Source organism: Streptomyces sp. NPDC050508, assembly GCF_040655155.1.
Classification (GTDB): domain Bacteria; phylum Actinomycetota; class Actinomycetes; order Streptomycetales; family Streptomycetaceae; genus Streptomyces.
The window spans coordinates 115,343-162,445 of the sequence record NZ_JBFAJJ010000019.1; the positions used below are offsets into that span (position 1 = coordinate 115,343).

The 47,103-nt window shown below is 70.7% G+C and carries 46 protein-coding genes and 1 pseudogene (1 of these 47 running past the window's edge); 24 read left to right on the plus strand and 23 right to left on the minus strand.

The annotated features are described in order from the left end of the window. The 8 genes from AB0I69_RS39605 to AB0I69_RS39640 all read right to left on the minus strand — a co-directional run. Nucleotides 1-205, minus strand: partial view of an oligopeptide/dipeptide ABC transporter ATP-binding protein gene (locus tag AB0I69_RS39605; RefSeq protein WP_363100612.1) — the 5' end (the start) only. The gene continues 779 nt to the left of window position 1, outside the view; 205 of the gene's 984 nt are visible here — the first part of the coding sequence; it begins with the start codon at nt 203-205; its stop codon lies beyond the left edge, outside the window. Continuing rightward, nucleotides 202-1,215, minus strand: coding sequence for an ABC transporter ATP-binding protein (locus AB0I69_RS39610; protein ID WP_363100613.1), 1,014 nt, complete (start codon nt 1,213-1,215; stop codon nt 202-204). Before AB0I69_RS39610 ends, AB0I69_RS39605 begins: the two co-directional genes overlap by 4 nt. After that, nucleotides 1,212-1,901: an alpha/beta hydrolase gene (locus AB0I69_RS39615; protein ID WP_363100614.1), complete on the minus strand. Its 690-nt coding sequence runs from the start codon at nt 1,899-1,901 to the stop codon at nt 1,212-1,214. Before AB0I69_RS39615 ends, AB0I69_RS39610 begins: the two co-directional genes overlap by 4 nt. 5 nt (nt 1,902-1,906) lie before the next feature. Continuing rightward, nucleotides 1,907-2,977, minus strand: a complete 1,071-nt coding sequence (locus AB0I69_RS39620; RefSeq protein ID WP_363100615.1) for an ABC transporter permease — start codon at nt 2,975-2,977, stop codon at nt 1,907-1,909. Further along, the gene (locus AB0I69_RS39625; protein ID WP_363100616.1) at nt 2,974-3,885 is read right to left on the minus strand and encodes an ABC transporter permease; all 912 of its coding nucleotides are present in this window, start codon (nt 3,883-3,885) and stop codon (nt 2,974-2,976) included. The genes AB0I69_RS39620 and AB0I69_RS39625 overlap by 4 nt, the downstream gene beginning before the upstream one ends. Then, nucleotides 3,878-5,533, minus strand: coding sequence for an ABC transporter substrate-binding protein (locus AB0I69_RS39630; RefSeq protein ID WP_363100617.1), 1,656 nt, complete (start codon nt 5,531-5,533; stop codon nt 3,878-3,880). Before AB0I69_RS39630 ends, AB0I69_RS39625 begins: the two co-directional genes overlap by 8 nt. Nucleotides 5,534-5,685: 152 nt before the next feature. Next, the gene (locus AB0I69_RS39635) at nt 5,686-6,489 is read right to left on the minus strand and encodes an N-acyl homoserine lactonase family protein (protein WP_363100618.1); all 804 of its coding nucleotides are present in this window, start codon (nt 6,487-6,489) and stop codon (nt 5,686-5,688) included. A 166-nt stretch (nt 6,490-6,655) separates the two neighbouring features. After that, on the minus strand, nt 6,656-7,213 hold the full coding sequence (locus tag AB0I69_RS39640; RefSeq protein WP_363100619.1) for a CGNR zinc finger domain-containing protein: 558 nt from the start codon (nt 7,211-7,213) through the stop codon (nt 6,656-6,658). Between the two features lie 110 nt (nt 7,214-7,323). On the opposite strand from AB0I69_RS39640, the gene AB0I69_RS39645 reads away from it, so the two are divergent. Continuing rightward, nucleotides 7,324-8,547, plus strand: a complete 1,224-nt coding sequence (locus AB0I69_RS39645; RefSeq protein WP_363100620.1) for an MFS transporter — start codon at nt 7,324-7,326, stop codon at nt 8,545-8,547. 131 nt (nt 8,548-8,678) lie between these two features. Continuing rightward, on the plus strand, nt 8,679-11,069 hold the full coding sequence (locus AB0I69_RS39650; protein WP_363100621.1) for an excinuclease ABC subunit UvrA: 2,391 nt from the start codon (nt 8,679-8,681) through the stop codon (nt 11,067-11,069). Between the two features lie 44 nt (nt 11,070-11,113). Here AB0I69_RS39650 and AB0I69_RS39655 read toward each other — a convergent pair whose 3' ends face one another. Continuing rightward, entirely contained in the window at nt 11,114-13,222 is a 2,109-nt protein-coding gene (locus tag AB0I69_RS39655) for a bifunctional serine/threonine-protein kinase/ABC transporter substrate-binding protein (RefSeq protein ID WP_363100622.1), read from the minus strand. Between the two features lie 174 nt (nt 13,223-13,396). Here AB0I69_RS39655 and AB0I69_RS39660 point away from each other — a divergent pair, with 174 nt between their 5' ends. From AB0I69_RS39660 to AB0I69_RS39690, 7 genes are all read left to right on the plus strand, one after another. Beyond that, nucleotides 13,397-13,927 carry a type 1 glutamine amidotransferase domain-containing protein gene (locus AB0I69_RS39660; protein ID WP_363100623.1) on the plus strand — a complete coding sequence of 177 codons (531 nt, stop codon included), beginning with the start codon at nt 13,397-13,399 and terminating at the stop codon, nt 13,925-13,927. Between the two features lie 154 nt (nt 13,928-14,081). After that, a complete protein-coding gene (locus AB0I69_RS39665; RefSeq protein ID WP_363100624.1) occupies nt 14,082-15,140 on the plus strand; it encodes an alpha/beta hydrolase in 1,059 nt (352 codons plus the stop codon). A gap of 100 nt (nt 15,141-15,240) precedes the next feature. After that, entirely contained in the window at nt 15,241-15,858 is a 618-nt protein-coding gene (locus tag AB0I69_RS39670) for a VOC family protein (RefSeq protein WP_363100625.1), read from the plus strand. Nucleotides 15,859-15,923: 65 nt separating this feature from the next. After that, nucleotides 15,924-16,628 (plus strand): SDR family NAD(P)-dependent oxidoreductase, encoded by a 705-nt coding sequence (locus tag AB0I69_RS39675; protein WP_363100626.1) that lies wholly within the window; start codon nt 15,924-15,926, stop codon nt 16,626-16,628. A gap of 85 nt (nt 16,629-16,713) precedes the next feature. Beyond that, on the plus strand, nt 16,714-18,096 hold the full coding sequence (locus AB0I69_RS39680) for an NAD(P)/FAD-dependent oxidoreductase (RefSeq protein WP_363100627.1): 1,383 nt from the start codon (nt 16,714-16,716) through the stop codon (nt 18,094-18,096). Beyond that, a complete protein-coding gene (locus AB0I69_RS39685) occupies nt 18,093-18,893 on the plus strand; it encodes a DUF4331 family protein (protein WP_363100628.1) in 801 nt (266 codons plus the stop codon). Before AB0I69_RS39680 ends, AB0I69_RS39685 begins: the two co-directional genes overlap by 4 nt. Before the next feature lie 148 nt (nt 18,894-19,041). Beyond that, the gene (locus tag AB0I69_RS39690) at nt 19,042-19,752 is read left to right on the plus strand and encodes an SDR family oxidoreductase (RefSeq protein WP_363100629.1); all 711 of its coding nucleotides are present in this window, start codon (nt 19,042-19,044) and stop codon (nt 19,750-19,752) included. A 41-nt stretch (nt 19,753-19,793) separates the two neighbouring features. On the opposite strand, the gene AB0I69_RS39695 is transcribed toward AB0I69_RS39690, so the two are convergent. Continuing rightward, entirely contained in the window at nt 19,794-20,153 is a 360-nt protein-coding gene (locus AB0I69_RS39695) for a metalloregulator ArsR/SmtB family transcription factor (RefSeq protein WP_363100630.1), read from the minus strand. A 206-nt stretch (nt 20,154-20,359) separates the two neighbouring features. Continuing rightward, nucleotides 20,360-20,734, minus strand: a complete 375-nt coding sequence (locus tag AB0I69_RS39700; RefSeq protein WP_363100631.1) for a hypothetical protein — start codon at nt 20,732-20,734, stop codon at nt 20,360-20,362. 845 nt (nt 20,735-21,579) lie between these two features. Here AB0I69_RS39700 and AB0I69_RS39705 point away from each other — a divergent pair. Next, nucleotides 21,580-22,434 (plus strand): MHYT domain-containing protein, encoded by an 855-nt coding sequence (locus AB0I69_RS39705; protein WP_363100632.1) that lies wholly within the window; start codon nt 21,580-21,582, stop codon nt 22,432-22,434. Between the two features lie 136 nt (nt 22,435-22,570). On the opposite strand, the gene AB0I69_RS39710 is transcribed toward AB0I69_RS39705, so the two are convergent. Both AB0I69_RS39710 and AB0I69_RS39715 read right to left on the minus strand, forming a co-directional pair. Continuing rightward, the gene (locus AB0I69_RS39710; protein WP_363100659.1) at nt 22,571-22,825 is read right to left on the minus strand and encodes a LuxR C-terminal-related transcriptional regulator; all 255 of its coding nucleotides are present in this window, start codon (nt 22,823-22,825) and stop codon (nt 22,571-22,573) included. Nucleotides 22,826-22,919: 94 nt separating this feature from the next. Next, on the minus strand, nt 22,920-23,090 hold the full coding sequence (locus AB0I69_RS39715) for a hypothetical protein (RefSeq protein WP_363100633.1): 171 nt from the start codon (nt 23,088-23,090) through the stop codon (nt 22,920-22,922). A gap of 163 nt (nt 23,091-23,253) precedes the next feature. Here AB0I69_RS39715 and AB0I69_RS39720 point away from each other — a divergent pair, with 163 nt between their 5' ends. Beyond that, nucleotides 23,254-23,769, plus strand: a complete 516-nt coding sequence (locus tag AB0I69_RS39720) for a DUF2231 domain-containing protein (protein ID WP_363100634.1) — start codon at nt 23,254-23,256, stop codon at nt 23,767-23,769. Nucleotides 23,770-24,331: 562 nt separating this feature from the next. On the opposite strand, the gene AB0I69_RS39725 is transcribed toward AB0I69_RS39720, so the two are convergent. From AB0I69_RS39725 to AB0I69_RS39735, 3 genes are all read right to left on the minus strand, one after another. Then, on the minus strand, nt 24,332-25,609 hold the full coding sequence (locus AB0I69_RS39725; RefSeq protein ID WP_363100635.1) for an APC family permease: 1,278 nt from the start codon (nt 25,607-25,609) through the stop codon (nt 24,332-24,334). A gap of 92 nt (nt 25,610-25,701) precedes the next feature. Then, nucleotides 25,702-26,280 (minus strand): hypothetical protein, encoded by a 579-nt coding sequence (locus AB0I69_RS39730; RefSeq protein WP_363100636.1) that lies wholly within the window; start codon nt 26,278-26,280, stop codon nt 25,702-25,704. 125 nt (nt 26,281-26,405) lie between these two features. Next, entirely contained in the window at nt 26,406-26,798 is a 393-nt protein-coding gene (locus AB0I69_RS39735; RefSeq protein ID WP_363100637.1) for an STAS domain-containing protein, read from the minus strand. A gap of 213 nt (nt 26,799-27,011) precedes the next feature. Here AB0I69_RS39735 and AB0I69_RS39740 point away from each other — a divergent pair, with 213 nt between their 5' ends. The 5 genes from AB0I69_RS39740 (at nt 27,012) to AB0I69_RS39760 (ending at nt 31,110) form a co-directional block, all read left to right on the plus strand. Beyond that, nucleotides 27,012-28,109 carry a zinc-dependent alcohol dehydrogenase family protein gene (locus AB0I69_RS39740; protein ID WP_363100638.1) on the plus strand — a complete coding sequence of 366 codons (1,098 nt, stop codon included), beginning with the start codon at nt 27,012-27,014 and terminating at the stop codon, nt 28,107-28,109. Further along, nucleotides 28,102-28,851, plus strand: coding sequence for a pyridoxamine 5'-phosphate oxidase family protein (locus AB0I69_RS39745; RefSeq protein ID WP_363100639.1), 750 nt, complete (start codon nt 28,102-28,104; stop codon nt 28,849-28,851). The genes AB0I69_RS39740 and AB0I69_RS39745 overlap by 8 nt, the downstream gene beginning before the upstream one ends. 50 nt (nt 28,852-28,901) lie before the next feature. Next, nucleotides 28,902-29,342: a pyridoxamine 5'-phosphate oxidase family protein gene (locus AB0I69_RS39750; RefSeq protein ID WP_363100640.1), complete on the plus strand. Its 441-nt coding sequence runs from the start codon at nt 28,902-28,904 to the stop codon at nt 29,340-29,342. Nucleotides 29,343-29,519: 177 nt separating this feature from the next. Then, nucleotides 29,520-30,353, plus strand: a complete 834-nt coding sequence (locus AB0I69_RS39755; protein ID WP_363100641.1) for a universal stress protein — start codon at nt 29,520-29,522, stop codon at nt 30,351-30,353. Nucleotides 30,354-30,489: 136 nt separating this feature from the next. Further along, nucleotides 30,490-31,110 (plus strand): DoxX family membrane protein, encoded by a 621-nt coding sequence (locus tag AB0I69_RS39760; RefSeq protein ID WP_363100642.1) that lies wholly within the window; start codon nt 30,490-30,492, stop codon nt 31,108-31,110. A 210-nt stretch (nt 31,111-31,320) separates the two neighbouring features. On the opposite strand, the gene AB0I69_RS39765 is transcribed toward AB0I69_RS39760, so the two are convergent. From AB0I69_RS39765 to AB0I69_RS39775, 3 genes and pseudogenes are all read right to left on the minus strand, one after another. After that, nucleotides 31,321-31,818 (minus strand): pyridoxamine 5'-phosphate oxidase family protein, encoded by a 498-nt coding sequence (locus tag AB0I69_RS39765; RefSeq protein WP_363100643.1) that lies wholly within the window; start codon nt 31,816-31,818, stop codon nt 31,321-31,323. A 388-nt stretch (nt 31,819-32,206) separates the two neighbouring features. Next, nucleotides 32,207-32,398: pseudogene (locus AB0I69_RS39770) on the minus strand (CBS domain-containing protein); the annotation flags it as partial. A 137-nt stretch (nt 32,399-32,535) separates the two neighbouring features. Then, nucleotides 32,536-32,937 carry a hypothetical protein gene (locus AB0I69_RS39775; RefSeq protein ID WP_363100644.1) on the minus strand — a complete coding sequence of 134 codons (402 nt, stop codon included), beginning with the start codon at nt 32,935-32,937 and terminating at the stop codon, nt 32,536-32,538. Between the two features lie 335 nt (nt 32,938-33,272). Here AB0I69_RS39775 and AB0I69_RS39780 point away from each other — a divergent pair, with 335 nt between their 5' ends. The 8 genes from AB0I69_RS39780 to AB0I69_RS39815 all read left to right on the plus strand — a co-directional run bounded on the left by AB0I69_RS39780 (nt 33,273) and on the right by AB0I69_RS39815 (nt 42,353). Further along, on the plus strand, nt 33,273-35,000 hold the full coding sequence (locus tag AB0I69_RS39780; protein WP_363100645.1) for a GAF domain-containing sensor histidine kinase: 1,728 nt from the start codon (nt 33,273-33,275) through the stop codon (nt 34,998-35,000). Between the two features lie 160 nt (nt 35,001-35,160). Continuing rightward, entirely contained in the window at nt 35,161-36,468 is a 1,308-nt protein-coding gene (locus tag AB0I69_RS39785) for a transcriptional regulator (protein WP_363100646.1), read from the plus strand. Nucleotides 36,469-36,514: 46 nt separating this feature from the next. Further along, nucleotides 36,515-38,035, plus strand: coding sequence for an aldehyde dehydrogenase family protein (locus tag AB0I69_RS39790; protein WP_363100647.1), 1,521 nt, complete (start codon nt 36,515-36,517; stop codon nt 38,033-38,035). Between the two features lie 14 nt (nt 38,036-38,049). Further along, entirely contained in the window at nt 38,050-38,418 is a 369-nt protein-coding gene (locus AB0I69_RS39795) for a DUF779 domain-containing protein (protein ID WP_363100648.1), read from the plus strand. Nucleotides 38,419-38,428: 10 nt separating this feature from the next. Continuing rightward, on the plus strand, nt 38,429-39,442 hold the full coding sequence (locus AB0I69_RS39800) for a zinc-dependent alcohol dehydrogenase (RefSeq protein WP_363100649.1): 1,014 nt from the start codon (nt 38,429-38,431) through the stop codon (nt 39,440-39,442). A gap of 39 nt (nt 39,443-39,481) precedes the next feature. Beyond that, the gene (locus AB0I69_RS39805) at nt 39,482-40,615 is read left to right on the plus strand and encodes an NAD(P) transhydrogenase subunit alpha (RefSeq protein ID WP_363100650.1); all 1,134 of its coding nucleotides are present in this window, start codon (nt 39,482-39,484) and stop codon (nt 40,613-40,615) included. Beyond that, nucleotides 40,612-40,929 carry an NAD(P) transhydrogenase subunit alpha gene (locus tag AB0I69_RS39810; protein WP_363100651.1) on the plus strand — a complete coding sequence of 106 codons (318 nt, stop codon included), beginning with the start codon at nt 40,612-40,614 and terminating at the stop codon, nt 40,927-40,929. The genes AB0I69_RS39805 and AB0I69_RS39810 overlap by 4 nt, the downstream gene beginning before the upstream one ends. A gap of 5 nt (nt 40,930-40,934) precedes the next feature. Further along, on the plus strand, nt 40,935-42,353 hold the full coding sequence (locus AB0I69_RS39815; RefSeq protein WP_363100652.1) for an NAD(P)(+) transhydrogenase (Re/Si-specific) subunit beta: 1,419 nt from the start codon (nt 40,935-40,937) through the stop codon (nt 42,351-42,353). Nucleotides 42,354-42,418: 65 nt separating this feature from the next. Here the strand turns inward: AB0I69_RS39815 and AB0I69_RS39820 are convergent, their stop codons facing one another. From AB0I69_RS39820 to AB0I69_RS39835, 4 genes are read right to left on the minus strand one after another with little or no spacing between them, the layout of a single operon-like run. Then, the gene (locus tag AB0I69_RS39820) at nt 42,419-44,044 is read right to left on the minus strand and encodes an NAD(P)-binding protein (RefSeq protein ID WP_363100653.1); all 1,626 of its coding nucleotides are present in this window, start codon (nt 44,042-44,044) and stop codon (nt 42,419-42,421) included. Next, the gene (locus tag AB0I69_RS39825; protein ID WP_363100654.1) at nt 44,041-45,048 is read right to left on the minus strand and encodes a thiamine pyrophosphate-dependent enzyme; all 1,008 of its coding nucleotides are present in this window, start codon (nt 45,046-45,048) and stop codon (nt 44,041-44,043) included. The genes AB0I69_RS39820 and AB0I69_RS39825 overlap by 4 nt, the downstream gene beginning before the upstream one ends. Next, a complete protein-coding gene (gene porA, locus AB0I69_RS39830) occupies nt 45,045-46,286 on the minus strand; it encodes a pyruvate ferredoxin oxidoreductase (RefSeq protein WP_363100655.1) in 1,242 nt (413 codons plus the stop codon). Before porA ends, AB0I69_RS39825 begins: the two co-directional genes overlap by 4 nt. Beyond that, nucleotides 46,270-46,854, minus strand: coding sequence for a 2-oxoacid:acceptor oxidoreductase family protein (locus AB0I69_RS39835; RefSeq protein ID WP_363100656.1), 585 nt, complete (start codon nt 46,852-46,854; stop codon nt 46,270-46,272). The genes porA and AB0I69_RS39835 overlap by 17 nt, the downstream gene beginning before the upstream one ends. Nucleotides 46,855-47,103 lie beyond the last annotated feature (249 nt).

Sequence of the window (47,103 nt, forward strand, 5' to 3'; positions counted from 1 at the left end):
ACTCGATACGGCCCGAGGCGGGTTCGATCACGCGCAACAGGGCGCGGCCGAGCGTGGACTTGCCGCACCCCGACTCGCCGACCAGACCGAGGGTCTCGCCCTGGAGGATGTCGAGGTCGACGTCCCGCAGCGCCCTGACCCGGCCGCCCGCCCGTCCCGGGTACTCGACGCGCAACTCGCGGGCCTGGATGAGCGCGGCGGTCATGCGATGCCTCCCTGGGAGCGGGCCGTGGCACGGGCGGGGGAGGGCAGCACACAGGCGTCGAGGTGCCCGTCGTCGCCGTGCCGCTGCCGCAGTACGGGCCGCTCGGAACACGCGTCGTGGGCGAAGGGGCACCGGGGCGCGAACGCGCAGCCGGACGGTCGTTCCACCCCGGTCAGCGGGTTGCCCGCGATGGTCGGCAGCCGTCGTACGACAGGACCGTCGATCGGTGGGACGGAACCCAACAACCCCATGGTGTAGGGGTGTTGGGGGTGGAACAGCACCTCCTCGCGCAGCCCCTGCTCCACGATGCGGCCCGCATACATCACCGCCACCCGGTCGGCGACCTCGGCCACGACACCCAGGTCGTGGGTGATCAGCAGCACGGAGGTGCCATGGTCGCCCTGGACGCGTTTGAGGACGGCGAGGACCTGGGCCTGGATCGTGACGTCGAGTGCGGTGGTGGGTTCGTCGGCGATGAGTACTGCCGGGTCGTTGGCCAGGCCCATGGCGATCATCACGCGTTGGCGCATGCCCCCGGAGAGCTGGTGCGGGTAGGCGCGTGCCGTGCGGTCCGGGCCTGCGATGCCGACCTCGCCGAGCAACTCGACGGCCCGGGCCGTCGCCTGACCCCGCGTCACATCACGATGGGCGCGGATCATCTCGGAGACCTGGGCGCCCGCCCGGTGCAGCGGGTTGAGCGCGGCCAGCGCGTCCTGGAAGACGACCGCGATGTCCTTGCCGCGCACACCGCGCAACTCCCGCTCCGACGCGGCCACCAGGTCACGGCCCTTGAAGGTCGCCTCACCGCTGATGTGGGTGCGTGGGCTGCGGTTCAGGCCGACCAGGCTCATCGACAGGGCGGACTTCCCGGATCCCGACTCGCCCACCAGCGCGAGGACTTCACCCTGGTGGAGGGTCAGGTCCACTCCGTCCACGGCGGGCAGCCGGCCACCCGGGACGTCGAACTGGACGCGCAGGTCCCGGACTTCGAGCACGGACGCCGACGTCATGAGCCCTCGCCCACGGCCATGGCCGCCGTGTGGATCAGGTCGGCGACGCGCTCCGGCCATACGAGGGTCGTGTAGTGGCTGCCCGGCACGTGCTCGACGGTGGCCTTCATCCGGGCCGCCATATCGTTCTGGATCTCCGGGCGGAGTGTGCGGTCGTCGTCCGCGATCAGGTACCAACTGGGCAGAGTGCGCCAGGCGGGTGAGCCCGTCGGCTGCCTGAAGATGAGGTTCTCCGCCTTGCGCCCCTCCGCCTCCACCACGGCACGCTGCTCCGGCGAGAGATCGGGGCCTATCTCCGCCCAGAACGCGTCGCTCGTCTCGGACTTCCACTCACCGTTCGGGCCGCGCCGCATGTACTTGGAGATCTCGGCCTCCTCGTACCGTTCGACGATCTCGTTGACCGTCTCGCCCTCGTCCGGCCCGAACGCGGCTATGTAGACAAGGCCGTTGACCCGCCTATCGCGTCCGACGTTGCTGATGACCGCGCCGCCGTAGGAGTGCCCGGCCAGCAGCACCGGGCCTGTCGTTTCCTCCAACACGGCCGCGGTGTTGGCGACATCGTCCTCCAGTGAGGTCATCGGGTTGGTGACGGTGAACAGCCGGTGGCCGCGGGCCGTCAGCAGGGGCTGGACCGCCGACCAGGTCGTCGGCCGTCCGCCGGCGCCGTGGACCAGCACGATGTCCATGCGGGTCATCCTTTCCGTAGCCGCGGATCGAGGACCGTGTACAGCAGGTCCACCGCGTGGTTGACCAGGGTGAAGAGGAGAGCGATGGCGAGGGCGGCGCCCTGCACGACGGGGTAGTCGCGTTGCAGGACGCCCTGCACGAGCAGGCGGCCGACACCGGCGTACGAGAAGACCGTCTCGGTGATCACCGAACCGCCCAGCAGGGAGCCGAACTGGAGCCCGAGGACGGTCACGATGGGGAGCCATGAGTTGCGCAGCACGTGGTGGCGGATCACCACGCTCTCGCTCAGGCCCTTCATCCGGGCGGTCCGCACGAAGTCGTCGTCGAGGACCTCCAGCACCGAGGCGCGCACGATGCGGGTGATGAACCCGGCCATCGACAGCGCCAACGTGACGGCGGGCAGGATCAGATGCTGGATCCAGGGCCAGACCAGCTCGGGGCGGTTCTGCAGAATCGCGTCCAGGAGAACGAAGTTGGTCGTCGGGTTGTAGTCGAGCGAGCTGGGCAACCGGCCGAGGACCGGGAGCCAGCGCAGCCACACGCCGAACACGACGATGCCGAGCACCCCGAGCGCGAACCAGGGCAGCGAGAAGCTCACCGTGGCCACGGCCCGCGTCGACTGGTCGATCCAACTGCCCTTGCGCAGCGCGGCGATGACACCCGTGACGACACCTAGCAGGACCGCGATCGTCATCGCCGCGAGCGTCAACTCGATGGTGGCAGGGAGGGCGTCGCCGAGCAGACCCAGGACGCTGTTGGAGCCGTAGAACGAGGTGCCGAGCCGGAGATGCACGAGGTCGTTGAGGAAGCTGCCGTACTGGACGAGCAGTGGTCGGTCGAGGCCGAGTGCCTTGTTGACGCGTGCCTCGTTCACCGCCAGTTGGGACGCGGAGAGGTTGTTGCCGCCGGCCGCGAGCGAGGTCGCCGGTGAGCCGGGCAGCAGGCGCATCGCGAGGAACACCAGGCTGGCCAGCGCGAACAGCACGACGGGGATGACCGCGAGCCGTCGTAGGACCAACAGGGCTGTTCTCGAAGCCCATTTGGGGCGGGGGAGGGGGAGTAGCGCGGTGGTCATGCCGGCCCCCGTACGTCGAGCGCGTCGCGCAGGTCGTCGCCGACGAAGTTGCAGGCGACGACGAAGAGGAGCGTGAAGGTCGCGGGGAGGACGACCAGTCGGGGTGCCGTGTAGAGGAACTCCTGTCCCGCCTGGACCATGTAGCCCCAGTCCGGCTGCGGGGGTTGGATGCCGAGGCCGAGGTAGGACAGACCGGCGGCGAAACCGGCCGCGATCGAGAGCGTCATGACGACCTGGGCGAGCATCGGTCCTGCGATGTTCGGGAGGAGTTCGCGGGCGAGGATGCGCGGGGTGCGGGTGCCGCCCAGTTTGGAGGCGACGACGTAGTCCCGGGCGGCCTCGCGGGCGGTCAGGGCGCGGGCCAGCCGGGCCAGCCCCGGCGCGAGGGACACCCCGATGCCGAAGACCAGACTCACCGTGCCCGGCCCCGCTGCCGCCACGAGCAGGATCACCAGCAGGATGGACGGGAACGCGAGCGCGAGGTCCACGATCCGCATCAGGACCTGTTCGACGACACCGCCCGCATACCCGGCAACGAGCCCGATCCCCGTGCCCACGACGGCCGCCAGCGCGGTAGCCGCGAACGCCACGAGCAGCAACGGGCGGGCGCCGTGCACCAGTCGGGCCAGTTCGTCACGGCCCAGGTCGTCCGTGCCGAACAGATGGCCCGCGGAGCCCATCGGCAACAGCGCCGACGACGTCTGACGCAGCGGGTCCGCCTGGACGAACAGCGGCCCTACGGCGGCCACCAGGACCAGCACGATCAGGACGAGCCAGGACAGCACGGCCGGCCACGACCGCGCCAACCGGCGCCGACGCCATGCGGCGAGGACCGTCCGCCCGGCGAGGGCGGACGAAGAAGGCCGCACGGTCGCCACGGGTGGTGGAGCGGTCGTGGTGTCAGACACTGGCCTTCTCCATGTAACAGCGGTGGTTGGCCAGCGCCGCCGTGTTCATGTGCTTCACGTGCGAGCCGCTGACCACCAGGTTGGCGAAGCAGGCCAGCATCGACAGGACCATGTAGTCCTCGGCCCACCGGCGTTGGATCTTCGTGTAGGCAGCCGTGCGCTGCGCGCCGAGGGGCAGGTTCTTGGCCGTGTCCAGCTCCGCCTGGAGCGAGGCGGCGTCCTTGAGCGTGTCCATGCCGGTGATGGTCGCGCCGTAGAGGCCGGTGGGGCTGGCCATGGCGCCGACCATGTCGTTGGCGTCCGGGACGTAGGTGTTGCGCTCCCAGATCATCAGGTCGTGGTAGTCGTCCTTGCCGTCGAGGAGCCGGGTGAAGTAGGTGGCCGGGTCGACGGACGTGGTGACCACCTTGAAGCCGACGTCGGTCAGGTTCTGGGCGACGATCTGCGCGGCCTTCGGGTGCCAGGAGTCGCTCGCCGCCATCAGCCGGATACGCCGGCCGCCCGCGCCCGCCTCGGCGACGAGCTTCTTCGCCGTGGCGGTGTCCTGCGTGCTGAGGTCGGCGAGGCTGGTGTCGTAGCCGCTCTGGGCGGGCGGGATGGCGTAGCCCCCGGGCAGCGCGCCCACGCCGTAGAAGGCCTGGTCGAGGATGGCCTTGCGGTCGATCGCGAGGTTGATGGCCTGGCGGACCTTGAGCTCGGGGACGCGGCGGGCGTCGATCATCAGGATCGCGTTGGCGTTGTACGGCGTCTTGTAGACCGTCACCGAGTCGTCCTTGCGGAGCTGTGCGGCGGCGGAGTACGGGGTGAACTGGGTGGCCGAGATGTCGCCGCTGAGCAGCGAACTGACGATCGTCGACGGGTCCTGGACCTGGCGCAGCACCAGCCGGTCGACGGGCGGTCTGCCGAGGCGGAAGTCGTCGAAGGCCGTGAGGGTGATCGACTGGCCGGAGGTGGCGGCCGAGAAGGCGAAGGGGCCGGTGCCGACGAGGTGCTTGCCGATGTCGGCGCCGTACTTCTTCAGCGCGGCCTTGGAGATGATGCGGCCACCGATGTCGGACAGTTGGCCGAGGGCGGTGCGGTCCGGCTTCTTGAGGACCATCTTGACGGTGAGGTCGTCGGGGGCGGTCAGCGAGGCGACGTTCGCGCCGAGGTCCGACAGCGGGCGGGTGGCGCCCTTGGGCAGCGTCTTGTCCTTCTCGTCGAACTGCCGCCCCAGGCTGGCCAGGACGTCCGCCGAGGTGAGCGTGGTGCCGTCGTGGAACTTGACGCCCTCGCGCAGGGCGAAGGTGTAGGTGAGCTGGTCGTCGGAGATCGTCCAGCTCTTCGCCAGGTCGGGGGTGGGCTCGTTGGTCTCGAAGGAGATGAAGGTCAGGCCCCGACAGATGCAGTCGACGGCCATCCAGTCGCCCAACGAGGTGTAGAACGACGGGTCGTTGACCGAGCTGGTCGCGTCGATGGCCAGGGTCAGCGTGCCGCCCTTGCTGCTTCCCTTGGCGTCGTCGGCCGCGGCACCACAGGCACTGAGCAGGGCGGGGAGCCCGAAGCCGACTCCCACTCCGAGAAGCCCCGCGCCCCGGAGCATGGTGCGGCGCGACGCCGTCGACGGGGCGGAGCCGGGTGAGGACGATCCAGCTGACTGGTCCGGCATGTGGGCCTCCTTGGGCACCGATCCTCGAATAATGGATCTCAAAGTGTCGAGATTGGATCCAAAAACATGTTCACGGGCCACAGGGTCTCTCTCGTGTCCCGGGTGTTAAAGGCGTGTGAACCGGGCTGTGGGTGAGATCCGGCCACTGCCGGCTATGTGCCGGACAGTCCTCGACGGTTCATCAACTCCGGCCAGACCACGGGGTCATGGCCGGGGATGAGCTCGTAGCCGCGTTCGGCGGCGATGCTCTTGAGGCGGCGGATGGGCTCGACGGTGCTCTCCGGGGCGACACCGATCGAGGCGCCGATCGGGCGCTCGTGCTCGATGTTCTCGGTGAGGTCGGCGGCGTCGAAGGCGAACACGAAGCCGCCGCCGTCCGCGAGGTCGACGACGAAACTCTGGTGTCCGGGAGTGTGCCCGGCGGTCAGTACGGCGGTCACGCCGGGCGCGATCTCCGTGTCGCCGTCGGCCTGTTGCCAGTCGATACGCGGGTCGTCGAAGTCGACGCGGAAGATCGAGTGGCGCTCGACCGCGGGCTGCCCGGACAGGCCGTAGGCGAGTTCCTCGCGTTGTACGTGCACCGGGACCCGCCCCGCGAAGTGCTTGAGACCGCCCGCGTGATCGGCGTGCAGATGACTGACGGCCACCGCGTGGATCGCGTCCATCGCGATGCCGGCCGCGTCGAGGGCCTCCTCCAGGGGCTCGCCGGGGCCCGGCAGGATCGGCCGGTAGTTGGGGGAGCCGTAGAAACGGCGGCGCAGGGCCGGGTCCCGGATCAGTGCCGTGTTGAAGCCGGTGTCCAGCAGCAGCCAGCCGCCGTCGCACTCCAGGAGGACGGCGGGCACGGGTTCACGCAGCCGTTCCTCGTACGGGGCGCCGTGCACGGAAACGGACTTGGGGAGTTCCTCCCAGCCCAGCAGCAGCGGCACGATCCTTCGTACGCCGTGGCGTGTCATGAGGGGTACGGGTGGGGCGGGGTGTGCATCGGCGTGATCCGTTCCGGGGTGCAGGGGGGACGGGGGTGCGGGTTCTGGAGGTCAGCTACGGGGATCCACACTTTAAGTATCTGGATACAAAGGGCGGTTGCGGGGACGTGAACAAGTTCTCTCCCTTGACGCCCGCTCAGGCCGTCCTGCTGCGCAGCGTCTCCTTCTTGGCCCGGTTTCCGCAGGTGCCCATGGAGCACCAACGGCGGTTTCCGGGGCGGGAGGTGTCCAGGAACACGGCTCCGCAGGTCGGGCCCGCGCAGTTGCGGAGACGGGCGAGCGACGGGGAGGTCACGAGGTCCAGGGCGTCGCGGGCGACGAGGGCGAGGGCGGCCCGGACGGGATCGTCGGCCTGCCAGGCGAGGTGCCCTGCCGGGTCGAGGCGCGGTACGGGAACGGCGTGTGCCGCGGCCGAGTTGACCTGTTCGCGGCAGCGGGCGTCGGGCGCACGGCCGGCCCGGGCGGCGGTGATCAGGGCATGGACGGCCTCCCGTAGAGCGCGCGCGTTCGCGGCATCGGGATGTGGATGTCCTGTCACGGTGGTGCAAGGGCCGCACTGCCGTACCCACGCCAACAACGCCTCGGCGTCCGGGAGTTCCTCCACCGCGTCGGGCGAACCGCGGTGGCGCAGGGTGCGGATGAAGTCCAGGCAGGGGCGGCCGGCGCCCTGGCGGAAACGGGGAGTTGCTGACACGGCTTCACCTTAGCTCCGTGGAACTGCCGGGAACCAGTTTAAGTGGTGCCACGGGGCCGACTCTCCTGCTACCTTCACCAGAACCAGTCAAACCGGTTCTCGCGTGAGGTGTGTCCGTGCCCCGCTGGGTGATCCTCGTCCTGTCCCTCGCCTGCGGTGTGGGCGTGTCGACCATCTACTTCCCACAGGCGATCAGCTCGCTCGTCGCCGCCGACCTGGGCGTCTCCACCGGCTCGGCCGCCCTCGTCGTCACGGCGGCCCAGTTCGGGTACGCGACCGGGATCTTCCTCCTCGTCCCCCTCGGCGACCGGCTCCCGCACCGCCCCCTGATCGTCACCCTGCTCACGCTCACCGCCGCCGGACTGCTCGCCGCGAGTGCCGCGCCCTCGCTCCCGCTGCTCGTCGCCGCCAGCGCGGTCACCGGCGTGACGACCGTCGTGCCCCAGATCATCATCCCGATGACCGCCGGACTCGTACCCGCCGAACGCCGCGGAGCCGTCACCGGCACCCTGCTCAGCGGCCTGATCGGCGGCATCCTCCTGGCCCGCACCTTCAGCGGCACCCTCGGCGAACGGCTCGGCTGGCGGGCGCCGTACCTCGTGGCCGCGGTGGTCGTCCTGGCCCTGGCCGCGATCCTCTCCCGGGTCACCCCGGACACCACCCCGACCACGCAACACGGCTACCCGTCCCTGATAGCCGCGCCGCTACGGCTCCTGCGCACCGAACCCGACCTGCGCCGCTCCTGCCTCTACCAGGCCACCGTCTTCGCCGGCTTCAGCGCCGCCTGGACCACGCTCACCCTGCTCGTCACCGGACCGACGTACGGCATGGGCGCCCAGGCGGTGGGAGTCCTCGGGCTGGTCGGCGCGGCCAGCATGTTCAGCACCCCGCTCGCCGGCCGCCTGGCCGACCGCAGGGGCCCCGACACGGTCAGCCTCCTCGCCATGCTCGGCACGATCGCCTCGGCGGCCGTGCTCGTACCTGCCTACAGGGGCGGCACCACCGGCCTGCTGGCACTGGCCGCGGGCATGCTGCTGCTCGACATGGCCGTCCAGTCCGGCCAGGTCGCCAACCAGGCCCGCATCTTCGCGCTACGGCCCGAGGCCCGCGCCCGTATCAACACCGCGTACATGACCTGCGCGTTCCTCGGCGGCAGCGCGGGTTCCTGGCTCGGCGTGCGCACCTACGACCGGTTCGGCTGGAGAGGTGTGACAGGCCTGGTCGCCGCGCTGGCCGTGGTGGCACTGGGCCGTCACCTGCGCCACGCGCAGCACGGAAGTAGGCGAGCGGACCGGTCAGGATTCGAGAAGCGCGAGTCCACGCGCCTCCCCTAGCGTGACTGCCGTGGACGTCACCGCGTATCGACGCCGGAAGCGGACGTACCGCTCGAAGCTTGGTTAGATCGAGCCGGGCGATGTCCGCCGGACGACTGTCGGCGGCCCGGCACAGACGGAGGGAACGCACGATGAGCAAGGCCACGAGGACGGACACGCAGCCATCCGAGCTGCACGCTGCCGACAGCCACGACCTGATCCGCGTGCACGGTGCGCGCGAGAACAACCTCAAGGACGTCAGCATCGAGATCCCGAAGCGTCGGCTCACGGTGTTCACCGGTGTCTCCGGCTCGGGCAAGAGCTCGCTCGTGTTCGACACGATCGCGGCCGAGTCGCAGCGGCTGATCAACGAGACGTACAGCGCCTTCGTGCAGGGCTTCATGCCGACGCTGGCACGGCCCGAGGTCGACGTCCTCGACGGGCTGACCACCGCGATCATCGTCGACCAGCAGCGGCTGGGCGCCGACCCCCGCTCCACGGTCGGCACCGCCACCGACGCCAACGCCATGCTGCGCATCCTCTTCAGCCGACTCGGCACACCGCACATCGGCTCGCCCAAGGCGTTCTCCTTCAACGTCGCCTCGATGAGCGGCGCGGGCGCGGTCACCATGGAACGCGGCGGCCAGAAGGTCAAGGAACGCCGCAGCTTCAGCATCACCGGCGGTATGTGTGCGCGCTGCGAGGGCCGCGGTTCGGTCACCGACCTCGACCTCACCCAGCTCTACGACGACTCCAAGTCCCTTGCCGAGGGCGCGATCACCGTGCCCGGCTACACGGGCGGTGGCTGGAACTCCCGGCTCTACATCGAGTCGGGCTTCTTCGACCCGGACAAGCCGATCAGCAAGTTCACGAAGAAGGAACTGCAGGACTTCCTCCACCGCGAGCCGACCAGGATGAAGATCGCGGGCATCAACATGACCTACGAAGGCCTGATCCCGCGGATCCAGAAGTCGATGCTCGCCAAGGACCGGGAGGGCATGCAGCCGCACATCCGCGAGTTCGTGGACCGGGCCGTCACCTTCACCACCTGCCCCGACTGCGACGGCACCCGCCTCAACGAGGGCGCCCGCTCCTCGAAGATCAAGGGCCTCAGCATCGCGGACGCCTGCGCGATGCAGATCAGCGACCTGGCCGAGTGGGTCCGAGGCCTCGCCGAGCCGTCGGTCGCGCCGCTGCTGACGGCGTTGCGGCAGGCCCTCGACTCGTTCGTCGAGATCGGCCTCGGCTATCTCTCGCTGAACCGGCCGGCCGGCACGCTGTCGGGCGGTGAGGCGCAGCGCGTCAAGATGATCCGGCACCTCGGTTCCTCCCTCACCGACGTCACGTACGTCTTCGACGAGCCGACGATCGGCCTGCACCCGCACGACATCCAGCGCATGAACGACCTGCTGCTGCGCCTGCGCGACAAGGGCAACACGGTGCTCGTCGTGGAGCACAAGCCGGAGACCATCGCCATCGCCGACCACATCGTCGACCTCGGCCCCGGCGCCGGTACGGCGGGCGGCACCGTCTGCTTCGAGGGCACCGTCGAGGGACTGCGCACCGGCGGCACCATCACCGGCCGGCACTTCGACGACCGGGCATCCCTCAAGGAGTCGACACGGAAGCCCACCGGCGCGCTGGAGATCCGCGGCGCCGCGACGAACAACCTCCAGGACGTCGACGTCGACATCCCGCTCGGGGTGCTCGCCGTCATCACCGGTGTCGCGGGCTCCGGCAAGAGCTCACTCGTGCACGGGTCGATCCCGGCCGGCGAGAACGTGGTCTCCGTCGACCAGGGCGCCATCCGCGGCTCACGCCGGAGCAACCCGGCGACGTACACCGGACTCCTCGAACCGATCCGCAAGGCGTTCGCCAAGGCCAACGGCGTGAAGCCGGCCCTGTTCAGCGCCAACTCCGAGGGCGCGTGCCCCACCTGCAACGGCGCCGGCGTCATCTACACCGACCTGGCGATGATGGCGGGCGTGGCCACCACCTGCGAGGACTGCGACGGGAAGCGGTTCGACGCGTCGGTGCTGGAGTACCACTTCGGTGGCCGTGACATCAGCGAGGTGCTCGCGATGTCGGTGACCGAGGCCGAGGAGTTCTTCGGCGCGGGCGAGGCGGCCACACCTGCCGCGCACCGGATCCTGACCCGCCTCTCCGACGTCGGCCTCGGCTACCTCAGCCTCGGCCAGCCGCTCACCACCCTCTCCGGCGGCGAACGCCAACGCCTCAAGCTGGCCACCCACATGTCGGAGAAGGGCGGCGTCTACGTCCTCGACGAGCCGACCGCCGGCCTCCACCTCGCCGACGTGGAGCAACTCCTCGGCCTGCTCGACCGGTTGGTCGACTCCGGCAAGTCGGTCATCGTCGTGGAACACCACCAGGCGGTCATGGCCCACGCCGACTGGATCATCGACCTCGGCCCCGGCGCCGGACACGACGGCGGCAAGATCGTCTTCGAGGGGACACCGGCCGACCTCGTCGACGCCCGCTCGACACTCACGGGGGAGCACCTGGCGGCGTACGTCGGCGCGTGAAAGTCGTGCAACTCCCTTGCACTCAAAGGGAGTTGCACGACGGCTTACGTCTTCTTGCCGATGTCGGCGGACCGCGCCACGAAGCGGGCGGTTCCGCCGGTCACCCGGAAGAGGAACTCTCCGCCGTCCTCGCCGGGCTGGAAGAACTGCGTGGAGGCATCAAAGCTCATGAGGCGGGTGATGCCCTGCCAGGGGCGGCGCAGGAGTTCCGAGCGCAGGGCGCCGCGGCCGTCGTCGCCGACGGAGGCGAGGCCGTGGGCGGCGAACCGGACGGCGTCGTACGCCTCGGCCGCCCAGGGACCCGGCGCGCGTCCGTGGCGGGCACGGAACGCGGTGGCGAACGTCTTCGTACGGGAGTCGGCGCTCGCGTCGGTGTAGCCCGTAGCGATCCTCCAGTCCTCGCCGACGGCGAGGAAGGGGGCGCCGAGGACGTGCTCGCCCGCGACCCGGGCGCCCCGGTGGCCCGCGTCCCGCAACGCGCGGGCGCAGGCGGCGGCGCGGTCGGGGCTCACCCCGCCGAAGAAGACGGCGTCGCGGGGGCGGGCGGCGATACGGCGGGCGGCCCCGGTGAAGTCCTCGTCCGCGGCTACCTCCTCCACCGTCGTCCCGCCGTCGAGCACGCCGTTGACGGTGATGATGCGGACCGTGGCCAGACTCTCCACCTCGGTGGCCAGGTCGTGCACGACCACCGTGCGGGCGGGTTCGACGACCCGGTTCAGATAGATCACCGCCGCGAGCGGGCCGACGATCCGGGTGGTGCGCAGCACGAGGGCGGTGGTGGTGTTGACGACGTCCATGGCCTCGGTGTCGGCACGGGTGACGAGCACGGTCAGCCGGGCCTTCGCGCACGGGGCGAAGGCAGCGGGCACGGCCGCGCTCGTGCCCGCGGCGATCACCACGGAGACGTCCGGGTCGGCGGCCAGCCGGGCGGCCGCCGCGGCGGAGCCCTTCGCGGTGCCGCCGTCGTCGGCGGTACGCAGTACGAGGTCGATGGTGCGTCGTGCGTCCCGGTTGTGCTGCTCCACGGCCAGGACGGCGCCGCGCTTGTGGTCGGTGAAGTAGGGATCGTTCGGGCTGCCGAGCAGCGTGACCACGTGGCGGTCGCGCCGTACCGAGCCGGTGTTCGCCGACGCGGCCGACCGGCCCCACTCCCACCACGCGCCCGCCCCGGTCGCGGCGGTGACACCGAGCGCGGCCCCCGCGACGAGCAGGCGCCGCCGGGTGGGCGAGGGCGGCGCGTCCACGGGGGAGGGCCCGGCGAGCAGGGTGGGGTCGGGAACGGGCAGGTCGAGGACGCGTGCGGCACGGGCGGCGACCAGGGCGGGCAGCCCTTCGGGCAGCCACTCGTCCACGTCGAACTCGCCGAAGATGCCGAGGAGTTCACGGGCGCTCGGGCGCCGCTCCGGTTCCTTCGCCAGACATCGTCGTACGGTCCGGCCGAGGCTTTCCGGGATGCCGTCCAGGTCCGGTTCCTCCCCGACGGTCCGGTACAGCACGGCTGCGGCGCCGCCGGTGCCGAACGGGGGCCGGCCGGTGGCCGTGTGGGCGAGGACGCAGCCGAGCGAGAAGACGTCGCTCGGCGGACCCACGGTGTGCCCGCGGGCCTGTTCGGGGGAGAGGTAGCCGGGGGAGCCCACGACGGAGCCGTCCGTGGTGAGCGCGGTCGCGCCGACAGCCCGCGCGATCCCGAAGTCGATCAGCCGCGGCCCGTCCGCGGCCAGCAGCACGTTCGCGGGCTTGACGTCGCGGTGGACCAGCCCGGCCGCGTGCACCCCGCCCAGTGCCTCGGCCAGTACGGCACCGAGGCTGCGCAGTTGCCCCTCGGGCCAGGGTCCGTACAGCGCGACAGCCTCGGCGAGGGACGGGCCGGGCACATAGGCGGTGGCCAGCCATGGGGAGCGGGCGTCGGCGTCGGCCGCGACGACCGGCACGGTCCACCGGCTGGTGAGACGCGACGCCAGCTCGGCCTCGCGGCGGAAGCGCGCGCGGAAGCCGGGGTCGTCCGCGTACTCGGCACGGATCACCTTCAGCGCGCACCACGCGCCGTGCGGCGAGCGCGCCAGGTAGACGACGCCCATGCCGCCCGCACCGAGCCGCCCGGCGAGCCGGTGCCCGCCGATCGCGGACGGATCGGCGGGCAGGAGCCGTTCCACGGCAGCCGCCTCCGTTCCGCAGTCGTTCCGCCCGCAGGCCCCGGCCCTTCGTCAGCCCTGGCTCTGTGCCGCGCGATTCAGATCGCCGAGCGATCCCAGTTGCCGGAACCGCCCGCCGCGGACCACGTGGACGTACGTCTCGTCCGCCCAACCCGTCGAGCTGTTGTCGTACTGGTGGAAGTCGCCGAAGGCCTGCGCCCCTCCATGGCGGGCGGTGAGCAGGGAGCCCTCGACCTGGAGGAGATCATCCGGTCGTCGGAAGTGATGCAGCGCCCGCTCCAGTTGTCGGACGTCCGCCTTGAGGACTACGACGCCGTGTACGTGCCCGGCGGCCACGGACCGATGGCCGACCTGGCGTCGGACGCCGACGTGGGCCGGATACTCACGGCGCAGCTCGCTTCGGGCAAGCCGCTCGCGATCGTGTGCCACGGCCCCTCCGCGATCCTGGCCACCAGGATCCACGGCGCGTCGCCCTTCAAGGGCTACCGGATGACGTGCTTCACCAACGAGGAGGAGGAAGGGGTCGGCCTGGCCTCCAGGGTCACGTGGCTGCTGGAGACGGAGCTGAAGGACAAGATCGGCGTCGAGTTCAGCCGTGGCGAGATCTGGAAGCCGTACATGGGGGAGGACCGTAACCTCATCACCGGGCAGAACCCGGACTCGGCGGCGGTCCTGGGGGAGCGGCTGCTGGAGTTGCTGAAGTAGCGCCCGCACGTATGACTGGTGCCCGGGCGGGAGGCTGTACCTCCCACACGTTAGGAAACCGGTCGTGGCGCCCGGGCCGACCGGCAGCGGAACCTGATCAAGGCCGCCCTCCGGAGGGCGGCACTCCGGCATCCTCACAGGCGGGACGGTTCACATGATCGACAGGCGAGCTCTCGGGAAGACCATCGGCGCGGGGACTGCGGCCGCCTCTCTGGCGGGATGGTTCAGCTCGTCACCCGCGTCCGCCGCGACGGCCACTCCCTCCGTTCCTTCCGGGAGCACGCCGTCAACTGCCGGGCGGACGACGGGCCGTACGTCCTTCGAATCGCTGAAGCAGGTCAGGGCCGGTGAGCTGAACATCGGCTACGCGGAGGTCGGTCCGGCGAAGGGCCCGGTGGTCGTCCTGCTGCACGGATGGCCGTACGACATCCACAGCTATGTCGACGTCGCGCCACTTCTGGCCGCCGAGGGGTACCGGGTGATCGTGCCCTACCTGCGGGGCTACGGCACCACGACGTTCCGTTCGGCGAAGACCTTCCGCAACGGCCAGCAGGCCGTGGTCGCCGTGGACATCATCGCCCTGCTGGACGCCCTGCGGATCGAGAAGGCACTGCTCGGCGGCTTCGACTGGGGTGCGCGGACGGCCGACATCATCGCGGCGCTGTGGCCCCAGCGTTGCAAGGCGTTGGTCTCGGTGACCGGCTACCTCGTCACCAACCGGGAGAAGAACAAGCAACCACTGCCTCCGGCCGCCGAGTTGGCGTGGTGGTACCAGTACTACTTCGCCACCGAGCGGGGGGAATTGGGCCTGGCCCAGTACGGGCACGACTTCGCCAAACTGATCTGGCACAACGTCTCCCCGACCTGGCAGTTCGACGACGCCACCTTCGACCGCACCGCGAAGGCCTTCGAGAACCCCGACTATGTCGGCATCGTGATCCACAACTACCGCTGGCGACTGGGCCTCGCGGCGGGCGACCCCCGCTACGACGGCATCGAGACCAAGCTCGCCGCGGGCCCGGCCATCGCCGTGCCCACGATCACCCTCGACGGCGAGCTGGATCCCTTCACTCCGGCGGGCGACGGGAGCGCGTACCGCGCCAAGTTCACCGGCCCGTACGACCACCGGGCCCTCGACGGCATCGGGCACAACGTGTCCCAGGAGGCCCCGGAGGCGTTCGCGCAGGCCGTCCTGGACGCCGACCGCCTCTGATCCCGACCCCGTGGACCAGTGGGACTCCCTGGCGCGAACCGGAGCCGTAGGGGCGAACCTGGTGGTGTCGGCAGTTCGTCCGAGAGCGGAGGCGCACCCCATGGACATGAAGCTCGAAGTCGTCGTGGTGCCGGTCGGGGACGTGGACCGAGCCAAGAACTTCTACACGGCGCTGGGCTGGCGGCTCGACGCCGACGTCCCCACCGACGAGAACTTCCGGGTGGTGCAGATGACCCCGCCGGGCTCCCCGGCATCGGTCATCTTCGGCACCTCGGTCACCGCACAGACACCGGGCTCGGCCCAGGGCCTGCACCTGATCGTGGCCGACATCGATGCCGCCCACGACGAGCTCAAGCGGCTCGGCGCCGACCCGAGCGACGTGTTCCACGACGAGGGCGGAGTCTTCCACCACGCCGGAACCGACGCCCGCGTGCCCGGCCCGGACCCGAAACGCAGCAGCTACGGCTCGTTCCTGTCGTTCAGCGACCCGGACGGCAACGGCTGGATCCTGCAGGAGATCACCACCCGGCTCCCCGGCCGCCTGGATCCCGCGGCCACGACGTTCGCCTCGGCCGAGGACCTGGCGAGCGCACTGCGCCGCGCCGCGGCGGCCCACGGCGAGCACGAGGCGCGCACCGGCGCGGAGGACCCGGACTGGCCCGACTGGTACGCCCAGTACATGGTGCGCGAGCAGGCCGGTACCGAGCTGCCGTCGTGAGCGGGTCCGACTCGTCGGCGCCGGCGCGGTAACACTCAGTCCCCGCGTGAGGAAGTGAGAGCGTCATGTCCGAGAAACCGCTGGCCGGAGCCGTCGCACTCGTCACCGGTGCCAGCAGCGGCATCGGTGCCGCCACCGCGCGCCGGCCGGCCGAGGAGGGTGCGGCGGTGGCGCTCGTCGCACGGCGTCGCGACCGGCTGGACCGGCTCGCCCTGGACATCACGCAGCTGGGCGGCCGGGCGCACGTCGTCGAGGCCGACATCAGCGAGCCCGAGCAGGCGTACCAGGCGGTCCAGGACACGCTCGGGGAGCTGGAGCGGCTCGACATCCTGGTCAACAACGCCGGGATCATGCTGCTCGGCACCGCCCTGCACAGCGCGATCGAGGAGTGGGACCGGATGGTCTCGCTCAACGTGGCCGCGCTGCTCCACGTGACCCACGCCGCCGTCCCCTACCTGATCGACGCGGCCACCACCTCCCCGCGACAGGTCGCCGACATCGTCAACGTCGGCTCGACGGCCGGACGCGTCACCCGCCCCGGGAGCAGCGTCTACAACCTGACGAAATTCGGCCTGAACGGCTTCACCGAATCCCTGCGCCAGGAACTGCTCGTGGAACGGGTACGGGTCGCCGTGGTCGAACCCGGCACCGTACGGACGGAGTTGGTGGACCATCTCGGCGAGGCCACCCGGAGGCGGCCCTCCGACAGGTCAGCGGCATCGAGCCGCTGCGGGCCGAGGACGTCGCGGATGCGATCGGCTACATCGTGACCAGGGAGCGGCGGGTCGCCGTCAACGAGATGCTGGTACGCGCCGGTGACCATACGTGGTAGCCGCAGGTGAGGAGGACGGACGCATGAGTCATGACCACGACCACGACCACGACTACGACTACGACTACGACGTCATCGTGATCGGCGGTGGCTCGCCCGGCGAGCACTGCGCCGGCGCCCTGGCCGAAGGCGGTCTGCGGGTCGCCCTGGTGGAACGCGAGCTGGTCGGCGGGGAGTGTTCGTACTGGGCGTGCATCCCGTCGAAGACGCTGCTGCGCCCCGGCGAGGCCGTGCACGGCGCACGCGAGGCCGCGGCGAGCGCCCAGGTCGACGTCCAACAGGCCCTGGCCTGGCGGGACTTCATGGTGTCGGACTACTCCGACGCCGGGCAGGAACGCTGGCTGGCCGACACCGGCATCGCCCTGCTGCGCGGCACCGGCCGCCTGGCGGGACCGGGCGTCGTGGAGGTGGCCGGAGCCCGCCACACCGCCGAGCACGTCGTCGTGGCCACGGGCGCGGCACCGATCATCCCGCCGGTCCCGGGCCTGTCCGAACTGACAGGCGTGTGGACCAACCGCGAGGCGACGGGCATGAAGACGATCCCGCGCCGGCTGATCGTGCTCGGTGCCGGACCCGTCGGCGTGGAGATGGCCCAGGCCGTCCGCCGCCTCGGAGGCGAGGTGGTCCTCACGGCCCACGGCCGGTACGTCCTGCCCCGCGAGCCCCAGCCGCTGGGCGAGGCACTCGGCGAGGTGCTGCGCCGCGACGGCGTCGAGCTCGTACTCGGCCCACGGACGGTCTCCGCCGAGCGCGCGGGCGAGGACTACGTCCTGACGCTCGACGACGGCCAGGAACTGCGCGGCGACCACCTCCTCGTCGCCACCGGACGCCGTCCGCGCGTCGACGACCTCGGCCTCGACACGGTGGGCGTGAAGGCCGACAAGCACGGCATTCCCGTCGACTCCCGCCTGCGTGCCGCCGAGCGGCTCTGGGTGGTCGGCGACGCGACAGGCCTCTGGATGCTCACCCACGTCGGCAAGTACCAGGGCGAGGTCGTCGCCGCCAACATCCTCGGCGAACCCCGCGAGGCCGACTACACGGCCGTACCCCGCGTGGTCTACACCGACCCGCAGGCGGCGTCGGTGGGCGCAGGCGAGGCACGGTTCAGTGCCACCGTGCCGATCTCCGGGGTGGCCAAGACCGCGGCCTACACCCGCGCCTACGCCGACGCCAACGGTTTCCTCACCCTGCTCAGCGACGGCCGGGTCGTCACCGGTGCCCACGCCCTCGGCCCGGAAGCGGGGGAGTGGCTGCAACAGGCGACCCTCGCCGTCCGCGCCCGCATCCCGCTGGACGTGCTCCGGGACACGATCCAGCCGTTCCCCACGTTCTCGGAGATCTACGTCGCCGCGCTCAAGGACCTGCACGAGCAGATCGGGGCCGCGGCGGGCGAGGCCCCGGCATGACGCGCTACCGCACGCTGAAGGTCGACGACCTGGAGATCTTGAGCGCGACCCCGCCGTTCCTGATGAGCGCGGAACTGCACCCCGACGCCGTGTACCGCATCAACATCGACAACGACGGGGACAACCAGGCCGACGCCGCCTTCTCGTTCGTGTTCACGGATGCGGGCGACGGCAGGCAGACAGCCACGGCCTACTACGCCACCGGCGCCGACGCCCGCAGGGCCGAGCCGACCGGTGAGGTGCTCGCCAGTGCCGTACCGGTCGGCTTCGACGCGTCGGCACGGCCCGTCGAGGCGGGGCGCTGCCGGTTGTTCACCGGCGTACGCAGCGATCCGTTCTTCGCCGACACCGAAGGCGCCCTGCACGGCTTCGCGTGGACGGGAGAGGACGCCTTCGGCGACAAGGACGTGCAGTGCATCGCGCTGGAAGTGCCCGACGACATGCTCGGACCGGATTCGGCGATCCAGCTGTGGGCGACCGTCAGCGTGCGCCGCGACGGCGCGCTCGTGCAGGTGGACCGCGGTGGGCATCCGACGATCAACCCGTTCATCAATCCCGACTACGCCAAGGACGCGTACAACGCCGGGCAACCGGCCGACGACGTGGCGACGTACCTCGTGCCGTGGACGAAAATCCTTGAGGGGAACGGCTGTCCGCCCGCCGAGGCGAGCGCGACGGCCGCCACCGTCCTCCCGGACGTCCTGCGCTACGACCGCGACAGGCCCGCCGTCCATCCCAACGGGCGTGGTCTCACCGACGACGTCTTCATCGCCCGGATGTCCTTCCTGACCAACTGAAAGGTCACCTCGGGAGGGGGGCCGCCGCACGACGACCTGCTGCCCGATTTCCCCCACCTCGGCCCTCCGCACAGGTAGTCATGCCCCACCCGAGCGGGACCGGCCGACAAGACCGGTCCACATCGTCACCACCCAGAGGGCCACCACCATGGACACTCCCGTCAAGAAGGTCGCCGTCATCACCGGCGCGTCCCAGGGCATCGGCGCCGGCCTGGTCGAGGCGTACCGAAAACTCGGCTATGCCGTCGTCGCGACCTCACGCGGCATCACGCCCTCCGAGGACCCGGACGTTCTCACCGTCCAGGGCGACATCACCGATCCGGCCACGGCCGAACGCGTCGCCGCCGCCGCGATCGAGCGGTTCGGCCGGATCGACACCCTCGTCAACAACGCGGGCCTCTACCTCGCCAAGCCGTTCACCGACTACTCCCGGGAGGAGTACGAGACGGTCGTCGGCGTCAACCTGACCGGCTTCTTCCACATCACCCAGCTCGCCGTCCGGCAGATGCTTCGCCAGGGCACCGGCCACCTCGTCCAGATCAGCACCAGCCTCGCCGATCACGCGAACTCCGCGATCCCCGCGGTGCTCGCCTCCCTGACCAAGGGCGGGCTGCAGTCCGCCACCAAGGCGCTGGCGATCGAGTACGCCTCCCGCGGCATCCGCAGCAACGCGGTCGCGCTGGGCGTCATCCGAACTCCCATGCACCCGGAGACAGCCGCGAGTCTCGCCGCGCTGCACCCGCTCGGGCGGATGGGCGAGGTCGGTGACGTCGTCGACGCGATCGTCTTCCTGGAGACCGCGCCCTTCGTGACCGGCGAGCTGCTCCATGTCGACGGCGGCCAGAGCGCAGGTCACTGAACAACCGTCGTACCGCTGCTGGGGTGTTGGCCGGGCTCCCGTCATCTGGGTGTGGGCACCGGTTGCTCGGGGGCGTCCGCCTGCTGGAGTTCGGCGAGGATCTGGTTCTGTCCGGTGAGGAGCTCGGTGAGGATGCGGCGAGCGGCACGCAGGAGTTCGGCGACGTCCCCGCCGGCGAGTGCGTAGCGGACGGTGGAACCCTCCCGCATCGACACGACGATGCCGGAGCGGCGCAGGACGGCCAACTGCTGCGACAGACTGGACGGCTCGATCTCGATGTCGGCGAGCAGGTCCCGTACGGACACCGGCCCGTGCTGGAGGAGTTCCAGCACCCTGATGCGTACGGGGTGCCCGAGCATGCGGAAGAACTCCGCCTTGACCTGGTAGAGGGGGACCTGCATGGATGCTCGCTCCTTGCCGGGTGATGGGGACGCGGCTGCCGGGATGTGGCGGTACCCGAGGGTGCCGCCACATCCCGGGCCGCCCTCGGGTACCGATCCTTCACGCTGCGGACCTCGTGCGACCGCACTATGTGACCTTGCTGATGTGGTGAGTTGAAGAAGTCTTCACATCATGGGCAGGCGTGGTTCCCGCGTTTCCGGCCGGGCTAGATCTCGATCTCCCCTTCCACGCGCTTGAGTTGGTGGCGGGCCATCGCCAGGTTCGAGCGGGCCTTGTCGAGCACGAGGTACAGGAACAGGCCGTTGCCGTTGCGGCCGGTGATCAGGCGGATCAGGTGGTACTGGCTGTCCAGCGTGATCAGGATGTCCTCGATCTGGCCCTTGAGGCCCAGCGCTTCCATGGTGCGCACCTTGGCCCGGATGACATCGGTGTTGCCGGCCGCGGCGACCGTCAGGTCCAGGGTCTTGCTGCCGCCCAGGGTGCCCAGCGCCATCCCGCTGGTGTAGTCGACGACCGCGGCCCCCAAGGCCCCTTCGACCCCCGCCATCATCTCCTTCAGCGACACTTCCACATTCGCCACAGGGCCTCCCCTTGCGTTCCGTTGACTGCGGCGGACCGACTGCTGTCGACCCACTTCGGTGCCGGGACCGTACGCACAGGGCGGCCACGCCCGGAGGACGTCTTCGGGACTGACCTGCGACGACCGGACAACCGCACGACGGGATCGCTTGAACGACGGTAACTGCACATATGCATGCGGCAGTTGACGCAGGGATCGGCGGCCGGAGGGGGCTCGTCGGGGTGGGCAACCCCCGTACCGGTGACGGGATTTGTGGGCAGTGGTGGCGATGTATCGATTCGGCTAACGCCCATCCTGGTTGTGTAGGAAATGTGTGTACCTCGTGATTGAATCATGCACAACTCGGCCTGGTGGCCGGATCTCGACCGTACGGTTCCCCGTGTCCTGTCGCCCGTCAGCAGGATGTCCGCGCGCTCGTGCAGGTCCGTCCGCCCGGCCGAGTCGGTACGAACGTGCAGCAGGGGCGGGAGTGGTCGATCCACGCGCGCCACTGCCGTAGGCCCTGCCGTCACATTCCCGTCTGCCGCGCGACGCCATGCACGCACTCTCGCCGCACCGGGCGCAGACCCAAGTACGTCCAGTACGAGGGTCTGCGCCCGGCACACCGAGAGCACGCACCCGACGCCGCGAGGCCGCCCTCCGGGCGACGACGGGAATGTGACGACAGGACCCAGCGCACCCTGTGTCCCCGTGTCCCTCCCGACCGGAGGGTCGAGCACCGGCCCGAGTCCGGCATGACCCGGCAGTGTCCGGGGCCGGCCGGACGGGAGCGTGCGCCACGTCACCGTGCCGGCACACCGCGACTGCGGTGCCGCCTGCCGTCACGTACGTGAAGGGAACCCTCCATGACCACCGCCGCGACCGCTGCCGACGTCTCCGACTTCTACTACGGCGCCGTGACCCCGGTCGCCGCCTATCTGATGGCGTGCCTGGGAGCGGCCCTCGGGCTGCGGTGCACGACGCGTTCGCTGCGCCGCCCGCAGCACAGAGCCCGGTGGCTGGCCCTGGGCGCCGTGTCGATCGGCTGCGGCATATGGACCATGCACTTCATCGCCATGATCGGCTTCAGCGTCCAGGGCGCGCTCGTCAACTACGACACGACGAAGACGCTCCTGAGCCTCATCGTGGCCATCGCGGTGGTCGCCGTAGGAGTGTTCCTCGTCGGCTACCGGGGCGGCTCGCCGCTGAACCTGGGTGTGGCGGGCGCGGTCACCGGCCTCGGCGTGGCGGCCATGCACTACCTCGGAATGGCCGCCATCCACACGAACGGAACCATCCACTACGCCACCCCGACCGTGGTGCTCTCCGTCGTGATCGCCATTGCCGCCGCCACCGCCGCTCTGTGGGCCGCGGTCTCCATCCACGCGCTCTGGGCGAGCCTCGGCGCGAGCCTGGTGATGGGCGTCGCCGTGACCGGCATGCACTACACCGGTATGGCCGCGGTCTCCGTCCACCTGTCCCACGAGGCCGGGGCCTCGCAGTCCTCGGCCGACCTGGTCGCGTTCCTCCTGGCCATGCTCGCCGGTCCGCTCCTCGTCCTCCTGGTCGCGGCCGTGATCGTCATGTTCGACCCCGACATGATGCTCGGCGAGGACCAGACGGTGGCGCCGGAGCTCGCGCCCGCGCCACTGTTCGGCGGCGCCTCCGTGTTCCCGGCACAGCAGCCCGCTGAGTCGACGCAGACCCGCACGTCCTGGTGACCTGATCCGACCTGACCCGACTTCGGCAGCACACCCAGACACGGCCGTCCGGGCCTCGTCCCGGGCGGCCGTGCTGTTGACGAGGGCCCCGTGACCCGCCGCTGTCCAGCAGGCGCGCGGCGGTTGCTGCGCTCGCTCAGCGGTCGCAGGCGGTGCGGGTGAGGATACGGCTGATGTGCGCCTTGACCGTGCCGGCGCCCGGATACGGCTGATCGGCAATTTCCGTGTGGGACAGGCCCGTTCCGAGCAGGCGCAGGACATCCCGTTCGGCCGGGGTCAGTTCCTCGGTTCTGCAGGGCGGCCTCGGTGTCCCGGCCGGACCACATGTGCCGTTCCAACAGTTGCCGGGTGATCCGGGGGTCAGTACCGGTTGACCCCTGGCGGGCCGGATGTCGGCACCGCACCGAGGTCGTCCCTACGACCCGGGCCGACCCGAGTGCGAGCAGCAGGCATGCGCGTAGCGCCCCGGTCATCCTCGTCGTCGCTCACCCAACCGAGGCCCGCGCGGGCGTCGGTGTCCCCGATGACGAGCGCGCCCAGCAGTGGGTGTCCGTCCCCACGGTGGACAACTCGTGCCTGACCGCTCGGCGCAGTGTCTCCACGAGCAGGTCGATCACGTTCGGCTCGAACTCCCTGGGCCCTGCGACCACAGCCATGGTTTCGGCGTGTGCTCCGGTCGTCCCTCGCTGCAGCCGACCTTTTCTTTGGGGGCAATGATTCGGATGAAGCTCAGAGGTAACTGAGAAGTCCCTGTGAAAAAGTGCCGACGCCTCCGCAGTACCCACCGTCCGGCCAACCCCCCCATGGAGAAAGCCCCTCATGAGCCTCACCGTCGTCAACGGACTGCCCGCGCACGTCTTGTTCGTGCACTTCGTCATCGTGCTGGTGCCTCTGAGTGCCCTGGCGCTCGTGGTGTGCGCGGCCTGGCCCGCGGGTGCCCGGCGGCTCGGCCTGCTGCTGCCGATCCTCGCGCTCGTGACGTTGGCCAGCGTGCCGGTGGCCACCCATGCGGGGGAGTGGCTGGAACAGCACGTAGGCAGTGACCCGTTGGTGCGCAAGCACGCCGAGCTGGGCGACGGCCTGCTCCCGTGGGCTCTCGGCCTCTTCGTGATCTCGGCCGTCGTCTGGTGGACGGCCCGCCGCTCTGCACCCGCCCCGGACGGCACGGCGCGTGGCTCATGGTCGCCCTCCGTACTGGTTCGGGGCGTGGTCGTGGCTCTTTCCCTCGCTGTCGCGGTCGGCGCCGTGGTGGACGTCTACCGGATCGGCGACTCGGGCGCCAAGGCCGCCTGGAAGGACAACTACTCCAAGACGGCTACGCAGAACGGCGGCTGACAGGACGAGGCCGTCGCTGCGGCCCGGCTCCTGCGGACCGGCACCGCGAGTGCCAGGACGGCAGGAGCTGCGACGACGATCAGACGGAGGGCCAGAACTTCCATGTGCCACTCGTCGGACGAGGACCAGGTCGTCGTCGCGCGAGGCCCCGGGACGGGGCGGCGGCACGTGAGCCACGCCGCCCCCTGAGCCGACCGCGGATCGCAGGCCGCCGTGTGCCCACCGTTCTTTGCCGCGTACTTCTCAGCTTGGGTCGACTCGGCGTCATGCCCCGAAAACGGTGGCATAGGCGTCCCCGGCGTCCAGTCTCGGTGATCACGACGGAACCGGACGGCTCTTCCTGTGACCGAGTGGCCCCTTTCCGGCGTGGTGAGTCCCGAGCGTGAATGGGGCGGCGAGCAGCCTGCGCGGCCCGGGCCGGGAAGGAACGTCTTCGACGGGCGGAGTGCGGCGTGCCGATCCGTCGGAGCCGGTGACCCTGCCGGCCGTGGGCGCCCGGGAGTTGGCCGGGTGTGGCGCCGTACAGCGCCTACCGCCGGGCTCTCGTGTGACACAAGACGTGTCAGTGGCCTGTGTTGTCGCCGGTCGTGACCTTCCGCAGCCCGTAGAGGGCAGTCCCGAGGAGGAGAACCGCGGCGCCGGAGATGACGGTGCTTGCGGGCAGGGCGAAGGCCAGGGCCCCGCAGCCGGCCAGGCCGATGACCGGGACGAGGCGGTTCGATCGGCCTTCCTCTTCGGTGAGGGTCCAGGCGGAGGCGTTGGCGATGGCGTAGTAGGCCAGGACGCCGAAGGAGGAGAAGCCGATCGCACCGCGCACGTCCGTGGTCGCGGCGAGGACGGTGACCACCGCGCCGACGGTGAGTTCAGCGCGGTGGGGAACACCGAAGCGGGGGTGGACGGCGGCCAGGACGTGCGGCAGGTGCCGGTCCCGGGCCATCGCGAGGGTGGTGCGGGAGACACCGAGGATCAGCGCGAGCAGTGAGCCGAGCGCGGCGACAGCGCCGCCGATGCGGACGGCCGGCACCAGCCAGTCGGCTCCCGCGGCGCGCGCGGCGTCCGACAGCGGGGCGGTGGAGTCCGCCAGGCCGCGCGGGCCCAGCAGCGTCAGGACGGCGACGGCGACGAGGGCGTAGACGGCGAGGGTGATCCCGAGTGCGAGGGGAATGGCGCGCGGGATGGTGCGGGCGGGGTCGCGGACCTCCTCGCCGAGGGTGGCGATGCGGGCGTAGCCGGCGAAGGCGAAGAAGAGCAGGCCCGCGGCCTGGAGCAGTCCGGAGACGGTGGTGTCCGGGCCGATGTCCAGCCGAGCCGTGTCCGCGTGCGCGGAGGTCAGGGCGGTGACGACCACGGCGGCGAGCACGGCCAGGACGACGGCGACGATGGCGCGGGTGAGGAAGGCGGACTTCTGCACGCCGGTGTAGTTCACCGCGGTCAGCGCCACTACGGCAGCCACGGCCACCGCGTGGGTCTGGTCGGGCCAGAGGTAGGCGCCGGCGGTGAGGGCCATGGCCGCGCAGGAGGCCGTCTTGCCGACCACGAACGCCCAGCCGGCCAGATGGCCCCAGAAGTCGCCGAGGCGTTCGCGGCCGTAGACGTAGGTGCCGCCGGACTGCGGGTAGAGGGCGGCCAGCCGTGCGGAGGAGGTCGCGTTGCAGTAGGCCACGACGGCGGCCAGGGCCAGGGCGAGCAGCAGCCCCGAACCGGCTGCGTCGGCCGCCGGGCCGAGGGCCGCGAAGATCCCGGCTCCGATCATCGACCCCAGGCCGATCACCACGGCATCGGACACGTCCAGACGCCGCTTCATCCCACCCGTGCCCGCCGGGGCTCTGTCCGCGATCATCGCTCACTCCTCCTCGTACTCGGCGCACGGTAGCGGAGGAGGTGAGGGTTACTGTCGGAGAGGTGTGGTCCTACTGTGCCGTGTGCCGGGCGTCAGCTGGTCTTGCGGCCCCAACTCGGCCCGACGAGCTTCCACTCCGTACCCCAGGAGTCGATACGGCGCTGGTCCAGCCGGTACCGTGCGGCGGCCCCGGTGGCGAACGCCATACCGGCGAAGGCGAGTGCGGCGGTCAGGCCCAGGACGGCGGATTCGAGAGTCGCCTCTTTCGAACTCGGTGGCTCAATGGTGAAGTTGCCTGCGGAGTCCAGCCAGACCGTGACCTCGGATCCGGCCTTCTGCCCCGTCTGCACCAGCGCGCTGCCCGTACGGCGGGTGCCGTCGGCGGTCGTCCAGCGGACCTTCGCCTTGAGCACGTCGCGGGATCCGACTCCCGCGGTGGGGGAAGGGGTGTCCGTGAGGAGCACGGCCCGCACGGAGTGCCGCTCGGTGCGTTGCGCGGCGAACACCTCGTCGGCGGCGTGGTACGTCACCAGGCCGGCGAGTGCGCCGCCCACCAAGAGCACCGCCCACACGACCAGGACGATCCAGGCCTCGACGATGTCGTCGTGTCGGCGCAACGGGTTGCTCCGCAACCGCCACAGCCGCTTTTTCACATGCCTGTTCTTGCCCATGAGTCTGCACCTCCTCGTCGTGGTCGCCATGTCGAAGATGCCAGTCGGGAACGTGACGTCGCTTGGGCCGAGCAGGGGCTGCGGGGTGCCCCATCGGCACCCCATCCGGTGCCCGGATGGGCCGTTCAGCCCGCTGTGGCGGAGGCCTCGCCGGAATCCGGCCTGGCGGCCAGGGCGTTCGGCAGCCGTGCGTGGATCTCGAAGACGCCGCCGAGCTGGGCGTGGCGCAGGATCCGCAGGAAGCAGGCGTCACCGGTGACGAACCGGAGCCGTCCGCCCCGAGCCGCCGTCCGGTTCTGCGCCCGGCACAGCGCACCCAGCCCGGCACAGTCGATGAACGACACGGAGCGCAGGTCCAGTACGAGATCGGGGCGGGGGCCGGCGGTCAGCATGTCCAGGCGCGCCGACAGCGGCTGGGCTGTGAGGAGGTCGATCTCGCCGCGCAGCGCCACGACGGTCGTCCCTGCGATCACACGTTCCGAGGAGCGCAGGGCGGCGGTGGTGTGGATCTCGGTCATGGTGCGAGCCAACCGGCCGGATGGTCCCGCACGGAAGGGCCGACCGGACCCGCCCAACTGTTCGAGGTGGGCCGTTCGGCCCACCTCGCGGGCGCCCGGTCGCAACGAGCCCGTCCGGCCGGGCGATATGGGCCGACCGGCCCAAGCCAAGGACCGACGGCCCCGGACACGCTGGACAGATGGGGGCAGTCGACCGAGTGGGGAAGGAACGTCATGAAGGGCTTCGTCTTCCACGGGCCGGGACAGTTCTCCTGGGACACCGTCCCGGACCCCGGCATCAAGGACGCCACTGATGTGATCGTGCGCGTCGACGCCGTCACCATCTGCGGAACGGACCTGCACATCCTCAAGGGCGACGTGCCCGAGGTGCGACCCGGTACCGTCCTCGGCCACGAGGCGGTCGGCGAGGTCGTGGAAGCGGGCTCCGACGTGCGTACCGTACGGCCCGGGGACCGGGTCCTGGTCTCCTGCATCACCGCGTGCGGGCGCTGCGCCTACTGCCGCAAGGCCATGTACGGCCAGTGCCGCGGCGGCGGAGGCTGGATCCTCGGCCACCTCATCGACGGCACCCAGGCCGAGTACGTGCGCGTCCCGCACGCCGACCTCTCCGTCCACCCGCTGCCCAGCACACTGGACGCCAAGGACGCGGTCCTGCTGGCGGACATCTTCCCCACCGGGTACGAGGTGGGCGTGCTCAACGGACAGGTGCGACCCGGAGACACCGTCGCCGTCGTCGGAGCCGGACCGGTCGGACTCGCGGCGATCGCCACCGCCCGGCTGTTCTCTCCCGAGCGGGTCGTCGCCGTGGACCTGGCCGCCGCCCGACTGGACGCGGCGAAGCGGTTCGGCGCCGACGCCGTCGTGGACGCCCGCGAGACCCCTGAGCAACTGATCGCCGACCTCACCGACGGGCTCGGTGCCGATGTCGTCATCGAGGCGGTCGGCGTGCCCGAGACCTTCGAACTGTGCACCCGCATGGTGCGGCCCGGCGGTCGCGTCGCCAACGTCGGCGTGCACGGCAAACCCGCGACCCTGCACCTCGAAGACCTGTGGATCAAGAACATCACCATCACCACCGGCCTGGTCGACACCCACTCCACACCCACCCTGCTGCGCATGGGGGCGGCCGGCCGGCTGCCCACCGGCGCGCTGGTCACCCACACCTTCCCGCTGGAACTCATGGAGGAGGCGTACGACGTCTTCGCCAAGGCGGCCGACACCGGCGCCCTCAAGGTGGTGCTCGGCGGGACCCGGCACGAGGAGGTCGCCGTCCAGGCGGCAGGACGAAAGGACGTGACGAGCCATGCGTGACCCGTTCCCGATGAGCGTGACAGAGGGTTCACCCACGGGTGATCTCGGACGCCGGATCACCGTACGGCGCACGGCACTTGACCTCTCCAGGGAGGAGACGGCCGACCGCGCCGGGGTGGCGGCGAGCTACCTCCAGTACCTGGAGGAGTTTCCCGGTGCCGCGCCGGGCCGGAGCGTCCTCCTCAGGCTCGCCGCGGCCCTGGAAACCACCGTGACCGACCTCGCCGGGGGCGGCGGCGACCTGACACCCGGGCCGGGCCGGGCCGGCTCCGACCCCGAGTTCACCGAGCTGACCGTCCAGGAATGCCGCACGCTCCTGTCGACGCACGGGGTCGGCAGGGTCGCGATACCCACTGCCTCGGGACCCGTCGTCGTACCCGTCAACTACAGCGTGGTCGACGGCGCGATCGTCTACAGGACCGCTCCCGGTACGACGCCGTCCCGGGCGGCGGGCTGCCAGGTGACCTTCGAGATCGACCGTATCGACGACGCGTTCAGCGAAGGCTGGAGTGTGCTGGCGCTCGGCCGGGCGCGGACCGTGACCGACGCGGACGACGTGCGGCGGCTGACGGAACACGCGTTCAGCACGCCGTGGGCCGGCGGCCCGCGCGAGGAGTGGATCCGTATCGACGCGCTGAGCCTCACCGGACGCCGGATCACCACGCGCCGAGGGACCTTCTCCGAAGCGAGCGGGACTGATGGCCCCTCACCCACCGACTCCGCCGGGCGAAACATGGAGTGACACCCACAGACCCGCAGACCCGCGCACAGGGGCGAGAGACGGACTGGCTGATGTATTCCAACGACGGATTCCGCGAACTGGAACGACACGAGTGTCTGCGCCTGTTGACGAAGGTGCCCGTCGGCCGTGTCGTCCACACGCGCCAGGCCATGCCCGCCGTACTGCCGGTCAACTTCTGTCTGGACGACGACGGTGCGGTGCTGCTGTGCACCTCCGCGGCCTCGGAACTGGTGCGCGCGATCGACGGCTCGGTGGTCGCCTTCGAGGCCGACGAGGTCGACGCCGTCGCACACTCCGGCTGGAGCGTCGTCGTCACCGGGTCCGCCACGGTGGTGACCGACCCGGCCGAGCACGAGCGCCTGGCCCGAACCGGCCCGCGCTCCTGGGTGCCCTCGCCCCAGGAGGTGTTCGTCCGTGTCGAGCCCGAGTTGGTGACGGGACGCGAGCTCACCGGCGGCCGTTCGATGTACGGGGTGGACCTCAACCGCTGAACACCGGGACCGTACGGCCCCACAAGAAGGGGCCGCACGGCGCGTCGGCAGGTTCCCGTGGCCCCTGACCCGGTCCGTCCGCACAGGACGAGCATCGCCACCGGAGCCGTTGTGCGCAGTGGCGGCCCCTTCCCGCCGAACAGCGTGAGTACCCAACAGTCAGAAGGGAAACGGGACATGACTCTCCATCATGTGGTCGTCGGAGTGGACGGTTCACTGGTCTCGGTCCGGGCATTGGACTGGGCCGCCGATGAAGCCGCGCGTCGCGGCGTCGAACTGGGTGTCGTGTACGCCGTGCCCGACAGCGACGAGGCGGGACCCGTCCTGGCGTCCGCGGTCACGCGCGTCGGCGCACGTCACCCCGAGCTGCCGGTGGTGACCAAGGATGCCGTCGGCGGTCCGGTACGCACGCTCGTGCGTGAGAGCGAGGGCGCGGATCTCACCGTCGTGGGCACCCGGGGCATGGGAGGCATCACCGGCCTGCTGTTCGGCTCGGTGAGCCTGCGGCTGGCCGCGCAGGTGCACAGCCCGTTGCTCGTCGTCCGCGGCGACCACCCGTGCGACGACGGCCGGCCCGTGCTGCTCGGCCTGGAGGGCGAAGCCGACGACGACACGGCGCTGTACGCCTTCCAGGAGGCCGAGCGGCGCGGCGTCCCGCTGCGCGTCCTGCACTCCTGGACCCACCGGCACATCACCCCCGAACTGCCCCCACTGATCCCGGCGACGAGCGCAGGCCAGAAGCAACTCGCCCAGCAGGCAAGGGCGGAGGAATCCGTACCGCGTTTCAGCCTGGCCCGGCTGAGCGAGCAGCACCCCGGTATCCAGGTCGAGAGCCGCACGGTCCGCACCGGGCCGGCGCACGCCCTGCTGGAGGCCACGCGCGACTGCGCCGTCGTGGTCGTCGGCGCGCACCACCGCATCCACCGGTTCGGCACGCGGCTGGGTCCGGTGGCGCACACCCTGCTGCACCGCTCGCACTGCCCTGTCGCGGTGGTACCCACCGCCAAGTGACCCGGCAGACAGGGCCGTTCGGGCCCTCGGCCGGGGACCTGCAGCCCCTCCGCCGCCACCGCCCGGCGCGAGACATTGAGGGCGCAACGAGAGTCGTCGAATCCCAGGCATCGTTCCCTCGAAAGGGATGAGCATCATGGCAGTCCACAACCAACCCCAATCCCACCCGCGCTTCCACTTCCCGTCCCTCCACCGGACCGGAACGGCACAGGCCGCCACCGACACGACGGCGGCGACCACCATGACGCGTGCCTACGCGTTCGCGTCCCTGCGTCTGCTGACCGGGTTCGTCTTCCTGTGGGCTTTCCTGGACAAGACGTTCGGGTTCGGTTATGCGACTCCGTCCGGCAAGGGCTGGATCGACGGCGGTTCGCCGACCAAGGGTTTCCTGAGTTCGGTGGCGGCGGGTCCGATGGAGTCGACGTTCCATGACTGGGCCGGTGCCGGCTGGGCGAACTGGCTGTTCATGCTCGGTCTGCTCGGTATCGGTGTCGCGTTGGTGTCCGGTGTCGCGCTGCGGCTGGCCGCTGTGGCGGGTACGGCGATGATGGCGCTGATGTGGATCGCCGAGTGGCCGCCGGCGAAGCACCTGTCGGACGGCACGCTGAGCATGTCGTCGAACCCGTTCGTCGACTACCACCTGATCTACGCCGTCGTCATCATCGCCCTCGCGGTGGCGGGTGCCGGTGCCACGTGGGGGCTCGGCAAGGTCTGGGCCACGCTGCCCATCGTCCGCGACCACACGTGGCTGAAGTAGCAGCCGGATGCCCGTCGTGACCGGGGTGCCACCGTCAACTGGCGGTGGTGCCCCGGTTGTTCGCGTGCCGTCGCCCCGCGGATCGTCCACGGCTGGAAGCCGACCTCGGAGACGCGGTGTCCGTAGGGGTGGTTCCTTACGACTGACGCCCACTTCGTCGGGTCGCCCAGCGGTCGACGTACGCGACCGGGCGGGTACCGGAGTCGGGTGTCAGGCTTGGGCCGGCTGGTCGACGGGGACGAGCAGGAGCCCGGTGACCAGGTCGGGGTGGATGCGGACCGCGTAGTCCATCGGCTGCCGTACCCAGGGGCGCAACAGCTCCTGATACCGGGCCAGTTCGAGGGTGTTGGTGACCAGGTGCGCGTATCCCGTGACCACCACGCTCCAGCCGAGGTGCGTGTCGGGGTCGATGGCGTCGGCCTCGTAGGCCACCACGACTCCCGGGCCGTCGGCCTGGAGGGTGCGCGAGGTCAGCGCCGCGCCCTCGTGTGTGCGGATGACGATGTGCCCGTCGTCCACGATGTGGTTCACCGGGCGGATGGTCGGCAGCGCCTGCCGGGTGAAGGCGATCCTCCCCATCGGCACGCTGCCCAGCAGCCGCAGCGCCTCCGCGCCGTCGATCTCGACGGTCCGGCGCGACGGCTCTGCGGCGACCGGCTGCTCTCGGTCCGGGGCCTCGGGAGGCCGCCGAACGGGTTGTTCGCTCACTGCTCGATGCCTCCGGCCTGCGGCCCCACCGGAGCACCCGGCTGGCGGCCGATGGGTGGGGCGTCTGGGGCTGATCAGGCCATTCGATCCGCTCCGGTGCTGGTCGGGCTAGGGCCGTTCGGCCCTGTGACGCGTCCGATCGGCCTTTGCCCCGGAGTCCGCCGTGCGGGCGGCGGGCCGATGTCGACGCGATGGGTGAGACCGTTGACCATTCCGGCCACGTCCTCCAGCCGCCACACCGCCTGGATTGCCTTCGGGACGTCGCTACGGCGCTCCACCGGCCCGGTCGGGGAAGCCAAGCCGTGGCGGACGAGGACGGTGCCGGACCGCAAGCGCCGATCAGGCGGTCCTCCTCGTCCACCACGGGCAGCCGCTCGATGCCACGGCGTTCCATCACCCGCGCGGCGTCCGGGACGGGCTGATCCGGGTGAATGGTGACCAGGTCGGTCCCGGAGATCACCCCCAGCACCTTGTCGTGGTGGTCGACGACGGGCACCCCACTGATCCGGTGCCGCTCCAGCAGCCGGACCACTTCCCTGAACGGTGTCATGGGATGCACCCGGACGACGTCACCGGTCATCACCTCACCGACAGTGTGGGTTTTTCACCGCACTTTCCTGCTTCACCTGCGCCGGAGGGAAACGGCCGTCCAACTGCCGTGCCGGGGGCGGCCGTTCCCCTCATGCCGGGCGACGGTGTCGTCGCCCGGCGCATGCTTCACGGATCCTGCCGACCGTCCGCCGGGCCGCCGCGCCACGGGGGCGGTGTGGCCGACCTGCGGGCCGTGTCCTCGCGGTGCACGACCCGGTCCAGGCGGGTACGCAGCCGGTCCTGCAGCCGGTCCGCGAGCTCGTGCGCGCTCGCTTCCCGCGCGTGCACGACGAGAAGATCGCTCCCCACCCGGATCTCGGCCCCGGCCGACCAGGGCTGCTCGCCGTGATGCGCCGCGGCCCTGGCGATCCGCACCTCGCCACCGACGGGAGCGAGCCCCGGGCGGTCGAGGACCGCGCCCAGCTTGGCCCGCAGGTAGGTGAGTGCTTCCTCGTCCACGTCCCCCTCGGTCCGTACCTGTACGGCGGCGGGCGAAGGGGTGTGACCGGTGGTGTCCTTGAGCGTCATCTGCTCCACTCCTTTGATCGTTCGTCAGCAGTTCCAGACTGGCCCTGGCGCCGGGGGCACACCCAGGGCCGCCCGGCCCTGTGTTCGGGCCGGTGGGCCCCGTTTCCGTGTCGTCGAACTGCCGGGCCGAGCCCGGCGCGGAGCGTCGTGTTCAGCCGGTCATCGCCACTCGGGCCGGGGACTGCCCGGAGGGGAGGGCCGCTGATCAAGTTTTCTGTCCAGGGACGTCTTTCCCGTGGCGTGATCCCATGTGCACACCGGCTCAGGGCGGATACCGTGGCACATGACCGGGCGATAGGCCGGTGGATGTGCGTGGGGGATCTGGAGGATCACCGGTGGGAAGCGCTGAGGAGTCCCGGGTGGCCCGGGTCCGGCTGCCGCAGCTGAAGATGGACGAACTGCTGGAGGAGCTGCAGGCCCGTCTGGACACGGCCCGGGGGACGCGTGACCGTGTGCACAGTCTGCTGGAGGCGGTGCTGTCGGTCGGCCGGGAGCTGAACCTGGAGCAGGCCCTGTACAGCATCGTGGAGGCGGCGGCCGTACTGGTGGACGCGGAGTACGCCGCGCTGGGTGTGATCACCCCGGACGGCAAGGCGCTGTCGGCCTTCCACACGGTCGGTGTCACCGAGGAGCAGATCGCCGAGATCGGCCCCTATCCGCAGGGCCACGGCATCCTGGGCGAACTGATCCGGCACCCGGAGCCGCTGCGGCTCGCGAAGATCTCCCAACACTCCGCCTCGTACGGTTTCCCGGCCCACCATCCGCCGATGAACAGCTTTCTCGGTGTCCCGATCCGGGTGCGCGAGCAGGTCTTCGGCAACCTGTACCTGACCGAGAAGCGCGGCGGTGTGCAGTTCGACGAGGACGACGAGTCGGTGCTGTCGACCCTGGCCGTGGCGGCCGGTGTCGCGATCGACAACGCCCGCTTGTACGAGGAGTCCCGGCTGCGCGAGCGCTGGCTCCAGGCCAACGCGGAGATCACCCACAGCCTGATGTCCAGCGGTGCGCGTACCGATGTCCTGGCTCTGATCGCCGAGCGGGCCGGTGAGATCACGGGCTGCGCCCTCACTGCGGTGGCGCTGCCGATGGAGGGCACCGGATCGCTCGCCGTGGAGATCGCCGTAGGGATGGACTCGGAGGCACACCAGGGGCTCGTGCTGTCCATGGACCGCAGCCTGATGGGGCTGGCCTTCTCCCGCGCCGCCCCCGTCACCAGCGCCGACGTCGGCAACGACGGTCGTATCTCGCTGGATCCACCGCGTTTCGGGGGACTCGGTCCCGCCGTGGCCGTGCCCATCGGCACGAGTGAGGCGGGGGTGCGGGGCGTTGTCCTGTTGGCGCGGGAGGTCGGGCGGCAGCCCTTCTCGGCGAAGGAGACCGAGACCCTCCAGGACTTCGCCGCCCAGGCGGCCGTCGCGATGGAACTGGCCGACCACCGACGGGACGCGGCGGAGATCGCGGTCCTCCAGGACCGCGACCGCATCGCCCGCGACCTGCACGACCTGGCCATCCAACGGTTGTTCGCCACCGGCATGACCCTGCAGAGCGCCGGCCGCTTCATCGAGCACGAGGAGGCCGCCGAACGCGTGGTGCGGGCGGTGGACGACCTGGACGAGACGATCAAGATCATCAGGTCGACGATCTTCGGCCTGCGGGCGCGTGACGGCGGCGCCGGGACGGGGCTGCGGGCTCGTGTCGTGCGCGCGGTCGGCGAGGCCTCTCCCGTGCTCGGCTTCGCGCCCAGCGTCCGTATGGAGGGACTGGTCGACACCGATGTGCCGCGGGAGATCGCCGACCATGTGATCGCCGTGCTGTCCGAGGCGCTGACCAACATCGCCCGGCACGCGCACGCCGGCCGCGCCGATGTCGCCCTGGTGACCGACGGCCACGAGGTGCACCTGACGATCACCGACAACGGCGTGGGCATCCCGGCCGAAGGCCGACGCAGCGGGCTGCGGAACATGGAGGAGCGGGCTCAACAGCTCGGCGGAGAACTGAACTGGACCACTCCGGAGGGCGGCGGCACCACGCTCGTCTGGCGGGTACCGGTGACCGAGAGGTAGGCACCTGGCGCGCCGGTGACCGCCGAGTGCTCTCTCCGTCGGTCAGCCCCCGTGCGGGCCCGAGGGACCCAGTCGCCGGGGCCGTTCGGCCTCTGCAACCAGGCTCGGTACAGGGCTGAGGTGGGGGTGACGGATCCGGAGAGGTCACCTGGGAGGTGCGATGGAAGCTCCCGTCATCACCTCGGTTCACGCTCTGCGCACGGCACACGAGCAGTTCGTGACCATGCCCGGAGCATCGCCGCGAGCACGAGACCTGGTCGCCGACTCGTGGCGACGCTGCGTGATGCGCGGCGTACACCCTGACGGCAGCCGCCTGCCGCCGCTGCGCGCGACCGCCACGGAACTGACCGCGTACCGGCGCGCCCATCCACTGGCCGCGGTCCTGCCGCTGTTCCGGGAGCTGCTGGGGGACGGTGCCGCCGACGACGGACACGTCTTCGCGGTCGCCGACACCGACGGCACCTTGCTGTGGGTCGAGGGCGACGCCGCGACGATCGAACGCGGCGAGCGGATGCACTTCGCCGAGGGAGCCGTGTGGTCCGAGGCACGCGCAGGGACCAACGCCCCCGGCACCGCACTGGAGTTGGGGCGCCCGGTGCAGATCGTGACCGGTGAGCACTACAGCTCTGCCGTGCACGCCTGGTCGTGCGCCGCCGCCCCGGTACGCGACCCGGCCACGGGACAGGTCCTCGGCGTGATCGACCTCTCCGGCGGCGCCACCATCGCCACACCTCCCGCCCTGGCCGCCGTACGAGGAGCGGCCCTCGCCGCCGAGGCGCACCTCGCCCGGACGATGGCCGTGCCCACGACGGTGCCTGTTCCCGTCGGACGCGGCGACGGCGTACGGCTGAGCGTGCTGGGCCGCGACTGCGCCCTGCTGGAACACGGCGGGCGCGTCCTGCGGCTGAGCCCTCGGCACAGCGAGATCGTGCTGGCGCTCGCCCTGGCCGGCCATGGAGTACCGGGCGACCAGCTCGCCGTGGAGCTGTCGGACCGCGAGGTACCGCCCTCCACGCTGCGGGCCGAGATGACCCGGCTGCGTGCCGTACTCGGCCCCACGCTGCTCGGTTCCCGGCCGTACGCACTGCTGTGCCCGGTGCGGACCGACCTCGGCGAGGTCTCCGGCCTCCTCGCCGAGGGGCGGGTGGCGCAGGCCCTCGCGCGTTACCCCGGTCCACCGCTGCCGCGCTCCGACGCGCCGGTCGTGGTGGAGCAACGGCGGTGCCTGGAGCAGCAGTTGCGCGGCGCCGTGCTCGGCAGCGGCGACTCCGGGCTGCTGCGCCGCTGGGTCGCCGCGGACTGGGGAACCGACGACATCGCCGCATGGTCGGCGCTCGCTCGCACCCTGCCGGGCGGATCGCCGCAGCGCGCCGCGGCGGCGGCAAGGGCCCGCGGCCTGGACCTCGCGGAGGCCGTCCCACCGCAGGTCGTACGGCATGCAGCGGTGTTGCAGCGTTCGCATTTCTAACGTGTTGAGCATCACCACGATCCTCGTGATGAGAAAGGGGACGGTCATGAAGTACCAGCCTCCGGGCAGGCCGGGCAGCCCCGTGGACGTCGCACCCCGCTACGAGAACTTCATCGGCGGCAAGTGGCAGGCACCCACCACGGGCCAGTACTCGCCCAACCTGTGCCCCGCCACCGCCAAGCCGATCTGCGAGGTCCCGAAGTCCGGACCCGAGGACATCGAACTCGCCCTGGACGCCGCGCACGCCGCACAGCCCAAGTGGGGCGAGGCGTCCACCACCCAGCGTGCCGCCGCCCTCAACGCGGTCGCCGACGCCATCGACGCCCACCGCGAGGAACTGGCGATCGCCGAGAGCTGGGAGAACGGCAAGCCGGTCCGCGAGACCCTCGCGGCCGACATCCCCCTCGCCGCCGACCACTTCCGCTACTTCGCGGCCGCGATCCGCTCCGAGGAGAGCTCGATCACCGAGATCGACAAGGACCTGATCTCCTACCACTTCCACGAGCCGCTGGGCGTGGTCGGCCAGATCATCCCGTTCAACTTCCCGCTGCTGATGGCCGCGTGGAAGCTGGCCCCGGCGCTCGCCGCCGGCAACGCCACGGTGCTCAAGCCCGCCTCCCCGACCCCGTGGTCCATCCTCAAGCTGATGGAGGTCATAGGCGACCACCTGCCGCCCGGCGTCCTCAACGTCGTCAACGGCCCCGGCGCCGAGATCGGCAAGGCCCTCGCCACCAACAAGCGCATCGCCAAGGTCGCCTTCACCGGCGAGACCACCACCGGCCGCCTGATCATGCAGTACGCGGCCCAGAACATCATCCCGGTCACCCTGGAGCTGGGCGGCAAGTCGCCGAACATCTTCTTCAACGACGTGGCCGCCCACGACGACGACTTCCTCGACAAGGCTGTCGAAGGACTCGTCCTGTACGCGTTCAACAAGGGCGAGGTCTGCACCGCACCCTCGCGCGCACTCGTCCAGGAGGACATCTACGAGGAGTTCATGGGCCGTTGCCTGGAGCGCATCCGCGCCATCAGGCAGGGCGACCCGCTCGACACCGCGACCATGATCGGCCCGCAGGTCTCCAAGCAGCAGATCGAGAAGATCGCCTCGTACGTCGAGATCGGTCTGAAGGAGGGTGCGGAACTGCTCGTCGGCGGCCACCGGCCCACCATGGAAGGGGAGTTCGCGGACGGCTACTTCTACGAGCCGACCGTCCTCAAGGGCCACAACAAGATGCGCGTCTTCCAGGAGGAGATCTTCGGACCCGTCCTCGCCGTCACCACCTTCAAGGACGAGGCCGAGGCCCTGGAGATCGCCAACGACACGCTCTACGGCCTCGGGGCCGGCGTGTGGAGCCGCGACACCGGCCGCACCTACCGGATGGGCCGCGCCATCAAGGCCGGCCGCGTCTGGACGAACTGCTACCACCAGTACCCCGCGGGTGCCGCGTTCGGTGGCTACAAGGTCTCCGGCATCGGCCGCGAGACACACAAGATGATGCTCGACCACTACAGCCAGACCAAGAACCTCCTGGTCAGCTACAGCGACAAGCCGCTCGGGCTGTTCTAGAGGAGCGCAGCGACATGCCCGGAACAGTGGAGTACGGCACCGTCGGGCGCGTCACCGCAACGCGTGCGGCGCGCAAGGCCATCGCGGCCCTGCGCGCCGCCCACGGCAGCCCCGTGATGTTCGTCCAGTCGGGCGGCTGCTGCGACGGCAGCGACCCGATGTGCTTCCCGGGCGGCGAATTCGCCCTGGGAGACGGCGACATGCTCGTCGGCGTGGTGGACGGCTGCACCTTCCACGTGAACGCGGACCAGTACGAAGCGCACGGCCGCCCCTTCTACGTCCTGGACGTGGAACCGGGCACACCGGGCGGCTTCTCCCTCGCAGCCGGAGACGGGCTGCATTTCGTGACCCGGGTCAAGGCGCCCCGGTGCGCAACCACTTGAGGAGTTGATCATGAAGGCGGCAGTCGTCACCGACTTCGGGAAGCCACTGGAGATCCAGGACCTTCCCGTCCCCGAGCCCGGCCCCGGCCAGGTGCTCGTGAAGATGGAGGCCTCCGGCCTCTGCCACACCGACATCCACGCGGCCCACGGCGACTGGCCGGTCAAGCCGCAGCCGCCCTTCGTCCCCGGCCACGAGGGCGTCGGCCCCGTCCAGGCCGTCGGCGCGGGCGTCTCCGGCGACCTGATCGGCAAGCGGGTCGCCGTGCCGTGGCTCGGCTCGTCCTGCGGCACCTGCCGCTACTGCGTCTCCGGCTGGGAGACCCTCTGCGAGAGCCAGGTCAACTCCGGCTACTCCGTGGACGGTTGCTACGCCGAGTACGCCGTCGCCAGTGCCGGCGCGATCGTCCGGGTCCCCGACGGCGTGTCGTCCTTCGACGCGGCACCGCTGACCTGCGCGGGCGTCACCACGTACAAGGCCATCAAGGTGGCCCGGGTGACCCCGGCCGAGCGGGTCGCCGTCTTCGGCGTCGGCGGCCTCGGCCACCTGGCGGTGCAGTACGCGCGCCTGGTCGGCGGTTTCGTCACCGCCGTCGACCTCGAACCCGACAAGCTCGGCCTGGCTCACCAGCTCGGCGCCGACCTGACCGTCAACGCCCGTACGCACGACCCGGTCGAGGAGATCAAGAAGGCCGGCGGCGCGGACGTGGCCGTCGTGCTGGCCGCCGCGCCCAAGGCGTTCGAGCAGGCCTACCGGTCGCTCAACCGCGGCGGACGACTCGTCATGGTCGCCCTGCCCGCCGACAACGCGTCGATCAACGTGCCCATCTTCGAGACCGTGCTCGGCGGTATCTCCGTCATCGGCTCCATCGTCGGCACCCGTCAGGACCTGTCCGAGGTGTTCGCGCTGCACGCGGCCGGCCGCACCAAGGTCATCGCCGAGACACGGCGCCTGGACCAGGTCAACGACTCCTTCGACGAGGTCCTCGGCGGACGGGCCGAAGCACGGCTCGTCTTCGAATTCTGACCCCGGCAACCCCGGGGCCACAGGGAGAGGCAGCAGATCATGGGAACCGTCACCGTAGGAGCCGTGAGGGAAAGGGCGCCGGGCGAACGCCGCGTCGCCCTCGTCCCCGAGGCCGTAACTCTCCTGCGCCGCGCCGGAGTCGACGTCCTCGTCGAGGCCGGTGCCGGGTCCGGCGCCTGGTTCGCCGACGCCGACTACACCGAGGCCGGCGCGACCGTCGTGTCCCCGGAGGAGCTGTACGCCCGCGCGGACGCCGTGCTGTGCGTCGGTCCGCCCGACCCGGAGAGCGCCGAGGCGCTGCGCACCGGGCAGACCCTGATCGGACTGCTCGAACCGCTCCGCCACCCCGCCCTCGTCGACGAACTGACCGGGCGCGGGGTCCGCACGGTGAGCCTCGATCTGCTGCCCCGCACTCTCAGCCGCGCCCAGTCCATGGACGCGCTGACCTCCCAGGCCAACGTCGCCGGCTACAAGGCCGCGGTCCTCGCCGCCGACTCCTACGACCGGTTCTACCCGATGCTGACCACCGCGGCGGGCACCATGCGCCCGGCGCAGGTCCTCGTCCTCGGCGCCGGAGTGGCCGGGCTGCAGACCATCGCCACCGCCCGCCGCCTCGGCGCCGTCGTCTCGGCGTACGACGTACGCCCCGCGTCCCGAGGGGAGGTGGAGTCGCTGGGCGCCCGGTTCCTCGACATACAGACCTCCCAGGCACCGGAACCGGGCGCCGAACAGACCGGCTACGCAAGGGAGTTGACCGAAGAGGAACAGCAGGCTCAGCGAGCCGCGCTGAACGAGCACATCGCCGGCTCCGACATCGTCATCACCACCGCCCAAGTGCCCGGCCGCAAACCGCCGTTGCTCGTGACCGCCGAGGTCGTCGGACGGATGAAGTCCGGCTCGGTCGTCGTCGATCTCGCGGCGAGCGAGTTCGGCGGCAACGTCGAGGGCACCGAGGCCGACAAGACCACCGTCCTCGACAACGGCGTCACCCTGATCGGCGCCGGCCGACTGCCGTCCGCCATGGCGACCGCCGCGTCCACCGCCTACGCCCGCAACCTCGTCGCCCTCCTGCGCCACCTGGCGCCCGACGGCGAACTCGTCCTCGACCCGACCGACGAGATCACGGCCGCCCTGACGGGCGGAGCGTCCCAGACAGGAGGTGCATCCTCATGAACAACCTCGACCTCCTCACCGCGATCACCGTCTTCGTGCTGAGCGTCCTGGTCGGCATCGAGGTCATCAGCAAGGTCCCGGCGACCCTGCACACCCCGCTGATGTCCGGCTCCAACTCGGTGCACGGCATCGTCGTCATCGGCGCGATGCTGATCGCGGCCGGGTCGCACACCTGGCTCGGCTATGTCCTGGCCTTCGTGGCCATGGTGTTCGGGGCCATGAACGTGGTCGGCGGCTACGTCGTCACCGACCGGATGCTGGAGATGTTCAAGGCCCGGCCCACCGCCAGGAACAACGAGAAGGCGGAGGTGTGACCGTCATGGACACCGTCTCCAACGCCGTCCACTACGTCTTCCTGGCCGCGGCCGCCTGCTTCGTGATCGGCCTGCACCTCATGAACCACCCGCGCACGGCCCGCCGCGGCAACACGCTCTCCGCCGGGGCCATGGCCGTCGCGATCGGCGGCACGGTGTGGCTCGTCGTCCACGAGAGCCGGATCACCAGTACCGGCTGGCTCGTCCTGGTCAGCGGCGGTCTCGTCGGTGCCGCACTCGGCCTGTGGGCCGCGCGCGGGGTCAAGATGACCGACATGCCGCAACTGGTCAGCATCTTCAACGCCGTTGGTGGTGGCGCCGCCGCCGTCATCGCGGTCAACGACCTGCTCCAGGCCGACCATCCGTCCGCGCTCGGCGCACGCGTCTCGCTGCCGGGCGCCCTGAGTATCGTCATCGGAGCCGTCACCTTCTCCGGCTCGCTCGTCGCGGCGGGCAAGCTCCAGGGCCTCGTGTCCGGCTCGCCGGTGGTGTTCCCGGGGGCACGCCTGCTCAACGTGCTGCTCCCGGCGTCCTTCGCTGTCGGCACCGTCTGGCTGGTGCTGGCCCCGGACTCCTCAATGGCCCTGTTCGGATTGGTCGTTGTCGCTCTGTTGTTCGGCGTGACGATGGTGCTGCCCATCGGCGGGGCCGACATGCCCGTCGTCATCGCCCTGCTGAACGCCTTCACGGGGTCGGCGGTCGCGATGGCCGGCTTCGTCCTCAACGAGACCGCGCTGATCATCGCGGGCATGCTCGTCAGCTCCTCGGGCGGCATCCTCACCAAGCTGATGGCCGACGCCATGAACCGCTCCATCATGAACATCGTGATCGGCGGCTTCGGCACCGGCGACAGCGCCCCGACGGCGGTCGGCGCGGACGGAGCACCCGCCCAGGTGCGCGCGATCTCCGTCGACGACGTGGCGATCCAGCTCGCCTACGCGCGCAAGGTCGTCTTCGTCCCCGGGTACGGCCTCGCCGCCGCCCAGGCACAGCACGAACTCGGCGACCTGGCCAAGCTGTTGACCGAGCACGGCGTCGACGTCAGCTACGCCGTCCACCCGGTCGCCGGCCGGATGCCGGGACACATGAACGTGCTCCTGGCCGAGGCCAACGTGCCCTACACGCAGCTCAAGGAGATGGACGACGTCAACCCCGAATTCCCGCAGGCGGACGTGGCGTTGGTGATCGGCGCCAACGACGTGACCAACCCGATCGCACGCCGCCCCGGCAACGCGATCTCCGGCATGCCGATCCTCGACGTCGACAAAGCGAAGAGCATCGTCGTCATCAAGCGCTCGATGGGCCACGGCTACGCGGGCGTCGACAACGAGCTGTACACCGACCCGAAGACCGGCATGTTCTTCACCGACGCGAAGAAGGGACTGACCGAACTGAAGGCGGCCGTCGGCGAGTTCGTCGGCTGACGCGCACGACGGACGTGGCCCCCGCGCCGGGAAGGCGCGGGGGCCACGTCATGGCCGGTGCTCGCTCACTCCTCCGGCACCATCTCGATCGCCCCGCTCGGGCACTCGGCCACGCACAGCCCGCAGCCCTTGCAGTAGTCGAGGTCGATCGTGAACCCCTTGCCGGGACCGAGCTTGGTGATCGCGTTGTCCGGGCAGACGCCGTAGCAGTTGTCGCACTCGAAGCAGTTCCCGCACGACATGCACCGCCGGGCCTCGAACAGTGCCGTGGACTCGTCGAGCCCCTGCACCACCTCGTCGAACGTCGAGACGCGCCGGGCCAGTTCGAGCCGTGGCCGCATGGAGGCGGGCGCGTCCGCGTAGTACCAGGTGTTGAGGTTCTCGAAGTCGGCCGGGGCGTGCTTGGTGCCCAGGTCGTACGAACTGCCGTGCAGATAGGCGTCGATGTGCCGGGCCGCCTTCTTGCCGTGGCCTACGGCGACCGTGACCGTGCGGTCGGCGGGCACCATGTCGCCGCCGGCGAAGACGCCCTGATGACCCGTCATCAGGCCGTCGGCGACCTGGACCATGCCGTGGTCGACCGACAGATCGGGCACTCCCTTCAGCAGGGACAGGTCCGAGTCCTGGCCGAGGGCGAGGACCACCGTGTCGGCCTCCAGCTCTTCGAACTCGCCCATGGGCTGCGGGAATCCGGTCTCGTCGAGCTTCATCCGCTCGATGGTGAGCCGGCTCTCGTCGGCGTGCTTGATGGTGGAGAGCCACTTCATCCGCACGCCCTCCTCCAGGGCCTCCTCGACCTCGATGTCATGGGCCGGCATCCGGTCCCGGGTACGCCGGTAGACCACCACGGCGTCGGTCGCGCCCAGCCTGCGGGCGGTGCGTGCCGCGTCCATGGCCGTGTTGCCACCGCCGTAGACCGCGACCCGCCGCCCCAGCAGGGGCGGGCCCTCGCCCTCCATGCTGCCGAGGAGTGCCACCGCGTCGAGGATCTTCGCGCTGTCACCCGCCGGGATGTAGGTGCGCCGGCCGATGCCCGCGCCCACGGCCAGGAACACCGCGTCGAAGCCCTCGTCGCGCTGGGCGGCGAGCACGTCGTCGACCCGGGTGTCCAGTTCGAGCGTGACGCCCAGTGCGACGATGCGGGCGATCTCCGCGTCCAGGACCTCGCGGGGCAGCCGGTAGCGGGGGATGCCGTAGCGCATCATCCCGCCGGGCTGTTCCTGCGCCTCACGGATCGTCACCTCGTGGCCCAGCAGCCGCAGATGGTAGGCGGCCGACAGTCCGGCGGGGCCGGAGCCGACGACCAGGACGCGCTTGCCCGAAGTCGTCGAGGGGGCCTCGACGGTCCAGCCGCGACTGATCGCCTCGTCGCCGAGGAAGCGCTCGACGGAGTTGATGCCGACGGCGTTGTCGACCTGGACGCGGTTGCAGGCGGTCTCGCAGGGGTGGTAGCAGACCCGGCCCATGACGGCGGGCAGCGGGTTGTCCCGCATCAACTGCCGCCAGGCGGACTCGTAGTCGCCGCTCTCCGCGTGGAACAGCCACTGCTGGATGTTCTCGCCGGCCGGGCACGCCTGGTTGCAGGGCGGCAGCCGGTCGACGTACTGGGGGCGCTCGGTCCGCCAGGCGCCGGTGTGGTTGGCCAGGCTGGACCCCACGTCCAGGGTGATCGCGAACGGTTTGTCCTTCACGGCACTGCCTCCTCGGCGAGCAGCCCGAAGCGGGCGATGTTGCGGTCGGCGGTCCGCTGCAGGTGGGTGATGACGTCCGTGCGCGACTCGGGCTTGAACAGGTGCGCGTACCGCTTCTGCGGGCGCAGGTACTCCTCGACGGGGACCCGCCGCCGTATCTGCGTCACGTCGGTCACCTCGCCGTCGATGGCCTCGAACACCGGGAACAGGCCCGTCTGTTCGGCCAGCCGCGCGATGCGCACCGTGTCGTGGGACGCCGTGCCCCAGCCCAGCGGGCAGGGGACCAGCACATGCAGATAGCGGGCGCCGCGCATGCCCATCGCCCGGTGCACCTTGGCCTCCAGGTCGCGCAGGCCGGCCACGGTCGCGGTGGCGACGTACGGGATCTCGTGCGCCATCGCGATCAGCGGCAGGTTCTTGCCCTGCCCGAAGGGGGCGCCCGGCTCCTCGCCGACCGCCTGGGTGGTCGCCGTGCGCGCGGCCGGGGGAGTGGCCCCGGAGCGCTGCACGCCGGTGTTCATGTAGGCCTCGTTGTCGTAACAGACGTACAGGACGTCGTCGTTGCGTTCGAACATGCCCGACAGGCAGCCGAGCCCGATGTCGACGGTGCCGCCGTCGCCCCCTTGCCCGACCACCCGGATGTCGGTACGGCCCTTGGCGCGCAGCGCGGCGGCCACGCCCGCGGCGACCGCGGGCGCGTTGCCGAACAGGGAGTGCAGCCAGGGCAGTTGCCACGACGTCTCGGGGTAGGGCGTGGAGAACACCTCCAGGCAGCCGGTCGCGTTGACCGCGATCACTTTGCCGTCGGACGCCCGTTGGGCCGCGTCCAGGATGTAGCGGGCGCCCAGCGCCTCGCCGCAGCCCTGGCAGGCGCGGTGGCCGCAGGTCAGCGCGTTGGCGCGGGCCGGGTCGGCCTGGTCGGACTGCAACTCCGGCCCCAGCAGCCGGTTTCCGGCGGCGAAGCTGCCCACCTGGTAGAACTTGACCTGTGGTGCGGCGCTCATCGGTTGCTCCCCACATCGCGCAGGATGTTCTCCGCGGACGGGCCCGACCGCCTGGTCTGCGCCATCCGTGCCAACTCCCGCTCCACCAACTCGGTGTTGAGGTCCAGGAAGGTCAGCTGCTCCAGACGCCCGGCGACCGCGTCGTCGAACAGCCGGTGCAGCGACTCCTTGGTGATCGGCCGCCCGCCGAGCCCCGCGACCACGGTGTGGCCGTCGAGCCGTATCCCGGACAGCGCGGTGCGTACGTTCGCCGAGACGATCCCGCCGATGCCGACCGCCAACGCCCGCTCCAGCACGACCACTCGGCGGGCTCCGCCGAGCACGGTCCGTACCGCGTCCAGCGGGAAGGGGCGGAACGACGTGATCGCCATCGCCCCGATCCGCACCCCACGGTCCCGCATCTCGTCCACGACATCGCACACGGTGCCGAACACGGAGCCCAGCGCCACGACGATCGTGTCGGCGAACTCGCAGCGGTACGGATGGACCAGCCCGCCGGAGTCACGCCCGAAGACCTCCCGGAACTCCCCGGCGATCCGCGGGATCGCGTCCAGTGCCTGCATCTGCTTGGCATGCGCCAGATAGCGCACCTCGGTGAAGGCCTCCGGACCGACCATCGCGCCGATCGACACCGGCTCGTCCGGGTCCAGGACCTGGCGCGGCTCGTACGGCGGCAGGAACGCGTCGACCTGGGCCTGCTCCGGCACCTCGATCCGCTCCCACGCGTGCGTGAGGACGAAGCCGTCCATGCACACCATCACCGGCAGCGACAGCTCCTCGGCCAGCCTGAACGCCTGCGGGTGCAGGTCGGCGGCCTCCTGGTTGTCGCGCGCGTACAGCTGGATCCAGCCGGAGTCGCGCTGCGACATGCTGTCGCTGTGGTCGTTCCAGATGTTGATCGGCGCGCCGATCGCCCGGTTGGCGACCGTCATCACGATCGGCAGGCCCAGCCCGGAGGCGTTGTAGAGCGCCTCCACCATGTACAGGAGCCCCTGGCTGGCGGTCGCCGTGTAGGTGCGGGCACCGGCCGCCGAGGCTCCGATGCACATGGACATCGCGGCGAACTCCGACTCGACGTTGACGTACTCGCAGGGCTTCAGCGCACCGGACTTCACCAGCCTGCTGAGCTCCTCCACGATGTGCGTCTGCGGCGAGATCGGATAAGCCGCGATCACCTCGGGCCGGCAGTACGCGACGGTCTCGGCGACCGCGCGTGAGCCCTCAGTCTGCTTGAGCATGGGCTTGCTCCTCCCACTGGGCGGTGCTGACGTGGTCGTAGGCCTCCCGGGCGGCGGCCGCGTTCGCGGCTCCCAGCTCGCCGGGGAAGCGTTCCTGGACGGCGGCGCCGAGCGACTCGATCGACACACACCCGGTGAGGGCGGCCAGCCCGCCCAGCAGGACGGCGTTCGGCACCGGCCGCCCGAAGTGCCGCAGCGCGAGTGCCGTGGCGGGGACGGTCAGGGCGCGGCCCGGCGTGATGACGTCCGAGAGACCCAAGTCCCCTATCAGAAGCGGTGAGTTGATCAGCACACTGCCGCCGGGGCACAGTCCCTCGAAGACACTCACCTGGTGCAGCAGCGTCGCGTCCTGGATCACCAGCGCGTCGGGCCGCATGACGGGCTCGCGCACCCGGATGGGCCGGTCGTCGATCCGGCAGAACGCCATGACCGGCGCTCCCGTGCGCTCCGACCCGAAGCTCGGGAAGGCCTGCGCGTGGCGGCCCTCCATGAACGCGGCAACCGACAACAACTCCGCGGCCGTGACGGCACCCTGACCGCCGCGGCCGTGGATGCGTACCTGGAACATGTCGTACTCCCTCCGGACGGTCTCCTCTTCCGTGGTATCCCGGGGAGGGGCGGAGTCCTCAGGGGCCGAACGTCCCGGCACAGGGGCCGAGGGGGGCACGGAGACATCGAGAAGGGGACCGTCGGGCCGCGGGAGGGCAGACCGAGTCCCGGTCCGGCCGCCCCTGACCGGCGAAACCAAGGTCAGTCGGCGATACCCAAGGCCTGGTCACCGCCGGTCGCCGCGTCCCGCAGCGCCCGCAGAAACGCC

What these genes read in the sequence shown, in the direction of transcription:
- AB0I69_RS39740 (WP_363100638.1), top strand. Translation starts at nt 27,012, where the DNA reads ATGAAGGGCTTCGTCTTCCACGGGCCGGGACAGTTCTCCTGGGACACC.
- AB0I69_RS39610 (WP_363100613.1), bottom strand. Translation starts at nt 1,215, where the DNA reads ATGACGTCGGCGTCCGTGCTCGAAGTCCGGGACCTGCGCGTCCAGTTC.
- AB0I69_RS39695 (WP_363100630.1), bottom strand. Translation starts at nt 20,153, where the DNA reads ATGCAGGTCCCCCTCTACCAGGTCAAGGCGGAGTTCTTCCGCATGCTC.
- AB0I69_RS39725 (WP_363100635.1), bottom strand. Translation starts at nt 25,609, where the DNA reads ATGATCGCGGACAGAGCCCCGGCGGGCACGGGTGGGATGAAGCGGCGT.
- AB0I69_RS39720 (WP_363100634.1), top strand. Translation starts at nt 23,254, where the DNA reads ATGAGCCTCACCGTCGTCAACGGACTGCCCGCGCACGTCTTGTTCGTG.
- AB0I69_RS39735 (WP_363100637.1), bottom strand. Translation starts at nt 26,798, where the DNA reads ATGACCGAGATCCACACCACCGCCGCCCTGCGCTCCTCGGAACGTGTG.
- AB0I69_RS39750 (WP_363100640.1), top strand. Translation starts at nt 28,902, where the DNA reads ATGTATTCCAACGACGGATTCCGCGAACTGGAACGACACGAGTGTCTG.
- AB0I69_RS39675 (WP_363100626.1), top strand. Translation starts at nt 15,924, where the DNA reads ATGTCCGAGAAACCGCTGGCCGGAGCCGTCGCACTCGTCACCGGTGCC.
- AB0I69_RS39635 (WP_363100618.1), bottom strand. Translation starts at nt 6,489, where the DNA reads ATGACACGCCACGGCGTACGAAGGATCGTGCCGCTGCTGCTGGGCTGG.
- AB0I69_RS39800 (WP_363100649.1), top strand. Translation starts at nt 38,429, where the DNA reads ATGAAGGCGGCAGTCGTCACCGACTTCGGGAAGCCACTGGAGATCCAG.
- AB0I69_RS39715 (WP_363100633.1), bottom strand. Translation starts at nt 23,090, where the DNA reads ATGGCTGTGGTCGCAGGGCCCAGGGAGTTCGAGCCGAACGTGATCGAC.
- AB0I69_RS39785 (WP_363100646.1), top strand. Translation starts at nt 35,161, where the DNA reads ATGGAAGCTCCCGTCATCACCTCGGTTCACGCTCTGCGCACGGCACAC.
- AB0I69_RS39835 (WP_363100656.1), bottom strand. Translation starts at nt 46,854, where the DNA reads ATGTTCCAGGTACGCATCCACGGCCGCGGCGGTCAGGGTGCCGTCACG.
- AB0I69_RS39680 (WP_363100627.1), top strand. Translation starts at nt 16,714, where the DNA reads ATGAGTCATGACCACGACCACGACCACGACTACGACTACGACTACGAC.
- AB0I69_RS39730 (WP_363100636.1), bottom strand. Translation starts at nt 26,280, where the DNA reads ATGGGCAAGAACAGGCATGTGAAAAAGCGGCTGTGGCGGTTGCGGAGC.
- AB0I69_RS39670 (WP_363100625.1), top strand. Translation starts at nt 15,241, where the DNA reads ATGGACATGAAGCTCGAAGTCGTCGTGGTGCCGGTCGGGGACGTGGAC.
- AB0I69_RS39795 (WP_363100648.1), top strand. Translation starts at nt 38,050, where the DNA reads ATGCCCGGAACAGTGGAGTACGGCACCGTCGGGCGCGTCACCGCAACG.
- AB0I69_RS39685 (WP_363100628.1), top strand. Translation starts at nt 18,093, where the DNA reads ATGACGCGCTACCGCACGCTGAAGGTCGACGACCTGGAGATCTTGAGC.
- AB0I69_RS39665 (WP_363100624.1), top strand. Translation starts at nt 14,082, where the DNA reads ATGATCGACAGGCGAGCTCTCGGGAAGACCATCGGCGCGGGGACTGCG.
- AB0I69_RS39690 (WP_363100629.1), top strand. Translation starts at nt 19,042, where the DNA reads ATGGACACTCCCGTCAAGAAGGTCGCCGTCATCACCGGCGCGTCCCAG.
- AB0I69_RS39755 (WP_363100641.1), top strand. Translation starts at nt 29,520, where the DNA reads ATGACTCTCCATCATGTGGTCGTCGGAGTGGACGGTTCACTGGTCTCG.
- AB0I69_RS39810 (WP_363100651.1), top strand. Translation starts at nt 40,612, where the DNA reads ATGAACAACCTCGACCTCCTCACCGCGATCACCGTCTTCGTGCTGAGC.
- AB0I69_RS39825 (WP_363100654.1), bottom strand. Translation starts at nt 45,048, where the DNA reads ATGAGCGCCGCACCACAGGTCAAGTTCTACCAGGTGGGCAGCTTCGCC.
- AB0I69_RS39805 (WP_363100650.1), top strand. Translation starts at nt 39,482, where the DNA reads ATGGGAACCGTCACCGTAGGAGCCGTGAGGGAAAGGGCGCCGGGCGAA.
- AB0I69_RS39790 (WP_363100647.1), top strand. Translation starts at nt 36,515, where the DNA reads ATGAAGTACCAGCCTCCGGGCAGGCCGGGCAGCCCCGTGGACGTCGCA.
- AB0I69_RS39620 (WP_363100615.1), bottom strand. Translation starts at nt 2,977, where the DNA reads ATGACCACCGCGCTACTCCCCCTCCCCCGCCCCAAATGGGCTTCGAGA.
- AB0I69_RS39650 (WP_363100621.1), top strand. Translation starts at nt 8,679, where the DNA reads ATGAGCAAGGCCACGAGGACGGACACGCAGCCATCCGAGCTGCACGCT.
- AB0I69_RS39705 (WP_363100632.1), top strand. Translation starts at nt 21,580, where the DNA reads ATGACCACCGCCGCGACCGCTGCCGACGTCTCCGACTTCTACTACGGC.
- AB0I69_RS39775 (WP_363100644.1), bottom strand. Translation starts at nt 32,937, where the DNA reads ATGACGCTCAAGGACACCACCGGTCACACCCCTTCGCCCGCCGCCGTA.
- AB0I69_RS39745 (WP_363100639.1), top strand. Translation starts at nt 28,102, where the DNA reads ATGCGTGACCCGTTCCCGATGAGCGTGACAGAGGGTTCACCCACGGGT.
- AB0I69_RS39615 (WP_363100614.1), bottom strand. Translation starts at nt 1,901, where the DNA reads ATGGACATCGTGCTGGTCCACGGCGCCGGCGGACGGCCGACGACCTGG.
- AB0I69_RS39760 (WP_363100642.1), top strand. Translation starts at nt 30,490, where the DNA reads ATGGCAGTCCACAACCAACCCCAATCCCACCCGCGCTTCCACTTCCCG.
- AB0I69_RS39630 (WP_363100617.1), bottom strand. Translation starts at nt 5,533, where the DNA reads ATGCCGGACCAGTCAGCTGGATCGTCCTCACCCGGCTCCGCCCCGTCG.
- AB0I69_RS39815 (WP_363100652.1), top strand. Translation starts at nt 40,935, where the DNA reads ATGGACACCGTCTCCAACGCCGTCCACTACGTCTTCCTGGCCGCGGCC.
- porA (WP_363100655.1), bottom strand. Translation starts at nt 46,286, where the DNA reads ATGCTCAAGCAGACTGAGGGCTCACGCGCGGTCGCCGAGACCGTCGCG.